Annotated in this window: 51 protein-coding genes and 2 pseudogenes (1 of these 53 only partly in view); 39 read left to right on the top strand and 14 right to left on the bottom strand. The window is 61.9% G+C overall.

The features are described from left to right. Positions 1–548: 548 nt before the first annotated feature. Both AB7008_RS36830 and AB7008_RS36825 read right to left on the bottom strand, forming a co-directional pair. Positions 549–971, bottom strand: coding sequence for an SseB family protein (locus AB7008_RS36830; protein WP_441260392.1), 423 nt, complete (start codon positions 969–971; stop codon positions 549–551). Between the two features lie 98 nt (positions 972–1,069). Then, the gene (locus AB7008_RS36825; protein ID WP_041959104.1) at positions 1,070–2,947 is read right to left on the bottom strand and encodes a sigma-54-dependent Fis family transcriptional regulator; all 1,878 of its coding nucleotides are present in this window, start codon (positions 2,945–2,947) and stop codon (positions 1,070–1,072) included. Between the two features lie 338 nt (positions 2,948–3,285). Here AB7008_RS36825 and AB7008_RS36820 point away from each other — a divergent pair, with 338 nt between their 5' ends. The 10 genes from AB7008_RS36820 to AB7008_RS36775 all read left to right on the top strand — a co-directional run bounded on the left by AB7008_RS36820 (position 3,286) and on the right by AB7008_RS36775 (position 13,199). Beyond that, positions 3,286–4,329, top strand: coding sequence for an NAD(P)-dependent alcohol dehydrogenase (locus AB7008_RS36820; protein ID WP_441260391.1), 1,044 nt, complete (start codon positions 3,286–3,288; stop codon positions 4,327–4,329). A gap of 57 nt (positions 4,330–4,386) precedes the next feature. Next, entirely contained in the window at positions 4,387–4,758 is a 372-nt protein-coding gene (locus tag AB7008_RS36815) for a hypothetical protein (protein ID WP_441260390.1), read from the top strand. 68 nt (positions 4,759–4,826) lie between these two features. Beyond that, on the top strand, positions 4,827–5,024 hold the full coding sequence (locus AB7008_RS36810) for a hypothetical protein (protein WP_441260389.1): 198 nt from the start codon (positions 4,827–4,829) through the stop codon (positions 5,022–5,024). Positions 5,025–5,173: 149 nt separating this feature from the next. Further along, entirely contained in the window at positions 5,174–6,844 is a 1,671-nt protein-coding gene (locus tag AB7008_RS36805) for an aromatic/alkene/methane monooxygenase hydroxylase/oxygenase subunit alpha (RefSeq protein WP_028156528.1), read from the top strand. A gap of 104 nt (positions 6,845–6,948) precedes the next feature. Next, positions 6,949–7,989: a 2Fe-2S iron-sulfur cluster-binding protein gene (locus AB7008_RS36800; protein WP_441260388.1), complete on the top strand. Its 1,041-nt coding sequence runs from the start codon at positions 6,949–6,951 to the stop codon at positions 7,987–7,989. A gap of 49 nt (positions 7,990–8,038) precedes the next feature. Beyond that, the gene (locus AB7008_RS36795; RefSeq protein ID WP_439711268.1) at positions 8,039–9,142 is read left to right on the top strand and encodes an aromatic/alkene monooxygenase hydroxylase subunit beta; all 1,104 of its coding nucleotides are present in this window, start codon (positions 8,039–8,041) and stop codon (positions 9,140–9,142) included. Positions 9,143–9,188: 46 nt separating this feature from the next. Further along, entirely contained in the window at positions 9,189–9,545 is a 357-nt protein-coding gene (locus AB7008_RS36790) for an MmoB/DmpM family protein (RefSeq protein WP_028150059.1), read from the top strand. Between the two features lie 109 nt (positions 9,546–9,654). Then, positions 9,655–10,698 (top strand): amidohydrolase family protein, encoded by a 1,044-nt coding sequence (locus AB7008_RS36785; RefSeq protein WP_028156531.1) that lies wholly within the window; start codon positions 9,655–9,657, stop codon positions 10,696–10,698. Then, positions 10,698–11,492 carry a metal-sulfur cluster assembly factor gene (locus tag AB7008_RS36780; protein WP_441260387.1) on the top strand — a complete coding sequence of 265 codons (795 nt, stop codon included), beginning with the start codon at positions 10,698–10,700 and terminating at the stop codon, positions 11,490–11,492. The genes AB7008_RS36785 and AB7008_RS36780 overlap by 1 nt, the downstream gene beginning before the upstream one ends. A gap of 78 nt (positions 11,493–11,570) precedes the next feature. Further along, complete coding sequence (locus AB7008_RS36775; RefSeq protein ID WP_441260386.1) at positions 11,571–13,199, top strand: molecular chaperone GroEL; 1,629 nt, start codon at positions 11,571–11,573, stop codon at positions 13,197–13,199. 94 nt (positions 13,200–13,293) lie between these two features. Here AB7008_RS36775 and AB7008_RS36770 read toward each other — a convergent pair whose 3' ends face one another. Continuing rightward, the gene (locus tag AB7008_RS36770; RefSeq protein WP_441261272.1) at positions 13,294–15,219 is read right to left on the bottom strand and encodes a sigma-54-dependent Fis family transcriptional regulator; all 1,926 of its coding nucleotides are present in this window, start codon (positions 15,217–15,219) and stop codon (positions 13,294–13,296) included. Between the two features lie 786 nt (positions 15,220–16,005). Beyond that, positions 16,006–17,268, bottom strand: coding sequence for an epoxide hydrolase family protein (locus tag AB7008_RS36765; protein WP_441260385.1), 1,263 nt, complete (start codon positions 17,266–17,268; stop codon positions 16,006–16,008). Positions 17,269–17,408: 140 nt separating this feature from the next. Between AB7008_RS36765 and AB7008_RS36760 the strand changes: the two genes are divergently transcribed. Continuing rightward, the gene (locus AB7008_RS36760) at positions 17,409–17,996 is read left to right on the top strand and encodes a TetR/AcrR family transcriptional regulator (protein ID WP_304490972.1); all 588 of its coding nucleotides are present in this window, start codon (positions 17,409–17,411) and stop codon (positions 17,994–17,996) included. Positions 17,997–18,041: 45 nt separating this feature from the next. On the opposite strand, the gene AB7008_RS36755 is transcribed toward AB7008_RS36760, so the two are convergent. Genes AB7008_RS36755 through AB7008_RS36730 form a run of 6 tightly spaced genes read right to left on the bottom strand, consistent with a single transcriptional unit; the run spans position 18,042 to position 23,412 of the window. Then, complete coding sequence (locus AB7008_RS36755) at positions 18,042–18,686, bottom strand: flavin reductase family protein (RefSeq protein WP_248879288.1); 645 nt, start codon at positions 18,684–18,686, stop codon at positions 18,042–18,044. A 3-nt stretch (positions 18,687–18,689) separates the two neighbouring features. Further along, a complete protein-coding gene (locus tag AB7008_RS36750) occupies positions 18,690–19,451 on the bottom strand; it encodes an enoyl-CoA hydratase/isomerase family protein (protein WP_304490971.1) in 762 nt (253 codons plus the stop codon). A gap of 2 nt (positions 19,452–19,453) precedes the next feature. Then, positions 19,454–19,912, bottom strand: a complete 459-nt coding sequence (locus AB7008_RS36745; RefSeq protein WP_304490970.1) for an acyl-CoA thioesterase — start codon at positions 19,910–19,912, stop codon at positions 19,454–19,456. A 10-nt stretch (positions 19,913–19,922) separates the two neighbouring features. Continuing rightward, a complete protein-coding gene (locus tag AB7008_RS36740; protein WP_304490969.1) occupies positions 19,923–20,702 on the bottom strand; it encodes a citryl-CoA lyase in 780 nt (259 codons plus the stop codon). Positions 20,703–20,712: 10 nt separating this feature from the next. Next, positions 20,713–22,248 carry an AMP-binding protein gene (locus AB7008_RS36735; RefSeq protein ID WP_304490968.1) on the bottom strand — a complete coding sequence of 512 codons (1,536 nt, stop codon included), beginning with the start codon at positions 22,246–22,248 and terminating at the stop codon, positions 20,713–20,715. An 18-nt stretch (positions 22,249–22,266) separates the two neighbouring features. Continuing rightward, positions 22,267–23,412 (bottom strand): acyl-CoA dehydrogenase family protein, encoded by a 1,146-nt coding sequence (locus AB7008_RS36730; protein ID WP_248879283.1) that lies wholly within the window; start codon positions 23,410–23,412, stop codon positions 22,267–22,269. Positions 23,413–23,492: 80 nt separating this feature from the next. Between AB7008_RS36730 and AB7008_RS36725 the strand changes: the two genes are divergently transcribed. The 9 genes from AB7008_RS36725 (at position 23,493) to AB7008_RS36685 (ending at position 32,119) form a co-directional block, all read left to right on the top strand. Beyond that, a complete protein-coding gene (locus AB7008_RS36725) occupies positions 23,493–24,533 on the top strand; it encodes a LacI family DNA-binding transcriptional regulator (protein WP_304490967.1) in 1,041 nt (346 codons plus the stop codon). A gap of 79 nt (positions 24,534–24,612) precedes the next feature. After that, entirely contained in the window at positions 24,613–25,740 is a 1,128-nt protein-coding gene (locus AB7008_RS36720) for an ABC transporter substrate-binding protein (protein WP_304490966.1), read from the top strand. A gap of 23 nt (positions 25,741–25,763) precedes the next feature. Then, positions 25,764–26,636 (top strand): branched-chain amino acid ABC transporter permease, encoded by an 873-nt coding sequence (locus AB7008_RS36715; RefSeq protein WP_248879280.1) that lies wholly within the window; start codon positions 25,764–25,766, stop codon positions 26,634–26,636. An 11-nt stretch (positions 26,637–26,647) separates the two neighbouring features. Further along, positions 26,648–27,526, top strand: coding sequence for a branched-chain amino acid ABC transporter permease (locus AB7008_RS36710; protein ID WP_304490965.1), 879 nt, complete (start codon positions 26,648–26,650; stop codon positions 27,524–27,526). A 1-nt stretch (position 27,527) separates the two neighbouring features. Continuing rightward, positions 27,528–28,301, top strand: coding sequence for an ABC transporter ATP-binding protein (locus AB7008_RS36705; protein ID WP_304490964.1), 774 nt, complete (start codon positions 27,528–27,530; stop codon positions 28,299–28,301). Further along, positions 28,298–29,011 (top strand): ABC transporter ATP-binding protein, encoded by a 714-nt coding sequence (locus AB7008_RS36700; RefSeq protein ID WP_441260384.1) that lies wholly within the window; start codon positions 28,298–28,300, stop codon positions 29,009–29,011. The genes AB7008_RS36705 and AB7008_RS36700 overlap by 4 nt, the downstream gene beginning before the upstream one ends. Before the next feature lie 28 nt (positions 29,012–29,039). Then, positions 29,040–29,432, top strand: a complete 393-nt coding sequence (locus tag AB7008_RS36695; RefSeq protein WP_441260383.1) for a RidA family protein — start codon at positions 29,040–29,042, stop codon at positions 29,430–29,432. 36 nt (positions 29,433–29,468) lie between these two features. After that, positions 29,469–29,933, top strand: a complete 465-nt coding sequence (locus tag AB7008_RS36690) for a (2Fe-2S)-binding protein (RefSeq protein WP_441260382.1) — start codon at positions 29,469–29,471, stop codon at positions 29,931–29,933. After that, on the top strand, positions 29,930–32,119 hold the full coding sequence (locus AB7008_RS36685) for a molybdopterin cofactor-binding domain-containing protein (protein ID WP_441260381.1): 2,190 nt from the start codon (positions 29,930–29,932) through the stop codon (positions 32,117–32,119). The genes AB7008_RS36690 and AB7008_RS36685 overlap by 4 nt, the downstream gene beginning before the upstream one ends. Positions 32,120–32,166: 47 nt before the next feature. On the opposite strand, the gene AB7008_RS36680 is transcribed toward AB7008_RS36685, so the two are convergent. Further along, positions 32,167–32,784 carry a MarR family winged helix-turn-helix transcriptional regulator gene (locus tag AB7008_RS36680; protein WP_441260380.1) on the bottom strand — a complete coding sequence of 206 codons (618 nt, stop codon included), beginning with the start codon at positions 32,782–32,784 and terminating at the stop codon, positions 32,167–32,169. Positions 32,785–32,910: 126 nt separating this feature from the next. Between AB7008_RS36680 and AB7008_RS36675 the strand changes: the two genes are divergently transcribed. The 9 genes from AB7008_RS36675 (at position 32,911) to AB7008_RS36635 (ending at position 42,598) form a co-directional block, all read left to right on the top strand. Continuing rightward, positions 32,911–33,852 (top strand): ABC transporter substrate-binding protein, encoded by a 942-nt coding sequence (locus AB7008_RS36675; protein WP_441260379.1) that lies wholly within the window; start codon positions 32,911–32,913, stop codon positions 33,850–33,852. Positions 33,853–33,874: 22 nt separating this feature from the next. Continuing rightward, the gene (locus AB7008_RS36670) at positions 33,875–34,654 is read left to right on the top strand and encodes an ABC transporter ATP-binding protein (RefSeq protein ID WP_304490959.1); all 780 of its coding nucleotides are present in this window, start codon (positions 33,875–33,877) and stop codon (positions 34,652–34,654) included. Then, entirely contained in the window at positions 34,647–35,423 is a 777-nt protein-coding gene (locus tag AB7008_RS36665) for an ABC transporter permease (RefSeq protein WP_441260378.1), read from the top strand. The genes AB7008_RS36670 and AB7008_RS36665 overlap by 8 nt, the downstream gene beginning before the upstream one ends. Further along, positions 35,420–36,238 (top strand): ABC transporter permease, encoded by an 819-nt coding sequence (locus AB7008_RS36660; RefSeq protein WP_441260377.1) that lies wholly within the window; start codon positions 35,420–35,422, stop codon positions 36,236–36,238. Before AB7008_RS36665 ends, AB7008_RS36660 begins: the two co-directional genes overlap by 4 nt. 12 nt (positions 36,239–36,250) lie before the next feature. Beyond that, positions 36,251–37,045, top strand: a complete 795-nt coding sequence (locus tag AB7008_RS36655; protein ID WP_248879271.1) for an enoyl-CoA hydratase/isomerase family protein — start codon at positions 36,251–36,253, stop codon at positions 37,043–37,045. A gap of 27 nt (positions 37,046–37,072) precedes the next feature. Continuing rightward, positions 37,073–37,453, top strand: a complete 381-nt coding sequence (locus AB7008_RS36650; RefSeq protein ID WP_441260376.1) for a RidA family protein — start codon at positions 37,073–37,075, stop codon at positions 37,451–37,453. 81 nt (positions 37,454–37,534) lie between these two features. Next, positions 37,535–38,122, top strand: coding sequence for an alpha/beta fold hydrolase (locus AB7008_RS36645; protein ID WP_441260375.1), 588 nt, complete (start codon positions 37,535–37,537; stop codon positions 38,120–38,122). Between the two features lie 227 nt (positions 38,123–38,349). Further along, complete coding sequence (locus AB7008_RS36640; protein ID WP_441260374.1) at positions 38,350–41,235, top strand: ATP-binding protein; 2,886 nt, start codon at positions 38,350–38,352, stop codon at positions 41,233–41,235. Positions 41,236–41,845: 610 nt separating this feature from the next. Next, positions 41,846–42,598 (top strand): sensor histidine kinase, encoded by a 753-nt coding sequence (locus AB7008_RS36635; protein WP_441260373.1) that lies wholly within the window; start codon positions 41,846–41,848, stop codon positions 42,596–42,598. 71 nt (positions 42,599–42,669) lie between these two features. Here AB7008_RS36635 and AB7008_RS36630 read toward each other — a convergent pair whose 3' ends face one another. Then, positions 42,670–43,410 carry an SDR family oxidoreductase gene (locus tag AB7008_RS36630; protein WP_441260372.1) on the bottom strand — a complete coding sequence of 247 codons (741 nt, stop codon included), beginning with the start codon at positions 43,408–43,410 and terminating at the stop codon, positions 42,670–42,672. A gap of 372 nt (positions 43,411–43,782) precedes the next feature. On the opposite strand from AB7008_RS36630, the pseudogene AB7008_RS36625 reads away from it, so the two are divergent. From AB7008_RS36625 to AB7008_RS36605, 5 genes and pseudogenes are all read left to right on the top strand, one after another. Continuing rightward, a pseudogene (locus tag AB7008_RS36625) lies at positions 43,783–44,184 on the top strand (indole-3-glycerol phosphate synthase TrpC); the annotation flags it as partial. Positions 44,185–44,492: 308 nt separating this feature from the next. Next, positions 44,493–45,260: a response regulator gene (locus AB7008_RS36620; protein WP_441260371.1), complete on the top strand. Its 768-nt coding sequence runs from the start codon at positions 44,493–44,495 to the stop codon at positions 45,258–45,260. A 179-nt stretch (positions 45,261–45,439) separates the two neighbouring features. Then, positions 45,440–46,027: a DUF1127 domain-containing protein gene (locus AB7008_RS36615; protein WP_248879265.1), complete on the top strand. Its 588-nt coding sequence runs from the start codon at positions 45,440–45,442 to the stop codon at positions 46,025–46,027. Beyond that, positions 46,024–46,965 carry a cytochrome-c peroxidase gene (locus AB7008_RS36610; RefSeq protein ID WP_441260370.1) on the top strand — a complete coding sequence of 314 codons (942 nt, stop codon included), beginning with the start codon at positions 46,024–46,026 and terminating at the stop codon, positions 46,963–46,965. Before AB7008_RS36615 ends, AB7008_RS36610 begins: the two co-directional genes overlap by 4 nt. Continuing rightward, complete coding sequence (locus tag AB7008_RS36605) at positions 46,962–49,475, top strand: two-component system VirA-like sensor kinase (RefSeq protein ID WP_441260369.1); 2,514 nt, start codon at positions 46,962–46,964, stop codon at positions 49,473–49,475. Before AB7008_RS36610 ends, AB7008_RS36605 begins: the two co-directional genes overlap by 4 nt. Here the strand turns inward: AB7008_RS36605 and AB7008_RS36600 are convergent. Further along, positions 49,464–50,096: pseudogene (locus AB7008_RS36600) on the bottom strand (HD domain-containing protein); the annotation flags it as partial. The gene AB7008_RS36605 and the pseudogene AB7008_RS36600 overlap by 12 nt on opposite strands. A gap of 394 nt (positions 50,097–50,490) precedes the next feature. Between AB7008_RS36600 and AB7008_RS36595 the strand changes: the two are divergent. From AB7008_RS36595 to AB7008_RS36575, 5 genes are all read left to right on the top strand, one after another. After that, a complete protein-coding gene (locus AB7008_RS36595) occupies positions 50,491–53,406 on the top strand; it encodes an ATP-binding protein (RefSeq protein WP_441260368.1) in 2,916 nt (971 codons plus the stop codon). A gap of 437 nt (positions 53,407–53,843) precedes the next feature. Next, a complete protein-coding gene (locus AB7008_RS36590; RefSeq protein ID WP_441260367.1) occupies positions 53,844–54,884 on the top strand; it encodes a LysR family transcriptional regulator in 1,041 nt (346 codons plus the stop codon). Between the two features lie 125 nt (positions 54,885–55,009). Then, positions 55,010–55,600: a Dps family protein gene (locus tag AB7008_RS36585; RefSeq protein WP_304490947.1), complete on the top strand. Its 591-nt coding sequence runs from the start codon at positions 55,010–55,012 to the stop codon at positions 55,598–55,600. A gap of 53 nt (positions 55,601–55,653) precedes the next feature. Beyond that, positions 55,654–56,277, top strand: a complete 624-nt coding sequence (locus AB7008_RS36580; RefSeq protein WP_347343407.1) for a DsbA family oxidoreductase — start codon at positions 55,654–55,656, stop codon at positions 56,275–56,277. 573 nt (positions 56,278–56,850) lie between these two features. After that, positions 56,851–57,348 (top strand): hypothetical protein, encoded by a 498-nt coding sequence (locus AB7008_RS36575; protein ID WP_304490946.1) that lies wholly within the window; start codon positions 56,851–56,853, stop codon positions 57,346–57,348. Positions 57,349–57,411: 63 nt separating this feature from the next. Here the strand turns inward: AB7008_RS36575 and AB7008_RS36570 are convergent, their stop codons facing one another. Continuing rightward, positions 57,412–57,671, bottom strand: the 3' portion of a protein-coding gene (locus AB7008_RS36570) for a cyclase family protein (RefSeq protein ID WP_369525490.1). The gene runs 49 nt beyond the window's last position; only the last 260 of its 309 coding nucleotides appear in the window; its start codon lies beyond the right edge, outside the window; its stop codon occupies positions 57,412–57,414.

The following is a 57,671-nucleotide window of genomic DNA, read 5'->3' as shown; positions in this document are numbered from 1 at the left end:
TGCATCGGCAGATGACGGTTCTTATAGCTACTCCCGCACATCAGCCCGAGTGGGCTCACCTACAACAGCGAGCGGTGTGAGCCTCGCAGGGAGTGATCGATCATGCCCAGCTACCATCTCGTTCGGGTAATGAGCCTCACCGCGACGATACTTCTGGCCCCCCGCGTTTTGCGTCGGCTCGGCAGCCGCCTCTGGGCGTCCAGGCCGGCATGCTGACCTGTAACCTTGCTCCGAGCATCGGCCTGATTATCGTCGAGTAACAGCGCGTGAAAAATCGCGTCATGATCTTTAGCGGGTGGGGCCCAAAACTGGCCGTGATGGGCTCGACCATCGAGCTACAGATGGATAGTCCGACACCCATGCCGTGTGGCTTTGCGCGGCCCACGCGCACCGATTCGATCCCATTTGGTGCTTGGCGGCTCGGAGCGCGTCCTGCGAACCGGTCGATCAGGCGCCTTGCGGTCCGGCTGAGTGCGAGAGCGACGAATTCGACGTGGCCTGTCGTGCTGGCTGGATCGTGCCGATACCTTGTTGCACAAGCACCGCGCCTATCGCGGGGACTTAATCGGCATGTCAAAGATCTTGCCACTCATGAGGAGAGCGATCTCGGCAGCGGTCAGCGGCTTCTGACATTCGGATAACGGATTGAGCCAGAAATTAGAGTCAGGCAACATTTCGAACAGATTGCGCGCAGCGGCGCCAAGGCACACCTCTGGCTGCTTTATATAGTCGAAGATGCGCTTCTTTGAGGTGAAGGTGGGGTGCCATCTCATGTTCTGGAAATCGACCGTTGCAACGTTGATCTCCTCCTGAAATTTGAGCGAGCGACGGCGTCCAGGTTTCATCGGCGCTTCCGGCGTCAGAATGTAGATCTCCGTCTCGAGCAACGCGCGATAGAATGCGGGAACAACGCTGGCGTCCCTTGCGGCAGCCTGCATCAGGGCTTCGAGACTGTTTTCCGGTTCAAACATGGCGACACTCCCAATTGAACCCAACGAGGGGCTGGACTTCAACGCCTCCAGTTGCAGCCGGATCGCGCTGTCGTCGCAGAGCCTTCGCCACGATTGTGCTAATCCTTGCTGCCGCGCAGGGCACGGTAGATCGTATTGCGCGACACGCCCAGGCGGCGCGCGGTCTTGCTGATGTTGTTGCCCGTTTCCGCATACGCAGTCAGCACATGCGAGCGCTGAATCTCATGCAGATTGGCCTTGAGCCTGCCACCCACCGCCTTGCCGGTCAGGCGCTCGCCGCCTGAATGTGCAAGTACGGACTCGACCGATGTCTCGTCGATCAGATCTCCCGGCTCGGCCAGCGACAATCGGGAGAGCACGTTGCGCAGTTCGCGGATGTTTCCATCCCAATCGAGTTCGGCCAAACGATCGATCGCCCCTTCGGTTAAATCCATCAAGGGATCGATCTTGTGGATCAAATGGCGCGCAATCTCTGCGAAATCGGAACGCTCTCGCAAAGGCGGTAACGTCACCTCCAGCGTGTTGAGGCGAAACAGCAAATCGGATCGGAATCGGCCCTTTGCAATCGATTCGTCTAGATTGGCATTGGTGGCAGACACCAGGAGAACGTCGACCTGACGTTTGGTGCCACCGACCGGCCGGACAGTCCAATCGTCCAGAAAGCGCAGCAGCACGGCCTGCAATGTCACCGGCATGTCGCCGATCTCGTCGAGGAAGAGCGTTCCGCCGTCCGCTTCCTTGAACAGTCCCGCAGCCCCGCCCTTTTTTGCTCCCGTGAAAGCACCTTCGGCATAGCCGAACAGCTCCGCCTCGATAAGGCTGTCAGGGAGCGCTGCGCAATTCACCGGGACGAAAGCGCCGGCCCGTCCACTGGCGGTATGAGCATGGCGGGCGAGTTGCTCCTTGCCGGTGCCGGTTTCGCCACGGATCAGGATCGGCATCTTGCGGACCGCCGCGACTCCCACCCGTTGGACAACGGAAGCGATCGCCGGATCGACGGAGACGAACTGGGTGGGGACGTCCTTGGGCGTCGACGGCCGAGGCCGCGAGATGGCTTGCATCATCGAGAACTGGCGCGCGTTCTCGATTGTTGCGACGAACTGGCTACCGACCTCGTCCTCGAGGCGCTGGCGTTCCTTGCGCCGGCCTTCATCGACAAAGGCGTTGAATTTCGTACGAAAGACATCGGCGAAGCGACGACCCGGTGAGGCTGGCAGGCCATGCAGCAGGACGCTTGCGGCCCTGTTAGCTGCAAGGATCCTGCCCTCGTTGTCGACGCCCAGCAGGCCCGCGCTCAACGTATGCAGATACTCGCCGCGGCTATGGAAAGCGATCAGGATGTTTCCGCGGTGATGTTCGCGGAACAGACCATTCTCGATCTGGGTTGCCGCCATCGCGACGAGCGCCTGGGTATGCGCCTGCCTCGACATGCAATCCGATGAGGCGTCCAGTATTCCGGCCAGTTCGCCATCGGGCGCGAAGATCGGCGCCGCGATGCAAGTAAGATTGTTGTAGCGCGAGAAAAAGTGCTCGCCCCCGTGAACAACGATGGCCCGCTTGAGATACGCAGCGGTGCCGAGGCCGTTGGTGCCGCAAATGGCTTCAGTCCAGATGGTGCCGGGCCGAATGCTCGCTGCGTTCGAGGCATCACTGAAGCTCGAGTCCGAGATGATGTCGAGCAGCAGGCCGTTGGCATTTGCAAAGGCGATCATGAAATTGGAGCCGGCAATCTGCTGATGCAGCGTGTGCATCTCCGCGAGCGCCAGGCCGCGAATCAGTGAGCATCGCTGCTGCTCCTGGCGCAAAACAGCGCTGCTCACGAACTCGGGCGAAGGAGGGCGCAATGTATCGAGACCAAGCGAAATGCAGCGCATCCAGCTGTCGTAGATATCGGCCGATAGAAGCTCTGCCGGCGGCGCGCCGCGCTGATCGAGCGTCATCCAAGCATTGTCCATGCGTCGGCTGGCGGTCAGCATCATAGCTCCTCCCGGAGTCGCTGCTTGGCGATTTCCTCTTGGTCGTAGCCCGGTTCGGGTCGTTCTCGCGCGTGGCGCGGTTCTCACGATCATAGATCAAACAATCAAAAATCCAAATTTCTGCTCACCCGCTGCTGCAGCCGTCGAACTGTTCCGTCTCGGAACAGTCGCGCGCAAAGTCTGCTCCGAGGCGGATCGGCGCGAGCACTCCCGAGATCGCAATAACAATAGAAAGATCAGGCCGTTGTGCGCTTGGCACAACCCTTGCTCAACTCTTCAGGCGGGATGGCGATCGCGTCAGATCGACAGAATAAATAATTTTGCCGGGGAGGCGTTTAATGAAAGCGGCGGTGCTTCATGAGTTCGACGAGAAGCTGACGGCGAAGGAGTTCGTCAAGTTCGATGACGTAACTGACCCGAAGATCTCGCGTCCGATGGATGTGATCGTGCGCATCGGTGGTGCCGGCGTCTGTCGCACCGATCTGCACATCGTTGAGGGCATCTGGCGCAGCAAGGTCGACGTCAAGCTTCCGTACATCATGGGCCACGAGAACGCCGGCTGGGTCGAAGCGATCGGCCCGGGTGTCGAAGGGATCAAGGTTGGCGACAGCGTAATTTGCCATCCGCTGGTGACCAGTGGGCATTGTCTCGCGTGCCGGCGCGGCGACGACATGCATGCGTTGGACAGCTCGTTTCCTGGCATCAATGCCAATGGCGGCTATGCGCAGTATCTGCTGACGGGACAGCGCTCCCTGATCAAGCTGCCGAAGTCGCTGGCACCGAAGGATGTTGCTCCCTACACCGATGCTGGACTGACGGCTTATCGCGCCGCGAAGAAGGCATCCCGTCATCTGTTGCCCGGCGAATACGTCGCGGTGATCGGCGCCGGTGGGCTGGGCCATATCGGCATCCAGGTTCTCGCAGCGCTCTGCGCGGCAGAAATCATCGTGGTCGATCGCGCCGAACAGTCTCTCGAACTCGCCAAGAAGTGCGGTGCACATCATGTCGTGAAGGCAGACGGCAACGAAGTCGAGGCCGTGCTGGCGCTGACCGACGGGCGCGGCGCGGAGGCCGTGATCGATTTTGTTGGCGAGGGTGACGCCATCGCCAAGGGCCTGTCGATGACAGCGAACGCCGGTTACTACTACATCGTCGGGTATGGCGGGAAGATCGATATCCCGACCATCGACATGATCACATCGGAAAAGACCATCGTCGGCAACCTGGTCGGCACATACGCCGAGCTGGTTGAGCTGATGGCGCTCGCGGATCGCGGCCTCGTCGAACTCCACACCAGGGAATACAGGCTGAGCCAGGCCAATGACGCGCTTCACGATCTGCATCATGGACGCATTCATGGCCGTGCGGTCCTGATCCCGTAGGGCATGTGCTGCGACATGAAAAGCTTCGGTCCAGATCATCGAACGAGAGTGGCGCGAGTGATAAAGGACAGCGGACGCCGGCCACCGATCACCCCCGAGGAAGCCGCTGAACTGCAGCGCGCCCGCGATCGGATGATTGCCCGGGACAGGCTGATCGACGAGATGGTCGATAACAACGAGATGCAAGTCAAGAATGAGTACGCGCGCGGCGGAGCCGAAATCGAACTCGCGTGCGCCGTGCGTGGCGCGGCGCGCGCCGACGCCGGAAGCGACGCGCATGCCGAACTGGAGCGAGCGATCGCGCGCCTGGAGATGCTTCGGGAGGAGCATCGACGCCTGGTGGCCGAGCGTGAATGGCTCGACACGTCCCTGCTTGAGATCGACAACGGTCCTTCGTCCGGCGATCACCAACGTTCAGGGCACGCATGATGAGAAAGAACAACGCAACCACAATTGCATCAAAGCAACAGGCACAAATGCCGTCTCCGCAACCGGACATGAGCGAGGAAGCCGGGTCGAAGGACGCCTTCTTCATTCAGCTGGCCGAGATCGCGGAGGCCATGATCGCCGCGCACGGCAGGGATTTCGCTACTGGTGCGCTGGTCCTCTCGGCGAAATTCGTCGCCGAAGGCAAGCCTCTCATCAAACGAGCCAACGGAAGTGACGAGACCGTCAGCGCGGACAAACCGGGCTGACGCGAAACGACGAGTCAGCAGATCAATCAATCCATTTAACGGACTCAAAGTGTGTTTTGCAGCTGAGAATTTCAACAAAGCATCCAGGGGGTTGACCTGGAACCGAAGCGAGAATGCTGAAGATAACGCAACGTTCAAAGGAGCTGGAAATGTCTGCAAGTCTGACACTGAACAAGATCACCGCGCAGAAGGGGATCAGCATCGCTGAAGCGGCCAACCGCGTCGCGGACCTTGGTTGGACGCCAAGCTACGTGCAGGAGGCGATGACTTTCCCGACCGACTACAAGATCTCGAAGACACCGCGCGACCCGATGAAGCAGGTCCTGCGGTCATATTTCCCGATGCAGGAAGAGAAAGACAACCGCGTCTATGGCGCGCTGGATGCGGCGTTGCGCGGCGACATGTTCCGCAATGTCGAGCCGCGATGGGTCGAGTGGATGAAGCTGTTCCTGGCGATCATCCCGTTCCCGGAGATCTCGGCGGCGCGTTCGATGGCGATGGTCGGACGGTTGGCGCCCGGCGAGGAATTGCGCACCGGCTTCACCATGCAGATGGTCGACGAGTTCCGGCACTCAACGATCCAGATGAACCTGAAGAAGTGGTACATGGAGAATTATATCGATCCAGCCGGGTTCGATATCACGGAAGCCGCGTTCGGTAAATGCTACGCGACCACGATCGGCCGCCAGTTCGCCGAGGGCTTCCTGACCGGTGACGCGATCACCGCGGCCAACGTCTATCTGACGGTCGTCGCGGAAACCGCCTTCACCAATACCCTGTTCGTGGCGATGCCGTCGGAAGCGGCGCGCAACGGCGACTATGCATTGCCAACCGTGTTCCTGTCGGTCCAGTCGGACGAATCCCGTCATATCGGCAACGGTCACTCGATGCTGATGGCGATGATCAACGATCCGTCGAACCACCAGTTGCTGGAGCGCGATCTGAAATACGCCTTCTGGCAGAATCACGCGATTGTCGATGCCGCGATCGGGACGTTCATCGAGTACGGCACGACCAACCGCGACAAGAACAAGGAGTCCTACGCCGAACTCTGGCATCGCTGGATCTACGAAGACTATTACCGGACCTACATGCTGCCGCTGGAGAAGTACGGCATCAAGATCCATCACGATGACGTCGCCGCCGCCTGGGATCGGATCGTCAAGAAGAACTATGTCCACAAGACCGCGCAGTTCTTCACGGTCGGATGGTCGGTGAACTTCTGGCGTATCGAGGCCCAGACCGAGCGGGACTTCGAGTGGTTCGAGCACAAATATCCAGGCTGGTACGCCGAATTCGGCGATTTCTGGAAATGGCACGCCAAGCTCAGCGTGCCCGGCGAGACCAACATCCTCTTCAACAGCGAGGTGGGCTATTCGTACCCGCATCGTTGCTGGAGCTGCATGGTCCCTTGCCTGATCCGCGAGGACTTCGTCTGCGACGAGGTCGACGGCAAGATCTACACTTACTGCTCCGAAGGTTGCCGTTGGACCCACAAGGTGGCGTTCGCCGCGGAATATGAGGGCCGTGCGACGCCGGCAATGGGCCGCTTCAGCGGTCGCCGTGAATGGGAGGATTGTTATCACGGCTGGGACGTCGCCGACGCGATCAAGGATCTCGGTTTTGTCCGGCCCGACGGCAAGACCATGATCGCGCAACCGCATCTGCGCTTCGACTCCAAGGACATGTGGACGCTCGATCACGTGCGCGGACACACGCTTGGCAGTCCGTTGCGTGGCTTCAGAGCGCTTTCGCCGATCGAGCGCGAGGTGGCGACGGCTGAATACCGTAAGGGCTTCAAGATCAATCCCTGCCACTAAAGAGATGATGAGCGGAGGGGCCGCTTTCGGCGGCCCCTCTTGGGGGGACCGGCAACGGTTTGCCGATCGTTTTGTACAACTGCCACGACGACAGGGCCGGGATAATGACGGACGTGCGGGTTCACAAGGTTCGTTTCGAGCCAGTGGGTATCGAGATGGAAGTGGAAGAGGGCGAGACCGTCCTCGATGCCGCATTTCGTCAGGGCATCTCGCTGATGCATGGTTGCAAGGAAGGTCAGTGCGGCAGCTGCAAATCAAGGCTGGTCGAGGGGGACATCGAGCTTCTGAAATACTCGACCTTCGCTCTGCCGGATTACGAGAGCGAGACAGGCCACGTCCTGTTGTGCCGGACACATGTCTACAGCGACATCGGTGTTGAACTACTCAACTATGACGAAGACCTGCTCAGCCGTTCGATCGCGGTGAAGGCATTTTCCGGCCGCGTGGCAGGGATTAGCGCGCTGACGTCAGACATCAGATTGCTGGAGATCGAGATCGAGAGGCCGATGAAGTTCTGGGCCGGCCAGTACGTCGATCTGACGCTTCAGGACGGCACCATCACCCGCGCCTTTTCGATGGCGAACCCGCCCGGAGAAGGCACCAATCTCCGCTTCATCATCAAGAAATATCCGAACGGGGCGTTTTCGTCCCGGCTCGATGGGAAATTGGCTGTCGGCGACGCCGTGGTCGCCAAGGGGCCGTATGGCACCTGCTTCCGGCGCGAAGAACGTCCGGGGCCGATGCTGTTGATCGGCGGCGGCTCGGGCATGTCGCCGCTGTGGTCGATCCTGGCCGATCACATCGGGAGCGGCGAGCAGAGACCGGTCCGGTTTTTCTACGGAGCGCGTACCCGCGCCGACTTGTTCTACCTCGATGAGCTCGCGGCCATCGCGGCGCGGCTGAACGATTTCAAATTCGTGCCGGCACTGTCGCATGCGGAGACGGGTGACGGCTGGGACGGCGAGACCGGACTGATCCATGAGGTTGTGCTGCGCCATCTGCGCGAGGAGAAGCTGAGCGGTGCCATCGACGCCTACGCGTGCGGGCCGACGCCGATGATCGACGCCGTATTGCCTGTGCTGCAAATGAACGGCGTCGAGCCGGACCACATCTATTTCGACAAGTTTACGCCGGCGGTGCGATGACGGCGTTCAAGGTTCGTCGCAGAACAGAATGGCAGAAAGGGAGTAAGCAATGAGCGCACAAATGAGCAGAGCAGCAGCGACCAAGCCTGCGGCAATCGTCAAATCCGGAGCCGCGGGGGCAGCGGTTTTCCCGGGCTCCGACAGCCGCAAGTACAACTACTTCGAACCGAAGGGGCGCAAGGCGACCCACTACGAAGACATGACGGTCGATGTTCAACCCGATCCGGAGCGCTATCTGCTGCAGGATTGGATCATCTCGTTCCCTGACGGGACGCCGACCTATTCCAAGGACTGGACGGCGGCAAAAAGCTCGAACTGGCACAAATTCCGCGCTGTCGACCAGGAGTGGGAGCGTACCCATTACCAGCGTCAGTCGACGATCTGCGGCATGGTGCAGAACACGATCGAGAATGGCCGGAAATCGGGCGCGCCGACCCGCTTCGATCCCGCCTGGGTGAAGATATTGCAGAACCATCTCGGAGCCTACAAGCATGCCGAGTTCGGTCTCGGCACCTCGACGATGCAGGCGCAGCGTTACGGCTACACGCAGATGGTCAACAATGCGATCTTGACCAACTCGTCCTACAAGCTTCGCTTCGCGCAGGACATCACTCTTTATCTGAGCGAAATCGGCCTCGACCTTCCAGGCTTCGACATTGCCGCCGGCAAGAAGCACTGGCTGGAAGATCCGATCTGGCAAGGCGTGCGCAAGTCGGTTGAATCAGTGATGGGTTCAAACGACTATCTCGAGCAATATTTTGCGACCAATGCGGTGTTCGAGCCGCTGGTCGGCGAACTCTTCCGCTCAGGCTTCCTGATGCAGGCGGCGTCTGCGCAGAACGACTTCATCACTCCGGCTGTCGTCTCCGCTGCGGAGGCCGACTATGAGCGCAATCTCGCGAACACCGTCGAGCTGTTCCACATCCTCGGCACTGATCCGACCTTCGGGGCGCAGAACCTTGCGTTGTTCAACAAATGGCTGGCCAATCATGCCGATCTCGCGCTCGATGCCGCCAATCATTTGCAGCCCATCTGGTCGCAGCCTCGGGTCAAGGTCGCGGCTTTCGCCGATGCCATGGCCCACGCGAAGAATCGTATCAGGGGTATCGCCGCCGAGCTTGGCCTGACGGTTCCGGCCGGACTGGCGTCGTAATCGGCATCGCTTCACGCCCTCACACTCAATCCTTCTGGAGACCGACATGCTGCACGAGAACGACAACATCTTCAAATCGATGAAAGACATCACGTTCGAGGACACGGTGTCGCATCAATGCGGAGTGACAATGAACGATAGCGTCGAGGCGCGCGCTATCGCCGAAGTCATGAGCCGTCATGAACACATCAAGGTGACCTACATGCCGGCGATGATCCGTATCGATGGCGACGGCAAGATGGAATTCAAGATGGATGAGATTTCCGAAGAGTTGGGCCGCGTCATGACCCCGCATCTCTTCGAGATTTCAACCTCGACGCATTACGGCCGCATGGTCATGACGGACGACAACACCGTCATGTTGTTCGGCGACATGAACGAGATGATGAAATACATCGTTTAATGATCGCCAGCGAACCAGCCTGGCCGGCACAGCGCCGGCCGGGCTCATTCGACGACATCAATCGCGCCTCACAACAATACGCAATATCCAGCGGAGCGGGAGTAACGCCATGTACAGGACGGCCAAGGGTGAAGAGATTTTTGTCATCGATGGGCATACGCATTTCTGGGATGGTAGCCCGGCCAACCAGAAGAACATCCACGGCAAGCAGTTCATCGACTGCTTCTACGCCTATCACGCGAATCTGAGCCCGCCGTCGGAGAAATGGGAGAAAGAGAAGTTCGAGAAGTACGACGCCAAGACGATGTTCGACGACCTGTTCGTCACCGGTTACGACGACATGGCGATCCTGCAGCCGACCTATCTCACCGACTTCTACAAGAACGGCTTCAATACCACCGAACGAAACTCGGCGATGAAGAAGAGCCATCCGGACCGCTTCATCCTGAACGGCGCCTTTGATCCGCGTGACGGTACCAAGGGCATCGAAGACCTTCATGCGCTCTCCGAGAAGCACAAGCTGAAGGGTGTCAAGCTTTACACCGCCGAATGGCGTGGCGAATCGAAGGGCTACAAGCTCACCGACAAGGCGTCCTACCAGTATCTCGAGGCGGCGCAGAAGCTCGGGATCAAGAACATCCACGTCCACAAGGGGCCAACGATCATCCCGCTGAACCGGGATGCGTTCGATGTCGCCGATATCGATGACGTCGCCACCTCGTTCCAGGATTTGAACTTCATCGTCGAGCATTGTGGCTTGCCGCGCCTTGATGATTTCTGCTGGATCGCGACCCAGGAGACCAACGTCTATGCCGGCCTCGCGGTGGCGTTGCCCTTCATCCATTCGCGGCCGGGGTATTTCGCCCACGTCATTTCCGAACTGCTATTCTGGGTCGGACCGGACAAGATCCTTTACGGCAGCGATTACGGCATTTGGACGCCGAAATGGCTGATCGACAAGTTCATGGCATTTGAAATTCCGGCCGACGTCACCAAGGAGACCGGTTCGGTGCTGTCGATGGAGACTAAGATCAAGATCCTCGGTCTCAATGCGGCGCGCATCTACGGCATCGATGTCGAAGCGCAGAAGAAGAAGATCCGGGCAGGCGGCGGTTATGCCCACTTGCCCGAAGCCGTTCACGCGCCGAGGTGATGGCCATGAAGCATGGCGTTGAGGGGAGGGAGCGGCCGAGAAGCCGCTCGTCAGATGACAAGCAGGCCCAGATATGGGCCTGCCTGCGAGACGTGATGGATCCGGAACTCGACGAGTCCGTCATCGACCTGAATTTCGTGACCAGGGCCGATGTCGACGCGAAGGATCGGGTCCACATCGAGTTCCGCTTGCCGACCTATTGGTGCGCTCCCAACTTTTCGTTCCTGATGGCGGACGACATGCGCCGGTCCATCAGCGCGTTGGACTGGGTCAAAGGCGTCAGCGTGGTCTTGGGTGAGCACATGTATGCCGACAAGATTAATGCGGGCCTCGCGCAGGGGCGCTCGTTCCAGGAAACGTTCGGCGCCGAGGCCGATGGCAGTCTCGATGATCTGCGCCAGACATTCCTCGTCAAGGCGTTCCAGCGCCGGCAGGTTGCGCTACTCAGTCACCTCATCGCGCTGGGGCAATCGCCGGCGGAGATCGTGAGCCTGACGTTGACGGAGCTCGGGTGCCTGCCGCTCGACGATGCAGGTGAGAAGCTGATTCAGCGCTATCTCGAGCGACGCGCCATCGTGGGTCCGGCAAGCGGTGGTGAACCCGCCTTTGTCGATGCGAACGGAGCGCGACTGAAGGCCGACGGCCTTGCCGCATACGCATCGAATCTACGGCGCGTGGGCATCAATGCTGAATTCAACGGTGCGCTGTGCCGCGGCCTGCTTGCCGCGCGGTTCGACCTCGAGACACCGTTCGTACCGAAATCGAGGACGATGCCGGCGTCGCCGGGCACCTAGCAGGTGCCGTGATGCGGGTGCGCAGCATAGATAACAAGTCCAGACCAGACGACCTCAAGGCAAAGTCGGGGATATAAAATGCCGAAGATCATGTTGCACGATGAGGCTGCGCGGGCCGCGCTGGGCCGGGGCGTCGCCAAGCTCGCCAAGGCGGTACGCGGAACGCTGGGTCCGAGGGGCATGAACGCGATCATGGACCGACCGATCGGCACGCCGATCGTGTCGCGCGATGGCGTCAGCATTGCCAGCGAAATCGAACTTGAATGCCCGTTTGAGAATATGGGCGCGCAGGTGTTGCGTGAGGTTTCAGCGCGAACCAATGAGGTGGCGGGGGACGGCACCACCACGGCCACCGTGCTGGCCGATGTTCTCGTGCAGGAAGGCCTGAAATGTTTAGCGGCCGGCGCCAATCCGGTCGAGCTGGTTCAAGGGCTGGAGCTGGCGGTTAGTGAGACCATCACGGCGTTACGACGGTCGGCGAGACCGCTGCAGGGGTCTGCTGGCCTGCGGGCTGTTGCGAGCATTGCTGCCAACGACACAGCGCTTGGCGATATGGTCGGCGAAGCCTTCGAGCGCGCCGGCAATCACGGAATCGTCGCGGTGGAATTTGGCAACACGGTCGAGACGACGCTGGAAATCGTTGAAGGCATGGCCTTCGATCGCGGCTATCTTTCACATCATATGGTCACCGATGTCGAGAAAATGCAGGTGGTTCTCGACAATCCGTTCATCGTCATGACCGATCTCAAGATCCAGACCGGGGAGCAACTGGCTGGTGTGATCTCGCTCATCGAGAAGAGCGGGCGACCTTTGCTGATCATCGCCGAGGAAGTGGCGCCATCTGTCATCATGCAATTGCTGGCGCGTCGGGAGAAATCCAATTTCAAGGTTGCCGCGATTCACCCGCCGGAGTTCGGCCATTGGCGCAAGGCGATGCTCGAGGATATCGCGATCACGACCGGAGGGCGCGTTATCTCGGCTGATCTGGGCGGAAGGCTCGAGAAGGTGGAGCTGCACGACCTCGGGTCCGCGCGCCAAGTGCGCATTTCCGCCTCGAAGACTCTGATCACGGCGGGAGGTGGCGATCAGAAGGCCATCGCGGCGCGACGCGAGCAGGTGTTGCGCCAATACGATGCCGCTCCCGAAAATATTGAGCGGGACAAGTTCGAGGAGCGCATCGCAAAACTGTCCGGCGGTACAGCGATGATTCTTGCCGGCGGCGCGACGCCGGTCGAGCAAAAACGCCGGACCCAGTTGATCGAGGATGCGATCAACGCGACCCGCGCCGCGATCGAAGAAGGCATTGTGCCGGGCGGCGGAGTGGCCTTGCTCAGGATCGCTGCAAGGCTCGACGAATTGATCAGTCGTCTGGACGGAGGCGCCAGGCAGGGCGCCGAGCTGCTGCAACGCGCGCTCAGCCGGCCGCTTTTCTACATTGCCGCCAATGCCGGCCTGAACGGAGAGGCGGAAGTTGCGAGAATTGCCAAGGCCACGAATGGCCACGGGCTCGACGTGCGCAATGGTTCGGCGGTCGATCTTGTCGAAGCTGGCATCATCGACCCGGTCAAGGTTTGCTACAGCGCGGTTCGCAATGCGGCATCGGTGGCCGGACTGATCCTGACGACTCAGACCTTGATCGCCAAGAAGCCAGATGACTACGATCCGACCGCTGGCCCGGCCCGAGGTGGTGGTGCTGAGCTGCTTTGAACGGAACCGATCATCGGTTCGAAGCGACCGGGCTCTATCCATAACTGGGCATGCTGCGATACTCGCAGCATCGGTGCTTCGAGGCACTATGGCATCACTCGGGCTTCTTCTGCCCCAGTGCGCGATAGATGGTGTTTCTTGAGACGCCGAGGCGTCGCGCGGTTTCGCTGACGTTTCCGGCGGTCTCGGCATACACCACAAGGATTCGCGCGCGGTGGATGTCGTGGAGCGATCCGGACTCCGTTCCAGGGTGTTGAACGATGTTCTCCGCGCTGGCTTCGTTGATAGAGCCGTCCGCGGCGGCAAGGGTGAATCGCGCCAGAACGTTGCGGAGCTCGCGGACGTTGCCAGGCCAGGGACGTGCGGCGAGATGCGCAATGTCCGCCCGCGTGATTTCGAAATTCGGGTCGATCGCATTGAGCAGATGGCGGACGATAGCATCAAAATCGTTGCGATCCCGGAGCGGCGGCAGGTTGACCTCGAGCGTGTTGAGACGATAGAGCAGGTCGGATCGGAACCGGGCTTCGGCGATGGCCTTGTCCAACCTGGCGTTGGTGGCGGAGATGAGAAAGACATCGACCTTCGATCTGACGCCGCCGACGGGGCGCACGGTCCAGTCGTCGAGCAGGCGCAGAAGCACCGCCTGCAGCGCGACGGGCATGTCGCCGATCTCGTCAAGGAACAGCGTGCCGCCGTCGGCCTCCTTGACCAGTCCAATCGCGCCGCCACGCCGCGCGCCGGTGAATGCTCCCCCGGCATAGCCAAACAGCTCGCTCTCGATCAGGCTTTCCGGCAGGGCGGCGCAATTCACAGGGATGAACGCGCCGGTTCGCCCACTCGCCATATGGGCGTGGCGGGCAAGCTGTTCCTTGCCGGTTCCGGTCTCGCCTCGGATGAGGATGGGCATCTTGCGTGCTGCCGCGGTCTCGACTTGACGGACGATGGCTCGGACCGCGGGGTCGTCCGCAACGAAGCCGGCGGCCATGCTCTGAAGAGACCGTGGTTCCGGCTTTGAATCCTTTCGGGCAGATGATGAAGTCGCGGTCTCGCGGCCGTCAGATTCGGATCTCGATTTCTGGACGTCGCGATGCGTGATCAACTGGCGTCGTCGCGCATGCAGCACCACGATGGCGCCGATGCCGGAGCGTTCGTTTTCGACGAAGTTAAAGCTCGCGTTGGGAAGCAGCTCCTTCAACCTGCCCGGCCACTCATCGAAGGGAACGGTCTTCAAAAAGCGGGTTGGCGCGTCGTTGTGAATGCCGTGGCGATCATGCTGGAGTGCGTTCAGAGCACGCTCGGTGGCGTGGAGGATCATGCCACGACGATCGAGCACGATGCATTCATCGTTCGCCCATTGCGATCTCTTGCCGAGAAAGCGGCACAGCAACTCCTCATGTTCCTGTCGGACTGATTGGGCCAGAACGCTTTCCACGTGATGGCCGACCGCGACGGCCAAAGCCAGGCTCTGCGGATTGAAGGTGCTTGCAGGACCCGAGATATCGACCACGCCAAGCAGTTCGCCATCTGTCGGGTCGTGAACCGGGACGGCAGCGCAAGTCCACCGCTGCACCTCCGAGCAGAAATGCTCTGTACCGTGAATTTGGACAGGTTTCGATTCCGCTATCGCGGCGCCAATCGCGTTGGTGCCGATGTCGGCTTCGCTCCAGCGACCTCCGTGTTCGAGATGGACTGCGCGGCCGGCGTCGATGACCCTGTCGTCGCCCTGCGTATCGATGATCAGCCCACTCGGATCGGTGAGGATCATGATTGAGTTTGCATCGCGCAGAAATGTTTTCGAATTCTCGAGAGCGCAGCGGGCGGCATGGCGGAGCGACGCGTATTTGGCGCGATGACGAAACAACTCGGCGTCCGCGACGAGCGGCGCTCGCGCACGGTCGACGGTAACGCGATGGTTCCTGGATCGCTGCCACGACGCTGCGACCGATGATCTCAAGTCGGATGACAACGCTCCGCGCTCGACGAACTTCTCCCACGCCGCCAGCACTTCTCGTTGGTCCATCCCGGCTCCTCCGACGTGAAAGGTGCTGGACCCGCTCATGACGGGCCCTGCGATCATTCACCTGAATGCGGGGGAGTGCCTGCCGCAACTGCCGGTTCGCTCACGCAAAGTCCGACGGTAAGACCCTTCCAGGCCGCCGTGACGGCCGTCTGAATCGGATTCCATATCCGTCGCACCCGCCGTGAAGACGACCGCGCCTTCCGATCAAGCAACCCCTTCAGCGTCCCACGTCCCTAACGTCCCAGGCCTTCTCCCAAGCCCGTTGACCAGATCAACCTATACTTTTTGAATGGTTCTAGCAAAGGTAGCGATCGAAGTTCCGCTTGGCCGCGGCTCGATCTGTTCGAGAGTCCGGGCTAGGCGCGCCGTAGTGCGGCGCAGCATCAGGGAATTGGGCGGCGCGGGCTAGAATCTTCGGCCATCCACACGGGCCGCAGCTATGGACATCGGGGCCGCATCGGATCAAGCGTGGAGGCAATCCAGAGGGGGCCAATCGGGAGACAACGGCAGCGGACAGATGCCGTCGAAAGTGACTTGCGTTCAGGATCCAGGGGTAACGTCAGTCAAAAGTGGTGGCGTCAGTCAAATCGCAACCTGGACTAGGGCTGGCCGGACGCAACCAAATGAAAACGGCCCCTACAGTTTTGTCACGATCAAGCCTCGCGCCTACCTTGGGGCCATACAGGCAGCGCGGCGATCGCGCAGTTCTACTTGCCGGCCTTCAAGTTGACAGAGCGCTTGTCGCCGGCCGGATGCGTGTCGCGCAGCGCCAGCGCGGCCCGTGTCTCACACTCGGAATGCTCTGAAAGCCTGCCACATTTCCCGCGCGAAGATCTCCGGTTGCTCGAACGCGGCGAAATGTCCGCCCTTGTCGACTTCGTTCCAATAAAACATGTTGGACCATGCAGCTTCTGCCCAAGACCGCGGAGCGAGGAAGGTCTCGCCTGGGAAAATGGTCGCCCCCATAGGAAGATCGATCGGATCGGACGAAGCGCGCACGCTCGAGAAGAAGCTATTTTCTCGGATCGTGCTTCCAACGCCTTCCCAGTAAAGGCGCGCACTCGACGTGCCCGTGCCGGTGAACCAATATAGGGAAATGTCGTCGAGCATTTGATCGCGGGTGAGGGCGTCCGCCGGAAGGCCGCTGTTATCCGTCCATTCCCAAAACTTCTCATACATCCACATCGCCAGCGCCAGCGGCGAGTCGTTCAGCGCATAGCCGATCGTCTGCGGCCTTGTATTCATCTGGTCGGCGTAGCCGGCCATTCGATCGAGGAAGTGCTCGATGTTTTTCAGGGCCTGTTGCTCTTCTTCGGTTGGTTGTGCGGGGGCCGCTTTCGGGACGACCAGCGGCAGATTGACATGGGCGGCCAACAGGCCCTCCGGGCGCTGGCTGGCCATGGCATGGGTGATGGCCGAGCCCCAGTCCCCTCCCTGCGCGACCCAGCGGTCATATCCTAGCCGCTCATGCATCAACATCGCCCAGGCGCGTGCGATGCGTGGCGGATTCCAGCCCGGCTCGGTTGGTTTGTCCGAAAAGCCGTAGCCGGGTATCGACGGCACGACCACGTGGAACGCATCCTCAGCGCGTCCGCCGAATCTTGTCGGGTCGGTCAGCCAGTCGATGACATCAAGAAATTCCGCAACGGAACCCGGCCATCCATGCGTGAGAACGATGGGAAGGGCCTGCGGATGCGGCGAGCGAACATGGATGAAGTGGATGCCGACGCCGTCGATGCGCGTGCGGAATTGCGGAAAGCGGTTGATGCGCGTTTCGAACTTCCGCCAGTCGTAGTCGTGAAGCCAGTAATCGACTAGCGACCTTGCTGCAGACAGCGGGACGCCTTGCGACCAGTCGCCTACGGTCTCCCGGTCGGGCCACCTGACGCGGCTGAGCCGGTGGTGCAGATCGTCGATGGCGCCTTCGGGAACACGAACTTCGAACGGCGCAAGGCTGTCAGGCGCGGGCGGCAGTACCAGCGCTACGCGCGCGTCTGGACCGCCGGCGGCAAGCGATCGCGCGTCGGAGAGAAGAGCAGAGGCAGACATGACGAACTCCAGGTATCTCCGCCGGATTGGGCTTATCGGCGGGTTGTTGGCGGCAGTAATTCTGTAGCAATCGCTACAACATCGATTTCGCGCGGGCAAGGTTATTTTAACGTCCGCTACAATTGCTATATGATGCTGCCATGGCTCGCAAAATCGCATTCGACTACGACCGGGCGCTCGACAAGGCGATGTCGCTGTTCTGGAAGAACGGCTACGCCGGAGCGGGCTTGCGCGATCTCCTGAAAGTCATGGGAATCCGCGAAGGCTCGTTCTACAACACCCTCAAGAGCAAGAAGCAGCTCTATCTGTCGTGTCTGCAGCGCTACGAGGACACGGTGGTCCGGACGCGCTTTCAGGCGTTGCAGTCGGCGCAGACCGCGGATGCAGGAATCCGCGCTTTCTTCGACGCTGTTCTCGATTGCTTGGACAATCCGAAGACACCCTCCCGCCTCTGCATGCTTGCCGCGATGGCAACCTCGGAAGTGCTGTCGGAGGCCGACTTGCGCAAACGTGCCGAGCACAGCCTAAAAGAACTGCAGGCGGTGCTGGAAGAACGCCTGAGTCAGGATCAGTGCAAAGGGTTGCTGCCGTCGTCGCTGGATCCGCAAACGATCGCCCAGGTGATCACCACCTACCTGCAAGGCCTGTGGCACATGGCTCTGGTGGATTACAAGCGGCCCCGTTTCCAGCGGCAGATCGATGCATTCCTGACCGGGCTGGGGCTCTAGCGGCCCCGCAGAACGGTGCAGCCTTGCCCGAGCGCCGCCTTGCGATCAGTCCGGCCGAACCATCTCGAACATGGTGTCTGCCGTCATCTCGAAATAGTCACCCCGCCGGCCGGCGCGTGCGATCGGGCGTGCGAGCTCGGTGAGATAGACGCCGTCCTTGATGAAAGCCTTGTCGATGTGGACGGCGACGACTTCGCCGAGCGTCAGCCATGCCTCCGCTGGTTCACCCGTCAGCCCCTTGAGCTGGATGATCTCCGTGACCCTGCACTCGAACGACACCGGGCTTTCCGCCACGCGCGGCACACTGACGAACCTGCTCGGCGCTCGCGTCAGTCCGGCAATTGCAAACTCGTCGACCTCTCGGCCGACATGGACCGCTGTCGCGTTCATCTGCTGTGCCAAATCCATGGTTGCAAGGTTCCAGCAGAATTCCCGGGTGTCCTGGACGTTCGCGACGGTGTCTTTCCAGCCCGTCGACGAGAAACCAACGAGTGCCGGAGTGTAGCAAAAAGCGTTGAAGAAGCTGTATGGCGCGAGGTTGACGTTGCCCCTCGCATCACGCGAGGAAATCCAGCCGATCGGCCGCGGCGCGACGATGGCATTGAAGGGATCGTGCTTCAGCCCGTGTCCGTTCGCCGGCTCGTAGAAGTGGATGTCTTGCGACGTAGCGCGGGTTGGCGTTGGCTCCATGGTTCACATGTCCTGCCAGAATTGATCGTAGCTGGGCTTGCGCCGCTCGTCGAAGGATCGTAGTCCCTCGCGCCATTCGGCGGCTGGGACATCCCCGGGCGAAGCCAGCACGCGCGCCCAATCCGTCTCGCCGTGATGGGCGAGGTTGCGCTTCGCGGCAGCGATGGCGCCCGGTGGCGCCGACTGCACGATGCCTAGCGCAAGGTCGATCGCGCTGGAAAGGACGTCAGCCGTCGGGACCAAGCGATTGGCCAATCCCCAGTTGATGGCCTGGGCTGCGCTTAGCCGGCGGCGGGTCAATACCAGCTCGGTGGCCCGCCTCGCGCCCACCACGCGGTGGAGACGCGCCAGGGCGGTGTTCGGGATGACGCCATGCCCCAATTCCGGGAGAGCGACATAGCTCTCCGTTCCCATCACGACCAGATCGCAGGAGAGCGTCAGCTCAAATCCGCCGCCGAGAGCCCCGCCCTGGAGCGCCGCTATGGTGGGACGCGTCTCCTCGGCCAAGGCACGAAACAACACGGCGGGATCGGCCGGATCGGGCGTGCCGCTCATCCAACCGGCCTTCAAATCGTCGATGTTGGCGCCTGCGCAGAACACCGGACCATTCGCCGCGATCACGATGGCCCGCGCCTTCTCGGCGTGCGACCGCTCGATTAGCTCGAACAGCATCGCGACCGAGGCCCTGGAGAGGGCATTGCGGCGCTGCGGCTCGTTCAGAGTGAGAATCGCGATGTCGCCGCTGCGGCTGTAAAGCACCGGCATGATCAGCCTCCCGCAGAACTGGAGGGCTTGCCGAGCAGGTGCCGCCGGATGTCGTCCGGAACGGCATATGGCCTACCTTCCTGGAGCAGCACGCAGGACGCAGTCGCGGAAGCCACGCATGTCCCGGCGCGGAAGACGCCTTGCAGGACCTCGAAGGAGGAGCGGCCGATATATGTGACCGTCGAGCCGATATTGACCTCGCCCGGATAGAAGATCTCGGCGTGGAATTCGATGGTCAGCCGGCCGACCACTACATTCAGCCCGCCCATCAGGCGGCTGATCGCGGGTTCCGCAAACAGCTCCATTCGGCCGCTCTCCAGGAAGCTGGCGATTGCGGCATTGTTGACGTGCCGGAATTGATCGGTATCTGCGTTGCGCAGCTTTTCCGGACTCCAAAAGCGGAAGTGCTCCGGCGTCAGCTGTGGCGTTGCAGGAGCGGGCGAAGCCGGATCCTTGATCATCCGTCGTTCCTTACTCGCGCGGGCGGGAGTGCTCGGTGGCCTCGTGCTCGATCCGGTAATAGATCTCCTCGGCCATCGGTTGACGCATCTCCTCGATGATGTGCCCGACAAGCCCGACCGCGCGAGCTGCCACGGCGAGGCCGCGGCACATCTTCCAGGACAGATTGAACTCCGAGGCGATCGCGGCCATCGCGCCGGTGACGTTGAGGGGGAGCGGCCGGCCGTATTGCTTGCTTGCCTCCGCGCCGATGTTCTCCATCAGCTCCACGTAACGGCCGGCAAAACCGGTTTCGTGCGCGACTTTGAACAGGGCCGGCGTGCGTGGATCGATCGGCTTGTGGAAGGGATGGCCGACACCTGGAATGATCTCACGCCGGCTCCTGTGAGCGCTGACAATGTCGGCAGCCAGCTGCTTCAAATCGACGGACGCCTGCGGGTCGGGCAAGGCCTCCTGGAGCATCTTCGCCGCGTTGTCCAGCGAGCCGACGAACACGGAGCCGAGCCCCAGCAGTCCCGCGGCGACCGAAGCCTGGACGGCTTCAGGCGCGCCGCAATAGGTCATGCGCGTGGCGAGGGACGAGGGCGTAATTCCATGCTCCACCAGGATCACCATCATGGCATTGAACATACGCGCTTCGTTCGTGCTTGGAAGGCGGGTGAAGATCTCGAGGAACGCCATCTGCCCAAAGTCGAGGGTACCGACGATTTCGGAGCAAAGGTCGAGCCCGTGGACCTTGATTTGCGTGGGGGTCGCCCAGGCGATGTCGGATTTGATCTCGTGCCGTTTCATGTCAACCTCGTCAGGTGATGGGGGCGGAGCTGAGCAGCTGGGAGGCGTGCTCCCTCAGGGCCGCCTTGCGAATCTTGGTGCCGTTAGGGCCGTCGATGACCGGAAATACGTCGACCTGGACGATGCGACGCGGGACCTTGTAGTTGGCGATGCCTTCGCGGCAGTAGGCGAGCAGCTCGGTCTCGCCGAGTTGGCGGTTGACGCGAACAAAGGCAACCGCAACGTCGCCTTCGCCTTCGAGGCGCACGCCAACGACCTGAGCAGCCGACACGTCCGGATGCCGGCAGAGAAACGTCTCGATCTCGCTGGGGTCGACCAGATAGCCGCGCAGACGCAGGCCGTCGCCGATGCGCGACAGGAAAACGAAGGCATCCTTGTCCGCATACGCAAAATCGCCGGTTCGGTACCAGCCGTCGGAAGTGAACGACCGCGCGGTTGCGTCCTCGTTGTTCAGATAGCCGGGCATCACATTGTAACCTCGGATCTGCAACTCACCGGTCGCGCCGGGCGCGACCGGTGTTGCGCTGTCGAGCTCGACGATACGAAAAGCCATCTCGCCGGACAGCAGACGACCGCCAGGCAGCGACCTGGCCTCGATCGGTTCGGACGGCGAGCGCGCGGCCATCAGAGCAAAGCCTTCGGACGAGCCGTACACGCTCACGAGGCGTAGTCCCCATTTGTCCTCGGCCGTCCTTATCACTCGATCGGTCAGGCCCGCGAAATCGGCAAAACCCCCGGCGCGCAGCGTCGAGAGTTTCGCCGCGGGCACGTTGAAGACGGCATCCAGCAGACCGTCGGAACCAAACACATGGGTCGCCCCGTGCCGCTCGATCGCCGATGCGGCTTCGGCGGCCTTGAAGACAGGAAGGAGAACGCAGGCGCCGCCACCCGCCAGCGTCGCGATGGCCTGGACGAATCCCAGGACGCCGTAGAGCGGCAATGCACACAGCGTCTTGCCGCCGGGATGGATGTCGAAAGCGGAAGCGACCGTGTGGGCGTGGGTGCGGCAGCTGTGCTGGTCATGAACGGCGAGCTTCGGCGCGCCGGTCGTTCCGGACGTGCTGAACGCGCACAGCAGATCCTGCGGCCGGCCAACAGCTTCGACGTGACCATCGGCACCCGCATGGAAACGGGTCGGGTCGGCAATCTCGATGACGTGTGCTAGCGCGGGCACCTCGCCCTGGATGTCACGCACGACCTGCGCGAAGGCCACATCGAGGAAGTTGGTCGCTGCCACGACGACTTTCGCGCGGGACAATGCGATGACATGATGCGCTTCCGCGCGCCGGTACCGCGTGCTGATCGGAACGACGAGAATCCCCTGATGCGCGGCGGCAAACAGGAATTGCAGCCAGGTCGGGCCATCCGGAATCCAGAGCGCGATCACGTCGCCGCGCGTCAAGCCGAGGCTGCTTAGAAGCGCCGCGGCACGGTTCGACGCTTCGGCCAGATCCCTGCGCGTAGCGACATAGTCGCCCAGACAGATCGCCGGCGCTTCGGCATGGTCATCGAGCAGCCCGAAAAAGGGGCTTGGTGCTCCACTCATTGTGATCCCCTGCGTGTGTCAGTTCGAAAGAGCCTGGCGAGCGATTTGAATTCGCTGCATCTCGGATGTGCCTTCGCCCAGCCGGAACGCGCGGGCATCCCGGTAGAAACGTTCGATGGGGAGCTCGCACATGTAGCCCATCCCGCCGAAGATCTGGAGGCAGCGATCCACAACGCGGCATCCCATCTCGCTGGCGTACAGCTTGGCCCTGGACACCGCGATCCGTGAGGCCGGATCTTCCTGGTCGCACAGCGCGGCGGCGCGATAGATCAGCGCCCGCGTCGCTTCGATCTCGACGTCGTTGTCCGCGATCATGAACTGGATGGCCTGATGCCCCGCAAGCTGCGAGCCGAAGGCGCGGCGCTCCTTCGCGTAAGCAACGGACATGTCATGCGCGCGCTGCGCCAATCCCAGCGACCGGCACGCAGACAGAATTCTATCGTGGTTGATGGAGGCCATCATGACCAGGAAGCCGTCGCCGGGACGGCCGAGAACGTCCGCATCCGGAACGAAGCAGTCCTCGAGCGAGAAGCCGTTCAGATGATAGCCGTGCCACCCCATCTTCTTGTAGCGCGTCATGCCCACGAGCCCCGAATTGGTGCGCTTGACGATGAACGTGGTCAGCCGCCCCTTGAGGGAGGCGGTGGGATCGGTCACGGCCAATACGATGACGTAATCGCAGGTCTCGACGTTGGAGATGAACTGCTTCGCCCCTTCGAGGCGCCAACCGCCTTCGACCTTCAACGCCTTGGTCCGGATCGCGCCCAAATCCGAGCCGGCATCCGGTTCGGTGAGGGCGTATGTCATCGTCACGCGGCCGGACACGAGATCGGGAAGAATGCGGTCTTGCTGCTCCTCGTTGAGATGGATCAGCGAGAGCGGCAAGAACCCGACGACCTCAGACAGCGGAACGGATGTGTGGGTGACCTCTTCCAGGATTCCGACCTGTGCCGCGACCGGAAGCCCGTAACCGCCGAGCTCGGGCGGAAGATTGAAGCCGTAGATTCCGAGTTCGGAGGCCTCGCGCCGCAGCTGGGCCAGCAAGTCGGGAGACACGTTGTCGTCGGTCTCGATCTGCTGTTCGAGCGGCTCCAGGCGGTCGCGGACGAATCCCCGCACCGTCTGGCGGAGCATCGTCATCTCATGTGAAGCAAGGTCGATCATGGAAATCTCCGAAAACGATTTCGTAAGCAACCTAGACGCCAGCGAACTCCTGTGTCAAGTGTTGGCGGCAAGAGGCTTGAATGAAGCAGCGGATCAATATCGTAGAGCTCGCCCGGCATTTGGGGCTCGCCGTGTCAACGGTCTCGAAGGCCATCAATGACCGCGGCGATGTGAGCGATGAGACCAAGCGGCGTGTGCTGGAAGCGGCGGAAAAGTTTGGCTTTTCGCCGGATCCGGCGGGACGGCGGCTGCGCACGCAGACGTCAGAGACCATCGGCTTCGTGTTGTCGCCGCCGCAGACCCATTTCGCGCATCCGTTCTTCCTCGATCTGCTGATGGGGATTGACCAGAATCTTAGCCAGACCCCGCTTCAGCTCATCATCGTCGCGGGACGAACACTGGAAACGGAGCTCGAGAGCTTCCGCCGCCTGGTCGAGCGGCAGCGGGTCGACGGCGTGATGTTCGGCCGCACGCGCCGCGATGACCCCCGCATCCGCTACCTCCAGGAGCGCAACGTCCCGTTTGTGGCGCTGGGCCGCAGCGAGACCGGCAAGCCGTTTCCCTTCGTGGATATCGACCGAACGGTCGCCGGCCGCAACGGAACCGCGCGTTTCGTAGGGTTTGGGCATCGCCGGATCGGACTCTTGAGCACGCCGGGATACCTCATGATCAGCCACCTTTTGCAGGAGGGCTATCGTGCGGCCCTGAAGGCGGCGAAGTTGCCGTTCGATGCTGATCTCGTGGTCGAAACCAGCACCAGTGAAGAGGGCGGGCTGAACGGCGCCCGGCAGCTGCTCGCCCTGAGCGATCCGCCGACGGCGATCATGTGCGGTCATGACCTGATTGCCACCGGCGCGATGCAGGCGATCGCGGAAACGGGCAGGCGCCCGGGCGTCGATGTTCCGGTGATCGGGTGCGACAATCACCCGCTCGGGCCCTATCTGAATCCGCCTCTGACTACGTTTTCCGCGCCGACGTTCGAGGCGGGGCGCCGTATGGTCGATCTGCTTCTTGCCCTCATGGACGGCCGTTCGCCCAAGGAATTGCAGGAAATCTGGTCGCCTGAGCTGATTCTGCGCTCGTCCCACGGCAGCCAATTGGTCGCAGCCGGCGAAATCTGAAAGCCTGCATCTGTCGCTTGACAAGCCGGGCCCGCGCGACCTAGGTTACGAAATCGTTTTCGTAAATCGGGAGTGTGCGATGTGGCCTCTGCGGAAAGTCGCGGTTCTTGCGTTTTCGATGCTTCTTGCGCTCGCCGGGCTGGCGTCCGCCGAGGATCTTCGCATCGGAGCCATCTTCCCCCTGAGCGGCGCGAACGCCGATTACGGCGATCTCTACATGGGAGCGACCGAGCTTGCGGTTTCCCACCTCAACAACGCGAAAGTCCTCGGCGGAAAGCTGTCGATCGCCTACGAAGACAGTCAGGCGCTCCCGCAGCAGGGCGTGATCGCCATGAACAAGCTCGTGAACGTCGAGAAGGTCAGCTACGTGCTCTCCGCGTTCACCGGTGTGTCCAAGGCCATCTCGACGACCGCGGCGCGCAGCCGCACGGTTGCCGTCAATGGTGGCGGGGTCGGGCCCGACCTTGCCGAGCTTGGCGAGTATTTCTGGAACGTCATCCCGCTCGCCAATTTCGAGGTGCGGGCGATGGCGCCCTACCTCGTCCAGAAGCGGGGATTGAAGCGGTTTGTCCTCGTCTATGTCGACGATCCGCTCGGCCAGTCGATCAAGCGTGAGCTCGAGTCCAGCCTGCCTTCGCTCGGCGCGACGCTTGCCGAGGCGCTGTCCGTGCCGTCGAATGCGCAGCAGTTCAGCGGGGTTGCGGCGCGGGTGCGCGATGCCAAGCCGGACGTCGTCTACATCGCTTCGTTCGGCGCGCAGCAGTCGCAGATTATCAAGCAGTTGCGCGACAACGGCGTTACGCAGCAGCTCGCCAGCTACTCGGGGTTCGCGATTCCCGCCATCGCCAGCCTTCCCGAGGCCAAGGGAGCGCTGTTTACGACGCAGCGCATCGACTGGAATTCCGACGATCCGGTGACCAAGCGCTTCACGCGGGAATACCAGACCAAGACCAACAGGGCGCCGACGGCCTACGCCGCGAATTACTACAACGCCGTGATCCTGTACGGCGCCCTGGCGTCGGCGTTGCAGAAGGCTGGCTTGCTGATCACGGGCGAAAACCTTCTGGCGAAGCGTCGTGAGATCGGGGCGTTCGATCTGGTCGGTGGGCGTGTCACCTTCGAGAAAGACGGCACGATCCGGTCCGCGATGCAGATCAACGAAGTGGACGGTGAGCTGGCCGTCGTCGAGATCGTTGCGGCTCACTAGCTCTGGCGCCTGTGCGAGGACCCATGCTGCTACTCCAGCTCATCATCAACGGGATCCAGGTTGGGGCGCTCTACGGCCTGACTGCGGTCGGTTTCTCGCTGATCTTCGGGGCCACGAAGATCTTCCACTTTGCTCACGGCGCGAGCTTCGCGATCAGCGCTTACGTATTCTACTATCTCTATGCGGTTCTCCTGGTCTGGTGGCCGGTCGCGATCCTCGCGGCCTGCATCGTGGTCGTGGTGTTCGGAGTTGCCCTGGATCGTTATGTCTACGGCCCGATCCAGAGCACCGACGGATCATTCTTCACGATCTTCGTCGGCTCCTTTGGCGTCGCGGTCGTCATTCAGAACCTGATCGGGACCGTCTTCGGGCGCGGCTTCATTTCGGTGCCTTCGGCTTTGAGCAGGAGCGTCGAGCTCGTGCCCGGACTCTACGTGGCTCCCACGGCGGGGATTGCCGTCGTCACCGCGGTGATTTGCTTCGTCGCGCTCCAGCTGTTTCTCGGCAGGACCAATATCGGGATCGCACTCCGCGCGCTCTCTGAGAGCCCCGCGTTGGTGCGAACGTTTGGTCTGAACCCGAGGGCCGTGTCGACATGCGCGTTCGCGCTCGGCTCACTGCTCGTCGTCCCCGCCGCGGTGCTCACCAGCATGACGTCGGGGCTGAATGCGGCGATCGGCGGCCGCGTCATGCTGATCAGCGTCGCCGCCACCATCGTCGGCGGCGTCGGCAGCCTGCGTGGCGCCGCCTGCGCGGGACTGTTGCTGGGCATTGCGGAGAATCTCGCGTTGTGGCGGTTCGATCCACAGTGGAGCGAGGCGGTTACCTTCCTCATTCTGTTCGCGTTCATCGTGCTGCGTCCGTCAGGCTTCTTCGGCCGCGTCGTGACTAGTTGAGGGTCTGCATCGTGATCGCATATCTCGTAAACCTTGCAACGCTGGTCTGCATCAACGCCATTCTGGCGATCACCTTGAATTTCATCATGGGATATGCGGGCATTTTCTCCCTTGCCCATGCGGTGTTCTTCGGTGTCGGCGCTTATGTCGCGGCATTCATTGCCTTGCAATGGACGGATTCGTTGCTGCTTCAGTTGCCGGCTGCGATGCTCATCGCCGGCGTGATCTCCGCGGCGCTGGCCCTGCCAGCCTTGAGGGTACGTGGCGACTACTTCGTGGCGGCCTCTCTTGGCTTTCAGGTCCTCGCCGCAACCGTGTTCTCGGAGTGGAAGTCGGTCACGGGAGGCATCGGCGGGCTCGTCGGCATCCCGCCGGCAAGCATCGGGGGATACGCGTTCGGCGACCCCGCTCAGTTCCTCGGCCTCGCCGGCGTGATACTGGCCCTGGTGGTCGTGCTCACTACTGTGATCGTTCGTTCGAGCTTCGGTCGTAGCCTCAAGGCCATTCGCGACAGCGAGTCGGCCGCGCTGGCGTTCGGCAAGAATGTCGCGCTGATCAAGACGCTCTCGGTGTTTTACTCGACCGCGATCTGCGCCGTGGCAGGCGTTCTGTATGCCGATTATCTCAGCTTCATCAACGTCGAGAGTTTTACCATCGATGCCTCGACGCTCTTCATGGCCATGGTGATTGTCGGCGGCATCGGAACAGTATCGGGGCCGATCGTCGGTGCGGTTCTTCTCACGCTGCTGCCGGCCGCCTTGACCTACCTGCCGTTCCTCCCGCGCACCGAAATCGGGTCCGTGCAGCAGATGATCTACGGCCTGGCGATGGTCCTGCTGATGATCTTCAAGCCGGACGGCCTCATGGGCGCGAAGCGAGGCGAGGCCTGACATGCTGCAAGTGTCGAAAGCTCAGGTCCCCCCCGCGACGCTTCTCGAGATCGCCAATCTCACCAAGAGTTTCGACGGTGTGAAAGCGGTCGAGGATGTCTCGCTGCATCTGCGCGAAGGGATCATCACCACGCTGGTCGGCCCGAACGGGGCAGGCAAGACCACGCTCTTCAACCTGATCACCGGACATCTGCGGCCGACCTCGGGCGACATCCGCTGGCAGGGCGGATCGATCGTCGGTACCGCGCCGTGGAAGATCGCGCGCCTTGGTGTCGCCCGGACCTTCCAGGATCTGCGTCTGTTCTCCCACATGACGGTGTTCGAGAACGTCCTCACGGTGATGGAGAAGAGCGCCTGGTTCTGGCAATCCGAGACCGGCAGCGGCGCGGAGCGGCACCAACGGGTGCACGAGATCCTCGAGGCCACCGGCTTGCAGCACAAGGCCGGCGTGCGCGCAAACGATCTCGCCTATGCGGAACGCAAGTTTCTGAGCATGGCGCGGATCATGGCCACCAAGGCCAAGATGTGGCTTCTCGACGAACCGGCGTCGGGGCTCGATCCCAGGTCCTACGAGCGCTTCGTGGCGCTGCTGCGCAGCGAAGTTCGTCGCGGCATCACGATCTGCATAATTGAGCACAACCTCGAGATCGTCGTCAGCATCTCCGACCGGATCAGTTTCCTTGACCAGGGACGGCTTCTCGCCGACGGCGAGCCCGAGGAGATCCTCGGGAATCCGGAATTGTCATCCATCTATTTCGGCGAACGCAACTCATGACCGATACTCTCATCACCGTTGATAATCTTCGCGTTGGCTACGGCGGCCGCGTTGTGCTCGACAATGTCTGCCTCGAGATCCGCAGGAACGAGGTGCTTTGCCTCGTCGGTCACAACGGCGCCGGCAAGTCGACCCTATTGAATGCGCTTTTCGGGGTGGTCTCCCGCCAGGGCGGCGAGATATCGGTTGACGGTCAGCGCCTGCATCACCCGGAGCCGAAGAAGATGGCGGCCCTGGGGATTGGCCTCGTGCCCGAAGGCCGCGGAATTTTTCCGGGCCTGACAGTTGATGAAATCTTTCGCCTGGCAATGTGGGCGACCGACGTGCCGCAGCGGGCGCAGCCCGAGCGCATCGAGTGGGTGATGTCGATCCTGCCCCGCATCAAGACGTTCTACGCGCGCCGCGCGGGCACGCTGTCGGGCGGACAGCAGCAGATGGTCAGCATCGCGCGCGCCCTGTTGAGCCGTCCCCGCTGCCTTCTGATGGACGAGCCGTCGATCGGACTGGCACCAAAGCTGTTCCAGGATCTGCTCCAACCGATCCGGCAGCTTCAGCAGCAGCTCGGGCTATCGATCCTGCTGGTGGAGCAGAATGTGAAGGAAGCATTCAAGATTTCCGATCGCGTCCTGGTGATGCGCTCCGGCGCGATCATCCACGAGACCTGTCCGGACGCATTGGCGGACAACAAGGTACTCATGCAGTTCTACTGAACTGAAGGCAGACAACGAAGGTAGCACCATGCAGCAAGGTATCGTAATTGCAAACAGTGAGCGGCTGCGTCCGCCCGCCGGCCATTATTCCCACACCTGCACCGCCGCCGGCCTCGTGTTCGTGTCTGGACAGCTTCCGGTCGACATTAGTGGCAAGCCCATGAGCGACCAGCCGTTTGCGCGGCAAGCCGAACAGGTGCTCGCCAACGTCGATGCCTGCCTGGAAGCCGCGGGAGCCGACCGAAGCCGGCTCCTCCAGGTGCGCATCTACGTGACCGACATGAACTACTGGCCAGCCTTCAACCAGATCTATGCCAATTGGATCGGCGACGTCCGGCCGGCGAGGGTGGTCGCCGGCGTGGCGTCCCTTCATTTCGGATTGCTGTTGGAGATCGAAGCCATCGCGCTCGCTCCGGCCTGAACGGCACCCCTTTCACGACAATTGACGGGCGAAAGAATGACATACGCTCTCAAGATCAATGCCACACGGCACACCGTGGATGTCGACGGCGATACACCCCTGCTGTGGGTACTTCGCGATGTTCTCAAAATGACCGGCACGAAGTTCGGGTGCGGGATCGCGTTGTGCGGCGCATGCACGGTCCACATCGATGGTGTCGCGACCCGCTCGTGCATCACCACCGTCGACAGCGTCGGCAATGCCGCGGTGACGACCATCGAAGCCGTAGGTCTCACCGCTCCCGGCCGTAAGATACAGGAGGCATGGCTCGACCTCGACGTGGTCCAGTGCGGCTATTGCCAGTCGGGGCAGATCATGTCCGCTGCGGCGTTGCTGGCCAGCTCGCCTCATCCGACCGATGCAGAGATCAACGACGCAATGTCCGGCAATGTCTGCCGATGCGGCACCTACAATCGTATTCGCGATGCCATCAAGCAGGCGGCGGAAGAGAAGCAGCAATGATGGAACTGGAAACCGGGAGACTGCCGGGGCCGGTCGCGAACCGCAATCTGCCGCAGCTCTCGCGCCGGAGCCTGCTCAAGGTCGGAGCGAGCGCGCTGGGTGGTCTTGCCTTGACGGTTACGCTGCCGTCCCTGTCCAAGGCAGCAAGCGAGGAGAGCGCTCCGGCTCTCAATGCTTTTGTCCGCATCGAGCCGGATGGTCGCGTATGCCTGACCATCCCGAGTGTCGAGATGGGGCAGGGAATTTATACCGCCATGTCGATGCTTCTGGCGGAGGAACTCGAGGTCGGCCTCGATACTGTCACGGTCGAACATGCGCCGCCCAACGACGCCCTCTACGCCAATCCGATTCCGATCCTGCGCCAGCAGACTACCGGTGCGTCTGCCTCGATTCGCGGCTTCTGGAGGCCGCTGAGGTTGGCCGGTGCTGCGGCACGCCTGATGCTGGTCGCGGCAGCAGCGAAACAGTGGAACGTGGCCGCCTCGTCCTGCAGCGTGAAGAACGGCGTTGTCTTCGATCCCTCGGGAACGAAGTCGCTGCCCTATCGTGATCTGCTCCGGTCGGCGGTCTCCGAGAAGCCGCCGGCGCCTGATCAGATCAAACTCAAGTCGCCCGAACAGTTCAAGTTGATCGGAAAGTCCCCGAAGAGGATCGAGGCTGCGGATAAGGTCTCCGGTCGAACCCAGTTCGGCATCGACGTCATCCTGCCCGGCCTTCGAGTTGCCGCGCTCGCGATCTCGCCCGTGATGGGCGGTCGGCCCAAAGACATGAACAGGGCTGCCGCGCTCGCGACGAAGGGCGTGCGCCAGGTCGTCACGATCGACCGGGCGGTTGCCATCGTTGCCGACCACATGGGTGCGGCAAAGAAAGGCTTGGCGGCTGCCGCCGTCGCATGGGACGACGGCCCCAACGCGTCCGTCGACAGCAAGATGCTTGTCGAGCAGCTCAAGCGGGCGTCCGAAAGTCCCGGCGCCGTGGCGCGGATTGAGGGGCATTTCGAAGCAGCGTTCGCCGGTGCCGCGCGGCGCATCGAGGCGACCTACGAGCTTCCGTTCCTGGCACATGCGGCCATGGAGCCCATGAACTGCACCGTGCATGTCCGAAAGGAATCTTGTGAGATCTGGGTCGGAACGCAAATCCCGACCGTCACGCAAGCCGCGGTTGCGGCCCTGCTCGGTATTCCCCAAGACGCTGTGGTCATTCACAACCAGTACATCGGCGGCGGCTTTGGCCGCCGGCTCGAGCCGGATGGAACGCTCCTCGCCGTCGAGATCGGCAAGCAGGTCGACGGTCCTGTAAAAGTGATCTGGAGTCGCGAGGAGGATATCCAGCACGACATCTATCGTCCCTACTACTATGATCGAATCTCGGCCGGCCTCGATGCCGCGGGACAGCCGGTCGCCTGGCATCATCGGGTGTGCGGCTCTTCGATCATCGCGCGCGCCGTGCCGGCGCTGTTCAAGAACGGTCTCGATTTCGATGCCGTCGAGGGCGCCGCCGAGCCGCCCTATTCCCTGCCCAACATCCTGGTCGACTATGTTCGGACCGAACCGCCCGGCGTCACGACCGGGTTCTGGCGCGGCGTGGGACCGGCGCACAATGTCTTCGTCGTCGAGAGCTTCGTGGATGAGCTCGCCGCTGCGGCAGGCAAGGATCCCGTCGAGTACCGCAGGGCTCTCCTCGAGCACAATCCTCGCGCTCTCGCCGTTCTGAATATCGCGGCAGAGAAGGCCGGTTGGGGCAAGCCGATGCCCGCCGGAAAGGGCCGCGGCGTCGCGGTCCAGTTCGCGTTCGGGAGCTATCTGTCGCTCGTGGCCGATGTCGCCGTCGAAGACAAGGGCGCCGTCAAGGTGGCGCGTATCGTCTGCGCGGTGGACTGCGGCCTGCCGGTCAATCCGTACATGATCGACGCGCAGGTGCAGAGCGGAACGATATTCGGCCTGACCGCAGCGCTACGCGGGGCGATCACGTTCAAGGATGGGCGCGTCGAGCAATCCAACTTCGATACCTATTTGCCGATGCGCATCGAGGAAATCCCACGCATCGAGACCTACATCGTGCCGAGCACCGCCGAACCTGGCGGCCTCGGCGAGGCGGCGACTGCCATTGTGGCGCCGGCCGTGACGAATGCGATCTTTGCGGCGACCGGGCGGCGCGTCAGACGTTTGCCGATCGAAGCCACATGAGACAAGGGCGACCAGCGCCAGCGATCCTCCGCCGCGCTGTCTGCGTGTCAGGTGGAGCGGCGCGCGCGCTTTCCCTTTGTGCCGGTCTTCGAGGCCGCCTGGCCTTTGTCCAGTCCTGCGGCCGCCCCGGTCGATGCCTTGGCCGTGCCATCGTCGTCGGCCACTTCGTCGTCGACCGGCTCGAGCGTCGTCAGGACATCGCGCAGGAGATGGGCGAGTGTCTGCTGCTGCCTGTCGTCGAGACATTCAAGCAGCTGCCGGGCTGCGGCGAAGTGCGGCTGGATCACCTGGTCGGCCAAGGCGATCCCTTTTGGCGTGAGCTCGACCAGAACCGAACGGCGGTCGTCTGGCGCGGGACGACGGACGATCAGGCCGGCACGCTCGACGCGGTCGAGTCGGTTGGTCATGGCGCCGGAGGTCAAAAGACAGGCCTCGCTGAGCTCCGTCGGCCGCATGCGATGGGGCGCGCCGCGCCGGCGCAGGGACACGATCACGTCGAAAGTCTCCCAATTCAATCCGTGAGGCTGGAGCCACAGCTCGAACCGGCGGCGCAAATGCTCGCTGATGCGCCAGATCCGGCCGACGGTCTCGAGGTGCGACACGTCGAGGTCCGGCCACTCCCGCGCCCATTCGCCGGTAAATTTGTCGATTGCGTCCCGTTTCACGTCCGATGTTCCTTCATATAAAGTATCTTGATATAAAGTCTCTTTATATGATACTTCTTGCCCGGGTCATAAAGCAACTGGCCGATGCGCTCAATAGGAGCGCTGCATAACAAGGGGGAAAGCGTGATGCTGACGAGGCGCTCCACTATATTCGGCCTGCTTGGCACGGCCGCAATCCGCCCATCGCGCGCCTTCGCGCAAGGTGGTGCGGCACCCATCAAGATCCGCGTCGCTTCGGTGATCTCGTCGGCCTGGCTTCCGCTCTGGGTCGCGAAGGACAAGGGCCTCTTTCTGGAGAAGTGGCTCGACGTCGAGGTCATGACGGTCCAGAACCTCTCCACGACGATCGGTGCGCTCGGCCGCCAGCTGGACATTTCCGGCGCGACCGCGATCGATATCGTGAAGGCGGCAGCCGGCGGCCTCGATGTCGTGGGCGTGTGCGGCAACACGCTCGAGACCGCCGCCAACCGGCAGATGCGCCTCATCGCCGGCAATCAGTCAGGCATCACCTCGATTGGCCAGCTGGCTGGCAAGACGATCGGCACGCCGTCGATCAACGGCGTCGTCCACATCGCCACCCTGCTTGCGCTCAAGCGCGGCGGGGTGGATCCGAAAAGCGTGCGCTTCATCGAGATGATGTTCCCCAACATGGTGGACCAGCTCAAGGCGCAACGCGTCGATGCAGTCGAAGAGGTCGAGCCGTTTGTCAGCGCGCTCAACAAGGCGGGCCACGTTGACCTCGGCGATCCGATGCTCCAGGTCGGCGATCCCGTTACGCTGACCAGCTGGATGGCGAACGGCGCCTGGGCGCGCGCCAATCCCGACGCGATCGCGCGCTATATCGCGGCCCTCGAGGAGGCGAGAGCCTATATCGCTGCTAACGAGGTCGAGGCGCGCGAGATCCTCGCCAAATGGACTCGGCTGCCGAAGGACGTGATCGAAAGCATCGTGCTTCCGACGTACAGCACAGCTCTGACGGCAAGGCACATCTCGGCGTGGATCGAGGCGATGCGGGAGACTGGGCAACTCTTCGCTGAGTTGAGCGCATCCAATCTCGTGCTGAAGTGACCCGGAACGACTGGCGGCGATCATGACAACCCAATCCGCTTTTCAGTGCGAGCGCCTTTGCATCGATCTGCCCGGCGCGCCGGGCGTTCGCCGCATTATCGAGGATCTCGATCTTGAAGTCGGACGAGGCGAGTTCGTCTCGATCCTCGGCGGCTCCGGCACCGGAAAGACCACCCTGCTGCGGACGCTGGCGGGGCTGACACCCTACAGCTCCGGCCGCGCCGCCTACGAAGGACGCGAGGTCCGATCCCCGTCGCCCGGTATGGCCATGGTGTTCCAGGACTACGGCCACGCCCTATTGATGTGGCGAACCGTGCGGAGAAACGTCGCGCTCGGCGTGGAAGGGCGCCTGCGCGACGCTGAGCTCGATAACAAGGTTCAGAACGCCATCCGCATGGTTGGCCTTGAGCGGTTCAGGGATGAATACCCGTGGCGGCTGTCGGGCGGCATGCAGCAGCGGGTGCAGATCGCCCGGGCGCTCGCCATGGAGCCGAGCGCGCTATTGATGGACGAGCCGTTTGGCGCGCTGGACGCCATGACGAAGGCCTCGCTCCAGGACCAGCTTCTGGCGGTCCAGGCCGAAACCGGCGCCACCGTGCTGTTCGTGACCCACGATATCGAGGAGGCGATCTATCTCAGCGATACGATCATTCTCCTGAAAGGCAGTCCGGCCCACATCGCGCGGCGCATCCACGTCGACCTGCCGCGACCGCGCGACCAGATCGCGACCAAGGAGCTTCCCGAATATCTGCGACTGCGTCATCAGCTCTACGAGGCGTTTCGCCATGAGATCCATGTTTAGACGCTTAAACGTCGCGCTCAACGCGCCGGCACTCGCGACCGCCCTGGTCCTCTTCCTCGCGTGGGAGGTCGGCGTCAGGGCCGCTGCGACCCGGTTCGAATTTCTGCCGGCGCCGACGGAGATCGGTCAGGCGCTCTATGGCGCGATCCGATCCGGCCAGATCATCGCCGATTCCGTGCACACGGTCGCCTGTGCCCTCGCCGGATGGATCATCGCGAGCGTGCTTGGCGCGGCGATCGGGCTCGCGCTCGCGTTCTCGCCGATCGTCCATCGCTTCTTCGGCGCGTCACTCGAGTTGCTCCGGCCCTTGCCGGCCGTAGCGTTCGTTCCGGTCGCGGTCCTGCTGTTCGGTTTCACCGTCACTACGGAAATCACCGTGATCGTCTTCGCGAGCGTGTGGCCGGTCATCGTCAACGCCGTCGCCGGGGCGAAGGCCATCCACCCGAGGCTCCTCGATACGGCCGCGACGCTGCATCTGTCGCGAACACAGCGGCTCGGCAAGGTCATCCTTCCCGCGGTCTTGCCATCGACCATGGTCGGCGCCCGTGTCGCACTTGGGCTCGCACTCGTCGTCGCGGTTATCGCGGAGATGGTCGGCAATCCGGCCGGGCTCGGCTGGGGGCTGGTGACGGCGCAGGAAGCTCTCCAGCCGGACCTGATGTTTGGCTATTTGGTTGCGACCGGTGCGCTCGGCGTTCTCCTCAACGCGTGCCTGCGACTGACCTTTGCGCGGCTTTTTCCCGGCATTCGGGAGCTTCAGCAATCATGATCGCAACCAACGCGCCCGCACAAACCGTTGCCGGTGGCAGAGGACGCCGATGGGGTCTCCATGCGGCGGGCAACGCATGGTCGGCGCTGCAAGGACTGCTGCCGCTGATCGCCTTGCTGTTGCTCTGGCAGGTGCTGGGTGATCCGCGTTCGCCTTATTTTCCGCCTCCGTCGAGATGGGCGGCCGCCCTGATCGACCGGACGAGCGCGGGAGATCTTGTTCCCACGGTGCTGGTGACGTTCCAATCGGTCGCCGCGGCCCTTGTCCTTGCCACGGCACTGGGCGTCGGCATTGGCTGGTTGATCGGCGCCTCGCCGGGTCTGGCGCGCTGCCTCGGGCCGACGCTGGAATTCCTGCGCACATTGCCGCCTCCCACCATCGTGCCGGTGGCGGCCTTGATCGTCGGCGTCAATGAAAAGATGAAGCTGTTCGTGATCGTATTCGCGGCGCTCTGGCCGGTTCTGCTCAACACCACCTCAGGCGTGCGGTCGCTGCATCCGACGCTGCTCGAGGCTGCGCGATCCCTACAACTCGGTGTGATTGCGCGAGTGACCAAGATTTTCCTGCCGGCGCTACTGCCGTCGATCCTGACGGGCGTGCGCGTCGCCGCGCCGCTGGCGATCATCGTATCGCTGCTCGCGGAGATGCTGACACTGATGCCGGGGCTCGGCGCGCTGCTGCTGATGGCGCAGCGCAATTTCAACGCGGCCGAGGTCTTCGGCCTGCTGGCGGTCGTCGGCTCGTTCGGCTTCATCATCAACGCAGCGCTTGCCGCTTTCGAATCCTGGGCCTTGATGCCTCAGGGGCGGTATTAAAGGAAACGGATCATGTCCATCGATTTTGAACGAAACGGCGCCGTCGCCCTCGTCACGATCAACCGGCCCGACGCCATGAATGCCCTCGACGTCGAGCACGATCGCGCGCTCGCCGAGGTCTGGAAAGAGTTCGAGGCGGACGCGAATTTGCTGGTCGCTGTCATGACCGGTGCTGGCGGCCGTGCGTTCTGTTCCGGCGGCGATCTGAAGGCCTATATGCCCTGGCGCCGCGAGCACGCCCTGCATGGCACGGACAGCACCATCAGTTTCGGTGGCATGACACTCGCTGGCGAGATCACCAAGCCGGTCATCGCCGCGATCCAAGGCCATTGCATCGCCGGTGGGCTTGAACTGGCGATGGCGTGCGACATTCGCGTCTGCACACCGGACTCGCGGTTTGGCCTGGCGGAGGTGCGGTGGGGTGTGCTGCCGGGCGGCGGCGGCACACAGCGGCTTCCGCGGCTTGTCCCCGTGGGCTGCGCCCTGGAGATGATCCTGACCGGTGAGCCGATCGATGCGCAGCGCGCCGAACGGATTGGCCTCGTAAACCGCGTGGTCGCGGCCGACGCGCTACTCGATACCGCCTTCGCGATGGCGAAGCGCATTGCGGCGAACGGGCCGCTCGCAGTGAAGGCCGCGAAACGGGCCGTTCAGAACGGATTGGACGGCTCGCTGGAGGAGGGGCTGGTTCTGGAAGGCGCGCTACAGAAGCAATTGCTTCAAACGGCCGATGCGGAAGAGGGGCTCCGTGCCTTCGCCGAACGGCGGGCTCCGGCCTTTGCCACCGCCACACCAGCCGAAAAGTAAACGACACCAGAGGAAAGGGTCAGTCTCATGTCGACGACACACGAAAACAGACCGCGATTTTCGCCGGCCCGCCGCGTCCCGCTCGGACCGAGTGGAGATCTGCTGTTCTTGTCGGGAAGCCTTTGCGTCGACGAGGACGCACGCGACAACATCGAGCTCCAGACCCGCCGGATTTTCGAGCGCATCGCTCGCGTGCTGGGCAAACACGGCGCCTCACTGTCGGATGTCGTGAAGACCACATCCTATCTGGCCGATCTCGCCGATTACGATGACTTCAACCGTGCTCGCGTCGAAACGTTCATGGACTGCAAGGAGCCTCCGGCCAGCACCGCCGTCGGAGCCGGGGCACTCCTTGGTTCCGGTACGCGAGTGGAGATCGAGGCTGTGGCGTTCGTGCCTTCGCGCTGAAAAGTGCCTGAAACAGGCCTCGACGTCGGATCGTACCGACCGGCCTGATCTCGGGATCAACAAAATGCCGTTGGGATTACAATGTCCAGATTCGTCCTGATTCATGGTTCGCGGCATACCGGAGCGCATTGGCTGCCGGTGGCGAAGCGACTCGAGCAACGGGGCCACACGGTCACCGCGCCGACGGTGCTGGGTCATGGCGTGGGGGTCGAGAAGCGAGTCAATCTCGCCCAACAGATCGAAGACCTTATTGGCCGGATCGTGAGAGCTGACTTGCGCGATTTCGTGCTGGTCGGACATTCCTATCGCCGTACGATCATCGCGCGGCTCGCCGAGGAGATCCCGGATCGGATCCGCCGCCTCGTTTTTTGGAATGCGTTCGTTCCCGAGAAGAGACACTCACTGAACGACGAAGTACCGCCGCATTACCGCAAGATGTTCGCCGATATCTCCGCCGCGTCGTTGGACCGGTCGGTGATGTTGCCCTATCCGATATGGCGTGAGGCCTTCATCAGCGATGCTGACGAGGCTCTTGCCCGATCGGCCTACGAGACGCTGTCGTCCGAACCTTATCAGCCGTTCCTCGACAAGCTCGACCTGGAGCGCTTCTACGCGACGCAACTTCCGAAGAGCTACCTGAACTGTACGGAGGACATTGTAATGTGCTGAACGATTGATCAAAGCGAAGCGACGTTATGATGGAGATAACGTCTTTGTTTCTGCCATTCCGCTATCCCGGATAGCTACCCGAACCTTTGCCACGAGCACTCATCGGCGGCCCTGGCGACCCAGGCGTAGCATCTTGCAATACCGAGTGATTCTCGTACGCTACCGCGTGCCGACCCGATCAAGGTGCCGCCGAGGCAGGGCCCGCTCGCGCGAGCTAGAGCCTTGAGGTGCCGCATCTGATCGAAGCTTCCGCGCGAAGAACCGAGGTGGCTGCTTTGCGGCAACGGGCTGACAAACGCGAAGCATTCGAATTTGGGCCGTTCCGCCTGGTCGTGCCCCAGAGACTGCTCGTCAACGACAACGAGCCCGTGGCGCTCGGCAGCCGGGCTCTGGACCTCTTGATCGCTCTCGTCGAGCGTGCCGGAGAGGTCGTAAGCCGCAGGGACTTGATCAAGCGGGTGTGGCCGGGCCTCATCGTCGAGGAAGCCAATCTCCGCGTTCATATTACCAATCTGCGCAGAGCGCTCGGTGAAGGCTACATCGCCAACGTCGCGGGCCGAGGCTACTGCTTTGTCGCACCCGTCCGGCATTCGGGAATAGACGGTTCGTCTACGGATACCCCGACCGGGCGCCTGCAACACGAGCAACTCCCTCCACGCTTGGAGCGCATGATAGGCCGCGATGACACGGTTGAAACCCTGCGTGCAAGGGTCAAGTCCAGCCGCTTTGTCTCCATCGTCGGGCCGGGCGGAGTTGGCAAGACGACCGTGGCTGTCGCGCTCGCCCATGGAATGGAGCCCGAATTCCGGGATGCGGTGTGCTTTGTCGATCTCAGCGCTCTGCGCGAAGGTGCACTCGTCGTTTCGGCCGTTGCATCCGCCGTCGGCTGTGTCGGGGAGACGCAGGACTCGCTGCCCAGGCTTCTGGCCTTTCTTGCCGGCAGACGAATTCTCGTCGTTCTCGACAGTTGCGAACATGTCGTCGAGTTCGTGGCGACGTTGACGGAAGGTCTCTTTCGGGAGGCGCCACTGGTCTACATCATCGCGACCAGCCGCGAGGCGTTGCGGGTCCAGGGCGAGAACGTTCATCTGCTGCGTTCGCTCGACAATGCTTCGGTCGCGCCGAACCCGACGGCAGCCAAGGCGCTGGCGTCTCCCGCGGTACAGCTCTTCGTGGAGCGGGCCAACGCTGCAGGATACCGCCACCCCCTGACCGATGAGGATGCGCCGATCGTGGTGGATATCTGCCGTCAACTCGATGGGGTTCCGTTGGCCCTGGAGCTCGCGGCGAGCAGGGCAGGCACCTATGGCATTCGCGGGCTCGCGCAACTGGTCGGCGACCGTCTGATGCTACTCTGGAGGGGACGGCGCAGCGTGCCGCGGCACGAGACCCTCACGGCGATGCTCGACTGGAGCTACGATCTGCTATCGGAGCGCGAGAGATCGGTTCTGTGTTCGCTGTCGGTCTTCGTCGGGGCGTTCACACTTGATATGGCGCAAGCGGTCGCGTCCGGATCGGATGAAGAGAGATTTGAGGTCCTCGACCTCGTTGCCAGCCTGGTCGATAAATCGCTGATCTCGGTATCAACGACCGGCCAGGCAACTTCATATCGGCTCCTCGATACGACGCGCGCGCATGCCGCGGTGAAGCTCAGGGAACGCGGGGACGAAAACACAATTGCAAGGCGACATGCACTCCATCTCGCGCAATGCCTCGCGGGAGCGCGGGCCAACAGTCTCAACGATCCAGATCTGGTCGCACATGCACCGCATATCGGAGATGTCAGGTCCGCGCTCGAATGGAGTTTTTCGGAAGCTGGCGATAGTTCTACCTGCGTGGCGCTGGGGGCGGGCGCGGTGCCATTGCTCATTGCGATCTCGATGTTGAGCGAGAGCAGGCGCTGGTGCCTGCGAACTCTGAATGCGTTGCCGGACGATGTTCGCGGAACAAGGCTTGAGATCGGACTACAGCTGGCATTGGCGATCTCGTCGCATCATGCTCACAACGACAGCGCCGAGGTGGCGCGGGCGCTGGAACGCGGACTGAGCCTTGCCGACTCGCTGGGAGACCCCGAGTATCAGTTGGAACTGCTCGCCGGACTGAATGTCCATGGAACCCGCCTTGCTGATGCGGGCGCATCTCTGGCGGCGGCAGAGCGATACGCCTCCATCGCCAGCAAGCGAGGCGCGTCAAGGGAGATCGTGACAGCGGAGTGGATGCTGGGGTCGAGCCATCATCTGATCGGAAATCAGGCTCTGGCGCAGCAGAGTTATGAAAGAGGCTTTGCGCATGCGGCGGCGGGTGTTAAGAAGGTGCACTCCTTTGGTTACGATCACCAGGCGAGAGCCTTGATCGGTTGCGCGCGGACGCTGTGGCTTCGTGGCCTTCCTGATCAAGCGGTCCAGTTCGCGCATGAAGGCGTCGAAGTTGCCGGGCGACAAGTGCAGCCGGTGTCGTTTAACGTCTGCCTTGCTTATGCTTATGCCGCGCCGTTGTTTCTCTGGCGGGGAGACCTCGAGGTTGCGGAGGAACTCACCGAGCGGCTTATCGCTCATGCCGTCAGGTACTCGCTCACGGCGTATAAGGCCGCCGGCCAGAGCTTGCGCGGCGAGCTCCTGATGGCGAGGGGAGATATTCGACCGGCCGTTGAGACGTTTCGCGCTGCGCTGCCGGTCCTGCAATCCGAACGACGGTACGTCTTCGCATGGGCCTCTTCTCGCGCCTTAGCGGACGCTCTGGTGCGCTTCGGGTATCCTCTAGAAGCGACTGTCATCATTGATGCAGCTCTCGCCGACGCCGCAACCGGCTCCGGCACGTTCGAACTGCCGGAATTGATGCGGACCCGGAGCGAGGTGCTGTTGGCGGCATCGTCGGAGAACTGGCCGGAAGCCGAGGCATCCGTGAAAGGGGCGCTTGAGCTTGCGCGGCGGCAGTCTGCGCTCGGCTGGGAGTTACGTTCGGCCATGCTGCTGAGCCGCTGGTGGCGGGCTCGAGGACGTAGGGAGGAGGCACGGACCCTGCTTGGGGATGTCCTTGCAAGATTTACGGAAGGGTTCGACACCGCTGATCTGCGAGAAGCGGCGGGCCAGTTGCGCGAACTCGGGGCCGCCTGAAGCCTGTTCAGGATCATTCTGCAAAAACTTCACTTCCGCGCCGGTGCGACCCGGTGTTGCGTGCGCCGTCTTGACGGTGATGAGTACCGAGGTTGCGTGCGCGGACCACGTTCGCGGCTGTAATGGAGAACGACGGGTTTCGGATGAAATACGATTCCGGGAGGAGGTTGTCGGATGTAGTTGTGTCAGTCCCATGGTCGCCTCGCATAACGATCCGGAGTGACACGAATGGATACAGGGGCGACGACCTTGACTTAGAGCACACAAAGGGAGCCGATGGGCGAGCGCAATTGCAGCACGCGCAGTGTGTGGTCGACAGGCCTGATTCTCGAGCTTTGGGCGTATTGGTCGAGAGAGCGTCGGATCAGGCAAGCGGTACGGTCGCTGGCAGTCCTCGATCAGCTAACGCTGCGTGGTCTGGGCATTCACCGCTCCGACATCGAGCTCACCGTGCGATTCTGCCTGGCGTGTTAGGCGATTCAGGTAGCGTTCACATCGTAGGAATTTGCACGAGCTTACGACGCTATACTGGCCTATCGGCCCAGGAAGCGCAGACTGGGCCAATGATCCTTGGGCTGAAAATTCGTTCCGGCTGGAGAGAGCGCGCATCATGCCTGACGTCAACAGCCGGATCGGAGCTAAGACCGGTGCCTCGCCTCGTTCGGACCGGCGCCGGAACCGAACGTCGAGCAAGGCCTTTTCGGATTTCGGGACCGTTCTCCTGGCCATCGCGGGGCACGATCTTCGCCAACCGCTGCAAATCCTTCAAAGCGCGCATGAGAGATTGGAAAATGGCCCTCGCACAAAATCCGAGCAACGTCTCCTGGAAATCAGCCAAGCGGCGCTTGGCCAGTTGAAGGGGCTGCTCGATCAGCTCGTTGGAGCCGTTCGCCTGCATGAGCGCGCCAGGCACATGCAGCTGCTACCGGTCGGCCTGGAGCCGCTGCTGCGACAAGCTCGGCGCGAGAGCGAATCCTTCGCGATCGAGAAGGGGATCGAGATCCGCATGGTGCCAAGCAGATCGCTGGTGACGAGTGATGCCTTTCTGCTTGGCGCCATCCTTCGCAACCTGATCAGCAATGCGATCAAGTATACCCGACCGGGTGGTCGCATTCTCGTGGGATGCCGTCACTTAGGTACCAGCATACGGATCGATGTGATCGACACCGGAATCGGCATGACCAACGATCAGATGTCACGAATCTTTGAGGCGTTCACGCGACTCGATTCAACCGAAACCGATGGGTTGGGCATCGGTCTCTTCATCGTACGTCGCACAACCGCCATCCTCGGTCACCGCATTGACGTGAGTTCCGCACCATCGCGCGGAACTTGCTTTTCCGTCGTGGCAGAAAAGGCGTGAAAGAGGAGAGCGTCATGAGCGCTATGGGACGGCGCTCGGTCAATCAGCGGCGCTCCGTCTATCGTCACGTCTCAAATGATTCCGCCATTGGCCCGGATTACCTGGCCGTTGATCCACGCTCCATCCTGGCTGGCAAGAAAAGCAACCACCGCTGCGATGTCGACGGGTTGCCCGAGCCGCTCGAGAGGAGCGAGGCCCGCGAGATAATCGACCGCTTCCCGGGATTTTCGCTCCAGAAACAGCGCCGTCGCGGTCGGTCCCGGTGCAACTGCGTTGACGGTGACATTCCTGCCGCGAAGCTCCTTCGCAAGCACGCGTGTCATCGCCTCGACACCCGCTTTTGTGGCCGCATAGACGGCATAGTTCGAATGAAGGAGGCCGACTTGACTGGAGGACAGGTTGATAATTCGTCCGCCATGGCGGATCCGGCGCGCAGCTTCACGAAGCGTGTTGAAGACGCCCTTCAGGTTCACTGCGATCTGGGCCTCAAACTGCGCATCGGTGGTCTCGGCGATGGTTGACAGCAGCATGATGCCGGCATTGTTCACGAGTACATCGACGCCGCCAAAGGCGACGTCGGCGATCTCGAACATGCGTTCGACCTCGGAAACCCGCGCGACATCGGCCTGTGCCGTGATTGCGCGACCGCCGGCCATCTCGATCTTGTCGGCAAGAGTGTCTGCGGCGGCTACATTGCCGGCATAATTGATCACGACGCTGAAGCCGTCACGGGCTAGCCTCTCGGCGATGGCTGCGCCGACGCCGCGGGCAGATCCGGTGATGATGGCGACTTTCTTTTGCGTGCCGGACATCGGCGCGCTCCTGAACGGCAGGTGTTTCACTGTGCACCAGGCGGTATCGATTTATGCATGCTCCCGCCGCTTCTTGGGGGTATCTCGATGAGACGCCGCACCGCGGGGAATTCTCGGTAACGGTATGACTGACCTTGCCGAACACCGGCTGTTTGTTTATGCAAAGGACCGTAAATCGTCGCAGTGCCGGGGTATGTGAGCCGATCGAAATCGCTCGTTGAAGGGGGGACGGGCGCTCACGCGCGGATCAACGAAAAGCGATTGGCAAATCCGCCTGCTCTTGACTAGTCGTCGGATGCCCATTCGTGCCGAGAGAGCCCAACGCATGACGCCCGACATCTTTAGAAGATCGATTCCTACAAACGCGAGTAGATCGCTCTGGCCAAGCGGCTCCTTTCTGCCAGCGAAACGCAGTCGCTGACGAGGGCAGCTTCGGCTCCGCGAGGGTTCGTCGCGGCAATCTACAAGAAGCTTGCGAGCGGTGAAGATGCTCTGATCGCGAAGATCAAGAAGGCATCTCCGTCAAAGGGACTCATCCGCGCGGAGTTCGATCGACCTTCGCTTGCGAAGGCCTACGAGGCCGGCGGCGCAAGCTGCTTGTCGGTGCTGACCGACAAGCCGTCGTTCCAGGGAGTACTGGCGTTCATCGCGACGGCGCATGCTACGACGAATCTGCCGGTTCTCCGCAAGGATGTCATGTTCGATATCTATCAGGTGATGGATGCGAGAGCGCATGGGGCGGACTGCATTCTCCTCATCATGGCAGCGCTTGACTTGATCAAGCGCTTGGGCGTGCCTCAAGCGCCGAGACCGGGGTGTACATCGAAGTGGTAACCCCGCCATACGAGTCACCTCCACTACCTCTTCGTTTGCAGGAGTTCAGCAAATCCAGATCTTTCTGAAATGTTCGGCGAGTTCGATTACAATTGTAACGGAGAACAGAAATTAGACGGCCTCCAAGGAACGCTCTCAAGAAGCGTGCGGTAATTCTGGCATGCCAGCCCTATATGTGCGCTGGGCGGCGGGGTGAACAATTGGCGCGATCGACTATTGATTCGATCGCGCTCGCAAGACAAGTTGCCATGGACGCTTTCAGATCCCTCGAACCATCGCCCGCAAGCGCCGCCAGTCGCCAGGTGCCCACATGTCTCGTCGTCGAAGATGATCTGACTATGCGGCACCTGGTGACAAACTATCTTGAGGATCACGACATCCGCACCATCTCGGCTTCGCGACGAGAGGAGGTGCCGGGTATCCTTGCCCGCGATGAGCCGGACCTTATCGTTCTTGATCTTCGCCTTGGGCAGGAGGACGGTTTCGACCTGCTTCGCGAGATCAGGACGCGGTCGGATGTGCCCGTGATCATCACGACCGGCCATCGACGCGAAGAGATCGATCGCGTTGTCGGCCTGGAGCTGGGAGCGGACGATTATCTGACGAAGCCGTTTGGCCTGAGGGAGCTTCTTGCTCGCATCAAGGCTGTTCTCAGGAGGCGGGAGGCCGGTCCGGCTTCGAATCGGCGTGACTCCGAAAAAGGACGCTGGCGCTTTGGCGACTGGCGGGTCGATCGGCGGCTGCGTCGTCTGACCAACTCGTCAGGCCATCCGATCACGCTCACGAAGGGCGAATATGCGCTCCTCATGGCCTTTCTCGACGCACCGCAACGGCCGCTGTCCCGCGAGTATCTCTTGCAGGCAACGCGTGTCCACGAGGATGTTTTCGACCGCAGCATCGATGTCCAGGTGCTTCGCCTGCGGCGCAAGCTGGAAACCGATCCGCGCGCGCCATCCATCATCCGCACCGAGCGCGGTGTTGGCTACGTTTTCACGCTTCCCGTCGAATCCCTTTGATGGTCGCGCGAAGAAAATTCCAACTGGTTCGTTGATCCGCGCCGAGCCGGCAAAAATGGACTCCGCTCCGAACCCACGGTAAACCCATATTTCAGGCGTAGCTCTATCTACCTGCACGGAAATGCTACGGAAACAAGCCGGCCGCAAAGCCTCCCCATCGGATAAAATGGGAGATGACGATGCTGCCCCTCAAGCAAACATCAAACGATGGTGCGCCAGACCGGTTTGAACCGGCTGCGCGCGCTCCGCGATCGCCAGGGCAGGGGACCTTCACCGTAGACGCATTCGGCTGCGTGCTTGCTGTCTGTTCCGCGCTGACGGCAGAGTTCCTTGCAGGCTGCGCCGCCTTCGCTCATGCGATGTATCCCCACCCCATCGTAGGGGAGCAGTCTGATGCGATGACGGTCGCCGGCTCTACTGGCCGGAGGCTGATGGGGGCGAACCGGAACATCCGCGTCGTCGCGTATCCCGCGGCTCTGCGTGTCGAGGATTCGGAAGCTGGTCTGCCATCATGGCGACCGGGGCCGGCGGCTCTCCTTCGTAGTGACGTGGCAAGCGAGCCCTCCATTCAATTCCACCCAATTCGGACCTGGTACACGTCAATCAGCGCGATGGCGGTGTCTCTGTGGAAGTGGGAACGCAAACGCCGCGCTATGCGCCGTGCCATGACCGAGCTGGAGGGGCTCGATGATCGGGCCCTGCGCGATATCGGACTCACCCGCTTCGACATCGGAGATGCCATCAGAGGCGACCTCGATTTGCGATGAAGCAGATCCTGGCTGACGTCTGCGGGATGGCTTTGCTCGCCAGTGTCGTGGCCGCACAGGTGCCGTTGCAGGACGAACCTTCCGCGAGCCGGGTCGCGGAGGATTGCGAACCGATCACGCCGATCCCGCAGCCGCCTCTCGCCGATCCCAAGAAAGTGGCGCTCGGTGAGCGGCTGTTCGGCGACGCGCGACTATCCGCCGACGGAACGTTCGCCTGCTCGTCCTGTCACGACGTCAGCACCAACGGAGCTGACGGCACGAAGGGGCGGCAGGATGCGTCGGAAGCGCTGGATACACTCACCGTATTCAATGCGGCGCTCAGCTTTCGCCTGACCTGGGAAGGGCGCTTTCGCACTCTCGCCGATCAGGCGGAAGCATCGATCGCCAATCCTGCCAACATGCACACCAGCGTTCCGGAAGTGGTGCAAAGATTGAAGGCGGATCCCGCCACGAACGGGGCGTTTCGCGTCGTCTATGGACGCGACGTCGATCGCGACAGCGTTCTCGACGCGATCGTAACGTTCGAGCGCTCGCTGCTCACACCTGGCAGCCGCTTCGATCGCTGGCTCGGCGGTGACACGTCGGCGCTTTCGCCAACGGAACTCGATGGCTACCGGACGTTCAAGGCCTTCGGCTGCAGCTCATGCCATCAAGGCGTCAACATTGGCGCCAACTTGTTCGCCCGAAAAGGAGTTTTCCGCCCCTTGGTCTCGCGCGGGCCCACGCGGGTTCGTGTGCCTAGTTTGCGCAACGTCGCGGCGACGGCGCCCTATTTTCATGATGGAAGCGCCGCTACCCTTGAAGTGGCGGTGCGCCGAATGGCGGCCGTGCAGCTCGACCGAACATTGAGCGACGACCAGGTTGCCTCGCTCGTCGCATTCCTAAGCACCCTGACCGGAAACTACCGGGGAAAACCGGTTTCCGGAGGCGCGCCATGACAGTCGCTCGATCGGTGGCAATCGTCGTCGGCCTGTCCGCAATCCTGACCTGGCTCTCGTCGCGCGCGGTCAACCCGGAGGCCGAACTGTTCGACCGCGCACTGGGCGAGCTCGAGCATTTCGATCGGGGCGAGGATGCATTGTACCGTGATTTCTTCACCGCGCGCACCGGCCTGCTGCGGAACTACGATCCGTTGGTCAGCAAAATGAACGCGCTGCACGGTTCGTTGGAGCGGCTGCGGGCGGCTGCGGCGATTGACAGGAAGACCACTGAGACGATCGACCGCCTGGCGGCTACGGTCGATCGGCAGGAGCAGTTGATCGAGACGTTCAAGAGTGAGAACGCGGTCCTGCACAACTCCCTGTCCTTCTTTGGACGGTTTGCAGCCCATTCGGACGCGCGAGACCTCGATCTCGCCATCAGTTCGGCAGCTGCGGCGATCCTTCACCTGACACTGGACACGACATCAACCGCTGTCGGTGAAGCCCAGAGGCGCCTGGACAATCTCGAATGGGAGGCTCTCAGCGATGGCCAGACCGATATGGTCGAGCCCTTCCTCGCGCATGGCCGCCTGCTGCACAAGCTCCTGCCGTCAGTTGACAGCATCCTGAAAACGATGATGGCGCTGCCACGGACGAAGGACCAGGATGCCTTGCGTGCGATGATCCTGGACAGGCAGATCGCCTCCAGAAACACGGCCCGCTCGTTTCGAAGATGGCTCTATGCCACGTCGCTCGCGCTGCTGGTCTTCCTGGTTCATCTCGGAATTCGGTTGGGGGCGCGCGCCAACTTGCTGCGCCGACGGGCTGCGCTCGAACACATGATCGCAGACATCTCGATGAACTTCGTCAATGCGACGCCGCAGGGTGTGGACGCCGAGATTCACCGGGCCATTGCTTCGTTCGGTGCTTTCGCCGGATCCGATCGCGTCTACCTCGTTGTATCCGGCGAGTCCACGCGCTTGTATCTTTGGCATCAGCCCGGCAAGGACTTTCCGCTCGGCTGGCCAGAAGCCGCCCCGGACCTGGCGGCGAGGGTCGGCCCCGACCGAAATGGCGTCGTCCACGTGCCCAAGGTCAGCCGGATGCCGGTGGGAGAGAACCAGCGCTTCCTGAAGAATCTAGGGCTCGGGGGATGGGCATGTGCGGTGAACACCGACGGCCTGGGGCGCGTGGTCACCTTTGGGTTCGATGCTGTAGGCCGGAGGTGTCGCATCGCCCACACTGGCGAGCCGCTTCTGCTGCGAATGGCGTTGGATACATTCATCCATGCGATTGAGCGGCAGACAGTCGATGCGGAACGAAACCGTCTGCAAAAGCGGCTACAGCATGCGCGCCGGATGGAGAGGATTGGTACGTTCACGAGCGGCATTGCGCACAACTTCAACAACATACTGGGAGGAATTTTGGGACATACCGAAGTCATGGAGGAGCATGCCGGCTGGAACGGACCTCTCGTCCGGCATCTCTCCGGGATACGGCAAAGTGCAGAACGGGCACGTGACCTGATCAGTCAGATCCTAGTGTTTGGACGGCGTCGCGATATTCGCCGCAACCCTTTGGGCATCAATGCGCTGGTCAACGAAACGGCTTCGCTGTTGCGCGTCTCGCTGCCTGCGCGGATCGAGCTTGTGATCAAGCCGTATCCGGTTGAACTGACCGTCCTCGGCGAAGCTGCCCAGCTACAGCAGGTGATCATGAATTTGTGCAACAACGCGGCGAATGCGATTGGCGATTCAGGACGGATCGAGGTGACGATCGCGCTGGATAAGACGTCCGAGCCGGTGTCCCTCAGCCACGACAAGATCGAGGCGGGTCAGTACGTGCGGCTTTCGGTCACCGACACCGGATCAGGAATGGACGAACCGATACAGGAGCGGATATTCGAGCCGTTTTTCACGACCCGACCGAACGGAAATGGCCTCGGGCTTGCGACGGTGCGCGACATTGTCCACGACCATAGTGGAGGAATGAATGTCAGGAGCCGGCCAGGAGCGGGGACACGTTTTGATGTGTGGTTGCCGCTGGCCGCGGCAGCGGTCTTGCCGGTCGGGCAGCGCGGCGCGGCGAATGGAACTGGAAACGGCGAGGTCGTGATGCTTGTCGCCGGTGACAGCGATCGCTTACTCGGCGATGAGGAGATGCTTGCTGCGCTCGGTTATGAAGCGGTCGGCTTCGCGACCGCTGAAGCCGCGCGTGCGGCATGCAATGCGGCCCCGGACCGGTTCGATTTCGTGATCGTCGGACAAGTCGGTTCGCTGACACAGTCAGTTGAACTTGCCAACCAACTGCATCGATCGATCCCCTCCGTTCCAATCGTCCTTGCGACCAGGGTTGCGTTCGAGATCGGCGCGGACACACTTCTGGCGGCCGGCATCTCCGACGTCATAAGGTGGCCCATCGTTGCGGAGGAAGTCGCGGGCGCCCTGTTGCAGAGCGCGCGGGTCGGCGCATCGAGCTGCTCGGCGCCGCCGCGGCGCACGAACCCTTCGCTCACCCTTCCAGCGTGACTGCCGGATCACGGTACAGAAATTGATGCGATGGAAATGAGGATCCTTATCGGCAAGAACATCGGCTTTGGCGTTACCGAACGTCGTTTGAGGCCTGTGCTTGATACCGTCGTAGAAGGCCTGGAAGATATCTTCCTTGAAGTGCGGTGGGCGTGGATGCGCAGAAACTATGGTGCGGCGCTGAATGTCGGAGAACTTCTCGTAGTCGATTTCGAGAACGTCCATTTCCACGCCCGCGGTGACGAGGGCGATGATCGGATGCATGTGCGGGGGGATTCCGGGAGTCGTGTGCAGCGCGATAGCTGTCCAGACGAGATCGAAATCGGTCTGCGGGATGGTGCGCGACCGCAGGAAGTCGCGGGCGGCGTTGGTGCCATCGACCTCGAAACGTTCGTCGTGGCTGAAATATTGCGGGGTGAGCCCCATATCGTGGAACATGGCGCCGGCGTAGAGCAGCTCGCGATCGAAAACGAGGCCACGTCGCGCTCCCGCAAGCACTCCGAAATGGTAGACTCGGCTGGAATGATTGAACAGCAACTCGGATTCGGTATCGCGAATGAGTTCCCGGATCTCCTTGCATAGTCCGGTGTCAGGTACCTTGATGTCGTCGATCGATCCCATGATCTGTTCCTTGCCATTTCGAGAGCTGTGCAGAGCAGAACAGCGGCCCCGGTCAGTTCGCATCGACGAGTCGCACCGGCCCCGCGGCTGCGTGACGGCGCATATTCTGGGGTGCTTCAAATTTCGCGAGAGGTGAAACTATGTCAGTCTTCATGAACAATCTTCAGGACGGGCCTGCAGTGGGCCGTGCCGCTTGACCGGGTCGGGAGAGGCGAGTATCGGCAGGCTAGTCCTCCGCCGCCGCGAAACGTTTGAGTTGCGGGGGCGTTGCCGTGACAAGGCATGATGGCTGGGCGCGTGACGTCGGGGGCAAAGCGAGCAAGCTGGTCGGCTGGACCGGGCGGTATCTCGGATCGTGCCGCCAGTTCTTGCGGGCAAGGCCGAGGTAGTCCATTTGCCGAAGGAATTTAGTCAGTTCGAGGTGCTCGGGTTTGGACCGTATCGGTTGATTCCGTCCAAGCGCCTGCTCCTTGTGGGACAGGATCCGGTCGAGCTTGGAAGTCGCGCCTTCGATATCCTCGCGTTGCTGCTGGAGCGCCGCGGTGAAGTTGTCAGCCGGCCGGAGATCCTCGATCGTGTCTGGCCCGATCTGACGGTCGACGAGGCAAATCTTCGGGTCCAGATGAGCGACCTTCGTCGCGCCCTGAAGTCGAAGGACGACGGCGCGTCCTACATCATGAATGTGCAAGGGCGAGGCTATGTTTTCGTCGCTCCCGTGCAAACCCTTCCGTCATCGGAAGCAGGCGTAGCGAAAGGCACATCCGTCTCGACCCGCAGCAGGTTGCCGAGGCGGCCGCATCAGGTGATTGGCCGCCAGGAGGCGACCGATGCGCTTGTCGTGCAGACGCTCGCTTGCCGGTTCGTGACCATCGTTGGTCCGGGAGGCATCGGCAAAACGACCCTGGCGATCGAACTCGCCCATCGGCTCGCGAGCGGGTTCGGCGACGAGGTCTGGTATGTAGATCTCGGCGCTCTCAAAGCCTCCGACCTGGTATTGCCTACGATCGCGGGCGCGCTGGGTTATACAGTACACACCGGCGATCTGATGACCGCCTTCGCCTCGTTCGTGGCTGATCGCCGTCTCCTTCTCATCCTCGATTGCTGCGAGCACGTGATCGATGCCGTCGCCCACGTCGCGGCCAGGCTCTTTCAGCGCGCTCCCAATCTTCATCTCGTTGCCACGAGCCGTGAAGTCCTGCGCGCCGACGGAGAAACAGTCTACTTCATTGAACCGCTCGATCTACCGAATGAACGAGACGACCTGACGGCGAGCGAGGTTCTCCGCGCTCCGTCCGCCGCGCTTTTGATGGCGCGCGCAACTGCCAGCGGATATGTCGGAAGCGTGGACGATGCTGACGCGCCCGCGGTGGCTGAAATCTGTCGCCGGCTCGACGGCAATCCGCTGGCCATTGAACTGGCAGCCAGCCGGCTGATTACCTACGGATTCAAGGGGCTTCTCGAAGGGCTTCGCGGCCGTGGCGTCCTGCACTGGCCCGGTCGGCGGCATGAATCCAGGCACCGCACGCTCGAAGCAACGCTTGACTGGAGTTTCCGGCTGCTTTCCGACGTTGAGCGGCGCGTGTTCGTCCGGCTTTCGATTCTGATCGGTCCTTTTACCATGCAGGCCGCCCAGGCACTTGCGGTCGATTCGATCGACGATGACTGGATCGTTGCGCGAGCGGTCGAGGAGCTCACGGACAAGTCTCTCATCGCAGTCACGCCCGTCGATGATGCCCATCTTTACCGAATGCCTGATATCACGCGCTTCTACGCGGAGATGAATCTTGCGCAAAGCGGTGAGCGTCAGGAGGTCCTGCGCCGGCACGCGGAGTTCTGCACCGACACCTTGCGTCGGGCTGACGTTGGACCGCGTCACGTGATCGAGCAGATGGACCTGAGACGTGATCTCCATGTCGGCAATGTGCGCGCCGCTCTGGAGTGGTGTTTTTCGGGTCTGGGAGATGGGCAACTCGGCGTCTCGCTCGCGGCATTCGCATCGCGCATGCTGCTCGATCGTTCGATGCTGAGGGAATGCCTCAGATGGTGCGAAATCGCAGCGGCACAGATCGATGGAAGGGAGCCGTCGTCGATCACGGCCCTTCGGTTGTACGAGTCGCTGTCGCTGTGCCGCATGTATCTGATGGCGAACGACGATGAGGTCGGCGCGACAATCAGGCGGGCGCTGGAGCTGGCCGTTGCACTCGGGGAGCGGGAATCGGAACTCCATCTCCTCGCTGGCCTCAATCTGTTTCTCACTCGTCGGGCGGACTATGTGGGAGCGCTGCGCGCTGCAGAGCGATTTGCAGAGCTGGCACAGGCCTCGCAGAATTCGGTCGAGATTGCCGCTTCGGAATGGATGCTCGGAGCGACGCACAACGTCATCGGTCATCAGCAGGTTGCGCTTGAGCTGATCGCAAGAGGTCTCGCTCGCGCGGAAGCGCTGGGTATCGGCAAGACCTATTATTTTGGCTTCGACAACAAGGGCAGGGGGACCATCGGGCGCGTGTGGACGTTATGGCTTTGCGGGTTGCCGGAGACGGCGTTGCGTCGGGCGGCGGAGGTGCTCGATGCATCGACGGCGCAGAACCATCCCGTTTCCACCTGCATTGCCTATCTCTACACGACAATCGTCGTCCTCTGGGCGCGCGATCTGGATTGGGCTGAAAGGCTCATCGAGACATTGATCGACGTTGCCAACAAGCATCGGCTGAAGCCGTATCGAACCGGCGGCATGGCGCTCAAGGGCGAATTGTTGGTGGCCAGAGGCCAGACAGAGGCAGGCGTGGCTATGCTCAAGGGCGTGCTCGAGCCTCTTCGGGCGGAGCAGTTGACGATCATACGCACGCCGGCCATGCGGGCCTATGCCGAAGGTCTCGCCCGAATGGGCGATGTGGTGCAGGCGGAAAGTGTGATCGCGGATCTCGTCGAACAGGCCGAGGCTTCGCCGACCTACTTGTTGCCCGAACTGCTACGGACGCAGGGCGATATCATGCTTGCCAGGCGGCCGGAGGACAGGAGCCGTGCCGAGGAATGCTATCGGAAGGCACTCGGTCAAGCCAGGACCGACCGCGCCCTTGGCTGGGAGCTGCGCGCCGCGCTCTCACTCGTGCAGCTGTGGCGACAGACCGAACGCGCGGCTAACGCAGCAGAGCTCCTCCAGCTGACCCTGTCCGGGTTTACGGAAGGCTTCGAGACTGCCGATCTTGCGGATGCGCGGCAGATGCTTCAATCGATCTCGAGCACAGGCCGCGACGGACCGCCGCGCAACGAGAGCCGTGCGAAGTCGGATCGGAAGAAACTGGCGCGATGAAGGGCATGTACGGTTCCGGCGCCGGAGGCGGTCTTGAGGCTGGCTTGGCCGCTTGGCTGGATTGAGATCCTTACACGGTCTTACTTCTGCCTCACCCGGATCGAGGTGAACGGGCTGGCGTCGGCACCGAAGCGACTGCCGCAGGAAAGCCACTGTCGCGGGCAGACGCAGGTGGGGTTGGGCCGTTGAGACGGGTGATCGTGCGTGCCAGCGTGTATTGAGGCTTCTTTGTCGGCCGGTTCCATTGCTGTTGGGGTCCCGCCCCCGGTGCTGAAAATTAGCTTTGTAAAACCGTGTTTGGGTTCGGCTCGAACAATCCTAACAACCCGCGAGCCCTGCCTGCAGATGCTAACGCCGATTTTCAGGAATTAACCCGAGGGCGCGCAGGTGATGAACTATTGTGGAATCGGAAATAGCTCTCAATTTCGGGTTCTGTCATGTCTACGCTCATCAACCGGCTCGATCTGAATCTCCTGCGTGTATTCGACGCGATCATGGAGGAGCGGAGCGTCCTGCGCGCCAGCCAGAGGGTGTGCCTCAGTCAGTCCGCTGTCAGCCATGCGCTGGGCAGGCTGCGAGAGGTGATCGGCGACGAATTATTCGTGCGTACGACGACGGGCATGCAGCCGACGGCCCGCGCGCTCCGTATGGCGCCACGGATCCGCGAAGCCTGGAAATCGCTCGAGATCGCGGTCGAACTGCCGAAATTCGACCCGCGCAGCTCCACCAAGCGCTTCACTGTCGCGGTGAGCGATTTCGTAACTATGGTCGTCGTGCCCGACCTGCTGGGCCTACTGAACCGAGAGGCCACGTTGGTCGATCTCGTCCTTCAGTCGGACAACAGTTTCGATCTGACCGAGCAGCTCGATCTCGGTCATGTCGATGTGGCGGTGGGAACGTTCTCCGAGATACCCGATCGCTTCCGTGCAAGCCCGCTGTTCTCTTCCGACGACGTGCTCGTGGCCCACCGGTCGCGACGGCTTGGCCGGCTTTCGCACGACAAGCTTGCGACGCTCTCGATTGCGACCGTCTCGGTGTACGGCGGCCACGGCGGAACCGATGGCTTCCTATCGGCGCATGGATTGAGCCGGCGATCGGAGATGTTCGATCGAATGGCGATGGAGCGGGCGTTTCGCGGATCGGCGCGCAAGCCACGCCTGGCGGTGTCCCTGCCGCACTTTCTTGCGCTTCCGTCTCTGCTTGAAGAAAGGGAATTGACTGCAATCGTGCCGCGGCGGCTCGCCTCCTTGCTTGCCCGCATGTATCCGCTATCGGTGCATGAACTGCCCTACAAGGCCGCGGTCATGGACGTCTCTGTTTTGTGGTCCGAACGTAACCTCGGCGATGGCGCGCAAGATTGGCTTCGCGGAATGCTCATGCGGGCGACCGAATCCCTGCGACCGATCCCCGTCGATACGGAAAGCCCGGCGTTGTCTTCTTCGATGACGTCGCTGCCGCGTATAGCGGTCGGCGTGTGAGCGGCGCGAGATCGAATCTGTACGCTGCTCATCATGCTGATGAAGGAGTTTCACTTCTGGATGTGCAGTGAATGGCTCATACAGGAGTCGGGGAGGGTGACGATCGTACGAATGGAGACGTTACAATGAGCACCGCTCTGGAGAGCCGCAATTCTCCCGCCGTCATTGCAAGTTGGTCGGATCTCGGCCCAAGCGCCGTGCATGAGATCAGCGGTGCTCTCACGACCCTGCTGGCGGATGTCTTCGCGCTGTGCCTGAAGACGCAAAATTTTCATTGGCGCATGTCCGGGCAGCACTTCCGCGATCATCACCTGTTACTGGATGAGCAGGCCGATCAAATCTTCGCTATGACGGACTCGATCGCAGACAAGTCGCTGCCGGGCGAGGAGAAAGGGCCTGGACCTAGCGCGGTCGACCACAACGTGATGGCGGTTGGAGGTGCGATCTACCGCGACCAATGTCCCGCCTGCCACGGGATCGAGGACAAGGGCGCCCCATCTCTTCGCCTTCCTCGTGGAGTCCGCGATGGTTCGCTCGAACGATCCGACGACGGTGATCCGCATGGTGCTCCGTGGCGCCCGCAGCGTTGGAACGAAGGACGAGCCGACGGCGCCGGGCTTGCCGTCTTACGGCTGGCAGCTCGACGATCGACGTGCTCAATTACCTCAGAAATAGCTGGGGCGGCGCCGCTGCACCTGTCGACGCCAGGGATGTGACCCGTGTTCGCTCCGAAACCGCATCGCGCAACGACTGAATCGTATCGGGACACATGTGTATGAGCGAGAGGCGAGACGTCCGACCGATTGACGCACACCGGATCGTGCACTGGTTTGATTTCATCTGTCCGTTCTGTTACGTTTCGCAGGATCGGAATGCATTTTTCGTTGCTCGTGGATTTGATGTCGTCGATCTACCCTTTCGCGCTCATCCCGAGATTCCGCCTGCCGGCGTCCATGTCGGGCCTCGCCAGGGTCCGATGTATCGCAACATCGAGGCGCAGACCCACGCAGCCGGCCTTGCGCTGAACTGGCCGTCTCGCCTTCCCAGCAGCGGTAACGCGCTGGGCGCGGCCGAATGGGTCCGCCGCAATCAGCCGGCGATCTCGCGAGACTTCAACAAGGCCCTGTTCGAAGCGCACTTCGTACTTAATGAGGATTTGGGCGACAAGGCCACGATCCTGCGTACGGCGGCGCAGCTCGGCCTTGATACGGCAGTGCTCGACGCTGCGCTCGCGGATGGATCGACCGCCGACTGGGTTCGGGAGTCCGAGGCGATGGCGCATGAGCATGGGGTACGTGGGACGCCTGTGTGGCTTTATCGCGGCAGGCTTCTGGCCGGCGCTCGTCCCATCGAGGAGTTCTCGCGTTTCCTCAAGGCCGCCGAGACACAGTAACCGAACTTGTCTCCGGCGATTCCCGTACAGCCGTAGCCGAGCGCGGGCATCCGGTAATCGGCCCGTCATCGCAAGCTAGCATGAACTGTCGACCTGCTAAGGAGCGACTGCCCGGCATACATAATCTGATCGGTGTTGCCTTGTTGATCGCTTCCTCCCTGGCTCTGATCTGGCTGTTGACGATCATTGCGAAGGTAAGAAACCGCGCCCCCAGATGGATCCGAGCCGGCATAGTCAGCTTATTCCTGATCCTGACGTCGCTACTGAGCGGTGCGGTGGCCGCGGGAGTGATCAAGCAATATGGACGTGGAGTGCACCTTCCGGCGCCTGCCGTCGAGATCGATGCCGGCTAGGCCGCGCGCGGCAAGGCGATCTCGGATTCATTTTGCGCGGGGCTGCCATCCAAGGACGGGGACGCTGACCGGCGGACAGCAGTTTGCCGCGGAGATTCCCGTGCGGATCGGCTCGTTTATTTCCTCCAACCTTACGCCCGCCGGTTCTCTGGCGCAGTAGAGCGACGGTGAGATCTTTCGTGCGATCCGCAACTCGGTCGGTGCGAGCGGAAACTGGCTGATGACCATGTCTTACACCAGTGCCAACATGCTCAGCGATGACGACGTCAAGGCGGTCATCGCCTATCTTCGCACGCTTCCCCGTTCCGGTGGCCGGACGCCGGAGCCGCCAGATCGTTTCAATCTCCTCGGGCTGGCCATGCTGGGCGCCGATCTCCTGCCTGCCGGCAAGCCGATTCCGACCGGCACCATCACTTCGCCACCACCGGGGGCGACGGCGGAATATGGCGCGTACCTGGTGTCATATCTCGACTACCGCGGTTGTCATGGCCGGGAGTTGACCGGCGGCGTGCCAGGGCAGATGACGCCGCTTGGCCCTGATCCCGGCGTCATGAAGGGCTGGTCGCTGTACAATTTCATCTCGACCATGCGAACCGGTACGGATCCCAACGGATATGCCTTGAGTCGGCAGATGCCGTGGCGCTCGATCGGTCATCGCAACAATGACGAACTCGCCGCGATGTACGCTTACGTGACCAGTGTCTTTCCCGGTAAGTGAGGCATCGCGCGCTCTGCCAGCAAGTGGGTGAAGAAGTTCATGTCGGGCCAGCCGGAGCATTCGTCATGGAACGATTGCGAAGGCGCGGGCGGGGAAACCGAGGCCGTCCTTGACCTTGGGCCAGGTGACTACGATCAGTGCGCCCTTTGCCGGCAATTGATCGAGATTCGCCATGACCTCGATCTGATAGTGACCGCTCTTCAGGACATGCCGCCGCTCGTAGAGGAACTTAATGGTCTCGAGCTTCCAGCCGGGAAACGGAGTGCGCTTGAAGCGCTCCGGGCTGCTCTCGCAGTCCTTGTACATGTCGGTTCGGAGCGCAA

Origin of the sequence: Bradyrhizobium sp. 521_C7_N1_3, from assembly GCF_052075975.1 — a bacterium.
In the GTDB taxonomy this organism is placed as follows: Bacteria; Pseudomonadota; Alphaproteobacteria; order Rhizobiales; family Xanthobacteraceae; genus Bradyrhizobium; species Bradyrhizobium japonicum.
The sequence above is the reverse complement of the archived record's forward strand: the minus strand, read 5'-3'. Positions and strand labels throughout refer to the sequence as shown.

Excerpts from the sequence above, each read along its gene's own strand:
- AB7008_RS36790 (WP_028150059.1), top strand. The coding sequence starts at position 9,189 with ATGCTGCACGAGAACGACAACATCTTCAAATCGATGAAAGACATCACG.
- AB7008_RS36645 (WP_441260375.1), top strand. The coding sequence starts at position 37,535 with ATGTCCAGATTCGTCCTGATTCATGGTTCGCGGCATACCGGAGCGCAT.
- AB7008_RS36755 (WP_248879288.1), bottom strand. The coding sequence starts at position 18,686 with ATGGAGCCAACGCCAACCCGCGCTACGTCGCAAGACATCCACTTCTAC.
- AB7008_RS36795 (WP_439711268.1), top strand. The coding sequence starts at position 8,039 with ATGAGCGCACAAATGAGCAGAGCAGCAGCGACCAAGCCTGCGGCAATC.
- AB7008_RS36665 (WP_441260378.1), top strand. The coding sequence starts at position 34,647 with ATGTTTAGACGCTTAAACGTCGCGCTCAACGCGCCGGCACTCGCGACC.
- AB7008_RS36690 (WP_441260382.1), top strand. The coding sequence starts at position 29,469 with ATGACATACGCTCTCAAGATCAATGCCACACGGCACACCGTGGATGTC.
- AB7008_RS36660 (WP_441260377.1), top strand. The coding sequence starts at position 35,420 with ATGATCGCAACCAACGCGCCCGCACAAACCGTTGCCGGTGGCAGAGGA.
- AB7008_RS36770 (WP_441261272.1), bottom strand. The coding sequence starts at position 15,219 with ATGGACCAACGAGAAGTGCTGGCGGCGTGGGAGAAGTTCGTCGAGCGC.
- AB7008_RS36740 (WP_304490969.1), bottom strand. The coding sequence starts at position 20,702 with ATGAAACGGCACGAGATCAAATCCGACATCGCCTGGGCGACCCCCACG.
- AB7008_RS36605 (WP_441260369.1), top strand. The coding sequence starts at position 46,962 with ATGACAGTCGCTCGATCGGTGGCAATCGTCGTCGGCCTGTCCGCAATC.
- AB7008_RS36810 (WP_441260389.1), top strand. The coding sequence starts at position 4,827 with ATGAGCGAGGAAGCCGGGTCGAAGGACGCCTTCTTCATTCAGCTGGCC.
- AB7008_RS36720 (WP_304490966.1), top strand. The coding sequence starts at position 24,613 with ATGTGGCCTCTGCGGAAAGTCGCGGTTCTTGCGTTTTCGATGCTTCTT.
- AB7008_RS36695 (WP_441260383.1), top strand. The coding sequence starts at position 29,040 with ATGCAGCAAGGTATCGTAATTGCAAACAGTGAGCGGCTGCGTCCGCCC.
- AB7008_RS36775 (WP_441260386.1), top strand. The coding sequence starts at position 11,571 with ATGCCGAAGATCATGTTGCACGATGAGGCTGCGCGGGCCGCGCTGGGC.
- AB7008_RS36785 (WP_028156531.1), top strand. The coding sequence starts at position 9,655 with ATGTACAGGACGGCCAAGGGTGAAGAGATTTTTGTCATCGATGGGCAT.
- AB7008_RS36630 (WP_441260372.1), bottom strand. The coding sequence starts at position 43,410 with ATGTCCGGCACGCAAAAGAAAGTCGCCATCATCACCGGATCTGCCCGC.
- AB7008_RS36635 (WP_441260373.1), top strand. The coding sequence starts at position 41,846 with ATGCCTGACGTCAACAGCCGGATCGGAGCTAAGACCGGTGCCTCGCCT.
- AB7008_RS36800 (WP_441260388.1), top strand. The coding sequence starts at position 6,949 with ATGACGGACGTGCGGGTTCACAAGGTTCGTTTCGAGCCAGTGGGTATC.
- AB7008_RS36590 (WP_441260367.1), top strand. The coding sequence starts at position 53,844 with ATGTCTACGCTCATCAACCGGCTCGATCTGAATCTCCTGCGTGTATTC.
- AB7008_RS36705 (WP_304490964.1), top strand. The coding sequence starts at position 27,528 with ATGCTGCAAGTGTCGAAAGCTCAGGTCCCCCCCGCGACGCTTCTCGAG.
- AB7008_RS36615 (WP_248879265.1), top strand. The coding sequence starts at position 45,440 with ATGCTGCCCCTCAAGCAAACATCAAACGATGGTGCGCCAGACCGGTTT.
- AB7008_RS36730 (WP_248879283.1), bottom strand. The coding sequence starts at position 23,412 with ATGATCGACCTTGCTTCACATGAGATGACGATGCTCCGCCAGACGGTG.
- AB7008_RS36725 (WP_304490967.1), top strand. The coding sequence starts at position 23,493 with ATGAAGCAGCGGATCAATATCGTAGAGCTCGCCCGGCATTTGGGGCTC.
- AB7008_RS36760 (WP_304490972.1), top strand. The coding sequence starts at position 17,409 with ATGGCTCGCAAAATCGCATTCGACTACGACCGGGCGCTCGACAAGGCG.
- AB7008_RS36700 (WP_441260384.1), top strand. The coding sequence starts at position 28,298 with ATGACCGATACTCTCATCACCGTTGATAATCTTCGCGTTGGCTACGGC.
- AB7008_RS36830 (WP_441260392.1), bottom strand. The coding sequence starts at position 971 with ATGTTTGAACCGGAAAACAGTCTCGAAGCCCTGATGCAGGCTGCCGCA.
- AB7008_RS36675 (WP_441260379.1), top strand. The coding sequence starts at position 32,911 with ATGCTGACGAGGCGCTCCACTATATTCGGCCTGCTTGGCACGGCCGCA.
- AB7008_RS36685 (WP_441260381.1), top strand. The coding sequence starts at position 29,930 with ATGATGGAACTGGAAACCGGGAGACTGCCGGGGCCGGTCGCGAACCGC.
- AB7008_RS36745 (WP_304490970.1), bottom strand. The coding sequence starts at position 19,912 with ATGATCAAGGATCCGGCTTCGCCCGCTCCTGCAACGCCACAGCTGACG.
- AB7008_RS36620 (WP_441260371.1), top strand. The coding sequence starts at position 44,493 with ATGGACGCTTTCAGATCCCTCGAACCATCGCCCGCAAGCGCCGCCAGT.
- AB7008_RS36750 (WP_304490971.1), bottom strand. The coding sequence starts at position 19,451 with ATGCCGGTGCTTTACAGCCGCAGCGGCGACATCGCGATTCTCACTCTG.
- AB7008_RS36805 (WP_028156528.1), top strand. The coding sequence starts at position 5,174 with ATGTCTGCAAGTCTGACACTGAACAAGATCACCGCGCAGAAGGGGATC.
- AB7008_RS36580 (WP_347343407.1), top strand. The coding sequence starts at position 55,654 with ATGTGTATGAGCGAGAGGCGAGACGTCCGACCGATTGACGCACACCGG.
- AB7008_RS36670 (WP_304490959.1), top strand. The coding sequence starts at position 33,875 with ATGACAACCCAATCCGCTTTTCAGTGCGAGCGCCTTTGCATCGATCTG.
- AB7008_RS36820 (WP_441260391.1), top strand. The coding sequence starts at position 3,286 with ATGAAAGCGGCGGTGCTTCATGAGTTCGACGAGAAGCTGACGGCGAAG.
- AB7008_RS36655 (WP_248879271.1), top strand. The coding sequence starts at position 36,251 with ATGTCCATCGATTTTGAACGAAACGGCGCCGTCGCCCTCGTCACGATC.
- AB7008_RS36765 (WP_441260385.1), bottom strand. The coding sequence starts at position 17,268 with ATGTCTGCCTCTGCTCTTCTCTCCGACGCGCGATCGCTTGCCGCCGGC.
- AB7008_RS36575 (WP_304490946.1), top strand. The coding sequence starts at position 56,851 with ATGACCATGTCTTACACCAGTGCCAACATGCTCAGCGATGACGACGTC.
- AB7008_RS36735 (WP_304490968.1), bottom strand. The coding sequence starts at position 22,248 with ATGAGTGGAGCACCAAGCCCCTTTTTCGGGCTGCTCGATGACCATGCC.
- AB7008_RS36780 (WP_441260387.1), top strand. The coding sequence starts at position 10,698 with ATGGCCATGAAGCATGGCGTTGAGGGGAGGGAGCGGCCGAGAAGCCGC.
- AB7008_RS36585 (WP_304490947.1), top strand. The coding sequence starts at position 55,010 with ATGAGCACCGCTCTGGAGAGCCGCAATTCTCCCGCCGTCATTGCAAGT.
- AB7008_RS36650 (WP_441260376.1), top strand. The coding sequence starts at position 37,073 with ATGTCGACGACACACGAAAACAGACCGCGATTTTCGCCGGCCCGCCGC.
- AB7008_RS36715 (WP_248879280.1), top strand. The coding sequence starts at position 25,764 with ATGCTGCTACTCCAGCTCATCATCAACGGGATCCAGGTTGGGGCGCTC.
- AB7008_RS36825 (WP_041959104.1), bottom strand. The coding sequence starts at position 2,947 with ATGCTGACCGCCAGCCGACGCATGGACAATGCTTGGATGACGCTCGAT.
- AB7008_RS36610 (WP_441260370.1), top strand. The coding sequence starts at position 46,024 with ATGAAGCAGATCCTGGCTGACGTCTGCGGGATGGCTTTGCTCGCCAGT.